Source organism: Mucilaginibacter sp. L3T2-6, assembly GCF_030519355.1.
In the GTDB taxonomy this organism is placed as follows: Bacteria; Bacteroidota; Bacteroidia; order Sphingobacteriales; family Sphingobacteriaceae; genus Mucilaginibacter.
In genome coordinates, this window is sequence record NZ_JAUMKC010000015.1 from 1 (window position 1) to 57,671 (window position 57,671).

Sequence of the window (57,671 nt, forward strand, 5' to 3'; positions counted from 1 at the left end):
AGAGTTCTTCATCCTTTGACTGTTTAAAGTTAAGACTTTTCGTCCTTTACACAGTCCGGTTTTTAGGAGGGGTTACAAATCGGCTTTGGCAGCCGGGGTAATTTCCATAACTAAACTAAAAATGTCAAAAATTAATACCGAGTGGATTCCACAGCCTGCGTTAATTAAACGCCTGCATAGCGGAATCCACGTTAAACAGTTAAATATACCGGGCAGTGCGGTTTGCTATTTCGAAGCCAGCAGCTCCACAGGTTCTATCACCGGGCCGGAGGCTAAAAGCCCGGGAGCATGAGCCAGCAAAGCCTCCGCTATAGGTCCTTTTAAATGCTGGCTGCGGCCTTCCTCGGTGTCAAAGGTGTCAAAAATCCCAAAAGTGTTTGGCCCGGCCTGATATGCGAACCAATTAATTGTAAATAGCTCCTGCAGCGCGAGCGGCAGCGCGCTTTTTAAAAATTCCGCCAGTTCTTCCTGTTTACCGGGTTTCGCTTCCAGGCGAACCAATAATCCAAATTTAACCATAATAAAGTGTTTTAGTTATTAGTCGGTCTAAGGCCCGTAAACTTACATCGGCTTTTTTTTCTTGTAAGGATTTATGCGGGGTAAAGACAAAGTTTTTTAAATCACAGGTATTACCGGCCCTAAAGGATTCATCTTTTAAGGAATCCAATTGGGAATATCCATAAAAATAAATGCGGCATAAATCAGTACTTCCTAATTTTAAAGCCGTTTAAAAAATAAATTACAACTGAAATATAATGATAAAAGGACTTTATGAAACCCACCTGTTTGTGGCCGATATTGATGTTTCGATTGCATTTTACAAGAATATGCCTGGCCTCGAGTTCTGCTATTACGAAAAAGAACGAAAGATAGCTTTCTTTTGGATAGGCAAACCGAAACAAGCTATGCTTGGCTTATGGGAAAAACCAAAAGAAAAAATAGATAAAAGGCACTTTGCATTCCGGTGTGATGCGGATGATATTTTATACAGTTCTGTGGATTTTTTAAAATCAAGGGGCATTAAACCTTATAATTTTCTGAACGACGGCAGTGAAACTCCAATGGTATTTGCATGGATGCCCGCCCTCGCTATTTATTTTGAAGATCCCGATGGGCATGAACTCGAGTTTATTGCTATTCTGGATGGCCCGTCGAGGCCTGAATTAGGGGTAATTTCTTATGACGACTGGAAAAAAATAGCGTAATAGGGTGAAAAAAGAGATTGTCTTACCTCGGGATATGAAGAATATCAAATTAAAATAAAATTATTGTAAGGATAACTAGCCATGACGACCAATTCAGTAAAATCCATTATTGAAATTAAAAATTATGACTGAGTTATCAAGAATTCCTGAGCAGAAAAAGTATGCCCTTTGGGGTCCTTTTTTCCTGCGGCTGATTATCGGTTACGGTTTTATGGCCCATGGTTTTGCAAAACTAAGCCGCGGGCCAGCCGGATTTGAAAAGCTGCTGACGCAATTAGACATTCCCTTGGCTCATTTCAGTTCCTGGCTGGTACCGCTAATCGAATTTTTTGGCGGACTAGCTGTATTGCTGGGTATATTTGTAGATATAACTGCTATTCCGCTTATAGCTACAATGCTTGTCGCCATGGTAAGTGTTCATTTAAAATATGGTTTCAGTTCGGTTAATACAATCGGCCTCACGCCGTCCGGCCCTCGTTTTGGGCCACCCGGATATGAAATTGATCTTTTATATATTGCGGGCCTTATTTCCCTGATGCTAACGGGGCCGGGGGCTTTTTCTTTACATCAGTTATTCAAAAAAAAGTAAGTAGTTGTACTAACTACCATAAAACCAATCATAAACTATATGCCTAAATACCATTCCATTGTTAAACACACCCTCATTATCCTGTTTATCACTATAGCAGCCAGCCAGTTGGCTGCACAGGTACCAAAAGTAGCTTACGGTACTATTCAACAGATCGAAAAGTTCCAGTCAAAATACGTTGACCCGCGAAATGTCGACGTTTGGTTGCCACCAGGCTATTCGGACGAAAAAAAATACGCAGTGTTGTATATGCACGACGGCCTGTCCCTCTTCGACAGCACCATCACGTGGAACAAACAGGAATGGGGTGTGGATGAAACCATGGGCAAATTACTGGCTGAAAAACGCATTGAAGATTGCATCGTAATAGGCATATGGAACAACGGCGCGAAAAGGCATCCGGAGTATTTTCCGCAAAAGCCTTTTTACAGCCTTACGCCCGAAGAACAGCAAAAAATACTAGCCATAGGCCGTGACAGAGGGACGCCTTTGCTCGGCGATGGCCCGCTGTCTGACAATTACCTGAAATTTATGGTAACAGAACTTAAGCCTTATATCGACAGCCATTTCAGCACCCTGCGCGACCGTTCTCATACGTTTGTCGCAGGATCGAGTATGGGAGGATTAATCTCGATGTACGCAATTTGCGAATATCCGGATGTGTTTGGGGGTGCGGCTTGTCTTTCTACCCACTGGCCGGGTACCTTTTCTGTAGACGACAAGCCGGTGTCCGATGCCTTTCTTGCTTATCTGAAAGCACATGTTCCATCTCACAAGAACCACAAAATATATTTCGACCATGGCACGGCTACCCTCGACGCTGAATATAAACCCTATCAATTGCAAGCCGATGCTATTATGAAGGCCGCCGGATACACCGGACGCAACTGGATCTCTCGTGAATATCAGGGAGCCGACCATTCGGAAAACTCCTGGCGCAAACGCCTTGATGTGCCATTAATATTTTTGTTAGGTAAATAATTACCGCTGATAACAGAAGGGTATTGAGCATATACTCTTCTATTCATCAATCCATTACAAAAAATTTTAATGAACTAAGGGTGCGGGTTACCGGGGAGTATTAAGCATGATATGCATTAGCAGGTCAGTTTGCGGATCGCCGGCTACCTGGTAATTGTGGGTAGCAAATTGTGTAAAGCCGTTACGTTCGTAAAATCTTATTGCCTTATGGTTATGCTCCCAAACAGCCAGCCACAACCGCGGGAACCCTTTGGATTTGGCCCTGTAAATGGCATATGTTAGTAAAGTTTTGCCTATGTGATGATGATGATATCCGGATAGGACGTAAATCCGCTCCAGTTCGGCAGCGGGATTATCCTGCAAGACTGCCCTGGCATCAGGATAATTGATTTTGATGTAACCGGCCGTAACACCATTAACCCTGGCAAAATAAAACGCAGTATTTACTTCAGTAAGTTCCTTTTCCAAACGATCGGCAGAAAAAGCCTCATTTGCATAGGCATAATATGCGTCGGGATCATTAAAAGCCTCAAAGAAAGTCTCGAAATAAGTTTGATTGCTGATTTGTACCAATTCATTCAAATCAGCTACCGTTACACGGTTGAGGCGTAAGTGCGAACGACATATTTCCAATAGATCTTCCATCTTCTGCATTTAAATACCACGGATAATCCTACCCTTAATCCGTTTTTTTATTTCATCTTTAAATGCGTCGTCAAGTCTTGGCTCTACCCGGGCGGCCTTAAATATTTTGCTCATTAGGCCGTTCATCAAAATACTTTGCTGCTCATACACCCGGCAGATGTAACAACCTGCCAAATGCAATTCCAGCTCCATCCTTTCGCGCGGAGTGAGTTCAACCTCGTGCTTCCTTTCAATAAGAAGTGTCGCTTTTCTGCAGTTGTAGAGAATTTTCTCCCTGCGTGTTTTTAATTGCTTGCTCATTCAGATCCAGTTTTTTTGTAAACATGAACGCAGGTTAACCTTTGCCCGGTGAATAATTACCCAATAATTTGATGCGCTTAAGCGGAGCGCTTTGCAAATATCTTCGGTTTTTTCATCGTCCATATGCTTCAGCCTGAAAACCGACATCCATAAAGAGGGCAACTTTTGCAGGCATTTTTGCAGTATGTCCATAAATTCCTTATCCTCAAGCGGATCGGTTCCTTTACAAACAAAGGGCTCAGGCCAATGCTCTTTTTTCCAGTTATTCAGTTCGGGGTCAAAAAAATCTTCGTCGTCGGCTGGCATGCCATACCCTTCTTTTGTTGTAAAAGCCCGGGCTTTTTTCCGGTAAACGTCTATCACTTTGTATTTTATAATTGCGGTAAGCCACGTTCGTTCCGAACTTTCACCCCTGAATGCTCCGGGTTTTTCCAGGGCCGCCAGGAAGGTCTCCTGCACCAGGTCACGGGCCAGTTCTTCATCGTTTATCCTCGAGTAGGCATAGCTGAAAAGAAAGTCGGAGTGCAGATCAACCCACTTCTCGGGGTCTGACTGATGTTTACCGGGGTTAACTGCTGTATCAACAATAGGTTCACTGTGCATAGGTCATTTTTATCTTAAATGAATATTTTGACCTTCGGTCGTAAACCGCACAGTTTACTTACAAAAATTAGCCTTTGGTTACTCTTTATGACAAGCCGTTAACAAATAGGTTATTTAGCGGCAAAATGATCATATCTCAGTTTTACCGTCCAGGCGCTTTTTCAGCATGGCCATATCCGTTAACTGCACACCATCTTCAAATATCGGCGCAGTGTAATAATCTATGAAAAAATCCTTTTTGACATCAAACAGCACAAAACCCGCCCGCCGGTAAAAATTCAGCTGCTTTTCAGCAATGGTTGGAGTGCCTACAATTATTTCTTTAAAGCCCTTTGCCTGTGCTTCTATGCCGGCATGATTCAACATGAATTTGCCTATCCCCTGGTTTTGGTAGTCGGGGTCGACTGCGATTGCTTTGATTTCCGCCATATATTCATCGACCGGAAAAAGCACATAAACGCCAACCAACTTACCGTCAGTTTCAGCCACATATATTTCTGATTGATGTATATACCGGTTGATGGCCTGCATTTCTTCGTCGGCCAGCAACAGCAGGCCGAAAGGCGCCGGCTCATTTGTTCTTAGCCGGCGCATAACCGGATAATTATTAAAGTTCACTTCAAGGATTATTTAATATTGGCCGCAGCAGCACCCAGGTCTTTGGCATCTGTAAACCCTTCCAGCCGTTTAATCAGTTCGCCATCCGAATTGATAAAAAGCAGAGTGGGGTAAGCTGTTACCTGGTAATGATCAGCAAACGCTACGCCGCCGTTTTTTTCAACGTCTACCGCCACATTAATATAGCGGGCATTAAACCTGGCTGCAATAGTGCGGTCGGTAAACGTTTTTTGCCGCATTTCCTGGCATGGCGCACACCAGGTAGTAAAAGCATCAACAAAAATTGGTTTATGCGTTTTTTTTGAAAGCGCCAAAACGCTTTTCCAGTCTTTGTCAATAAACCGTATATGTGGCAGCGGCTTCTCCCTACCCTGTGCTGCAGCGTGGCTAATCCATAGCACGACGGCCAGCAACATCAATTTAATTGCCTTCATTAGTCTTGCCTGCGTTGTCGTCTTTAATAGCTTTGGCAACAGATTGGAGCAGCTTTGGACTAATACGCTGTTTGAAATCAGGGTTAATGTATTCGTACCGGATAGTTCCTTTCTGGTCAAGTATAAATACAGATGGCACCGGCAGTAACCTGTCGGTATTTTTGCCTCCTGAACTTGCAACAAGCAACTGGTCGTAATCTTTTGGCGCTTTAAAAGCCAGGCCAAATTGTTTGGTAATATTCAAATCAGCATCAGATAGCAGGGTGTATGACAATTGATGTTTTCCGATGCTTTTGTTCAGGTTTTCGGGGCTGTCGGTACTGATCGCAATAATCTGGTACCCCAGTTTAACCAGGTCTTGCTGAATTCCCTGCAGGCCTGCCAGTTCTTTATTGCAAAAAGGGCACCAGCCGCCGCGGTAAAAAACAAGGATGGTTGGCTTTTGAGCCACATGGTCGTTCAGGTCGAACAGTTTGCCATCTGCTGCCGGAATTTTTACCGCAGGGATTTGCTCGCCTGTTAGTAATGGGCTAACATCTGCAGGCTGTGCAGCCCAATGCTGCATAACGGTAGTGTCGTTTAATAAAGCCGGTTTAGCTGCAGCATTACTCTGCGCAGCAGAAAAAATCGCCGCGCTTACTATCGATAAGCCGGTAAATATTTTTGTGATGTAAGATTTCATTTTAAACTGAGATGCTTTGGTTTAGCGGGCGGATGGGCATCCGCCCGCTATGGGTTTTACATTTTCGAAGTGTCTTTTTTCATTTTCGACATTTTGCCCATTTTCTTGTCGCCTTTTTTGTGGTCCATTTTTGACATCTTCGACATTTTTGACATCTTCGAAGTGTCTTTGTCCATTTTGGCCATTTTTTGCTGCGCATTTGTGCTTACAGCTAAAAAGAGAACCGCAGCCGCGGCCATACAAATTGTTTTTAAACCTGTTGTTTTCATGTTTTGGTTGTTATAATTTATCCCTTAGTAGGGGCAAGCTCTTATTCCTTACAAATTATTATTTCAAGGTTATTTTTATGATCGCGGTGATATCGGGCAGGGTAGTAAAGGCATTCGGATTCGGAACCGCAGCTATCGGCTTACTCTCTTTTAACGGGGTGCCCGCAAGGTTAAACTGGGTAACCCCTGCTCCCGGGAACTGGTTAATTGCCGTACCGTCATCAAACAATTTAACGCCTGCTGAAATATCGCCCTTTTGGGTGGCATCCACGCCGTTGTCAGCAAGCGCAAAGAACCAATCGTTCGAGAAGCCGTACATAGTAGCAACAGCGATACGGTCGCCCTGGCTAACTGTTAATTGCTGTGAAACGATCCCTCCTTTTTGATTGCCGATCTGCGGCAGCAGCACCCTGGTAGTTGGGGCAGGTAACACATACACAGCCTTGATGCCTGGCTTGCCTTTTAAATAAGCAGCCAATGTATCGGCATTGCCTTTTTGGGCAAGCGGCGTAAGCCCTTTTCCGGCGTCAAGCTGTCCATTTTTGAAAATAGGATTGTCAATGCCATTATATACCACCACCAGTACAGGCGACAGCGGGGTAAAAATACCTGTGATGGATTTTACGTAGTTGCTGAGCATCGTGTTGTCGCCGACCTCGGCAATATTGGTTAAACCATTGGCCGTAGGTTGCCCCGTTTTATATAGCGGATTATCAGCAAGCAGGCTGCCCCCGACAATGTAGGATACGCTCCATACCCCGGGGCTCAGCGGCGTTTCGTTAGCAGTGCCGCCCGAAATATTTTTTAGTGTAAGCGTAAAGGTAGAATTGCCATTATAGGCCAAAGTGGCCTTAACCAGTTGGGAAGCGGGCAGGTAAGTATTGCCCTGGGCATCTGTTCCGTTCACTTCACTGATGTTCTTGGTTTCCGCCGTTCCGGGATGGGTAACGGTTGCGCCCGTTTCTGGTTTACGCGGGTACCATTGTCCCATAACTTAATTTGTGCCGAAACATCCCCCTCGACAGGGTTGCCGTTATTATCGTAAACTTGAATGCCTGGATTGTCCGGCGCGAAGAAGAGATCGTTAGAGGCGCCATACATGGTAGCGAATGATAAGGCCTCCCCTTTAGCTGCTGAAAAGGTAATGGTGGTTGATTCGCCCGGCCTGATTAAAGCCGGCGTACCCGTGCCCTGAAAGGTGCCCGACTCTACCAGTGGCTGTGATTTAAGTACATTTTCAACCGTGATGGTAGTTTGCTGGCTTACCACGCCATCTTTTTTACATGCCGCCAATACAAACGGCAATAACGCCGCAAGCGAAATTGGCTTCCAATTTTTAAGTTGTTTCATCGTGTATGATTTTTTAGCTTTTAGTCGCCAGCAGCAAAACCGGCTTACACTACTAACTAATAAAAAATCAACCATGACAATAGGGTGACAAAAGCCTCCGAGTCTAAAAATAAATTTAATTTACTGGAGCAGAAGCTCCATTTGATTAACACACGATAAATAAAAAAGGGCAATAATGCTAATTGCCCCTGTGTTAATTAAACTGGCTAATGCGAAAAGGAAATTTTACCAAAAATACGGCCTGGGGTGTGTTCAGAGAATGGACTATGATGTTTTCCTTCGATTTGTTGCCTTAAGTTTCTTATTGCCGCGGTACTATGTCCCTGTGCATCACAGTTTCCGAATATAAAATCCATGGTCAGTTGCCAGAAAAAGTTTACCGTTAAGCTCGGCTATGCCGTTCAAAAGGATTTTAGATAAAAAATCGTTTTTTATTGCCCAGGACGAACCAACGGGTGCTGCCTTGTCTCTTTGCTGGGTCCAGCCGCCGTTTACGGTATTTATCAGTACATAATAGTTTAATGAGCCGGTGTATAACTTTTCATTACTAATAACCATGGAGATGCTGCTCAGTAAGTCCAGGGCATCATATATCCAGTCCATGCCCAAGTTCTCACTGCGAAGGATTTTTCCTTCCGTACCTATTCCGATTATAGCGCCGTTGTCAACGACCATATCCAGTATGTAAGTGCCATGTTTCGGTAATGAAGATTCAATCCATTGCCTGGCATCGAAACTATAGCGATAAAAAGTACTGTTGACACCTGCCGCCGCCACCAGTGTATTGTCTATCCTAGTTATTTTAAAAACATGGTACGATGTAAACGGCCGCGGCAAATTATAACTAAACGATTCCCATTTGTTTGAAGACTGGTTTAAAACAAATACACCATCCCCATCGCTGGCTGCGTATAATTTATTATTCAGTTCGGCAAATGATGAAACACTGTTTTCGAACAAGCTTGCGTTGCTATTTTCCCAATTCACACCACCGTCGTTACTACTGAATATGCCGTTGCCACCAGCGCTACCTATATAAATGCAATTATTAAAAACTTTAATAGCGGTAATATCTGCCGCTCCGGGGGCTGCCACCTTTACAGATTTCCAGGTCGCACCTTCATCTTTGCTGATATATAATGTATTTCCGCTTCCAGCATAAATGGTATTATTTACTACCTCGACTGCACTTACATTCCAATTTGCGGTATTCAAATGGGTCCATTTATCTGTCGGAACAGGCACAGATACACGAGGTTGCGGATTTTCATTTTTATTCTTGTGACATGAAGATAGACCATAAAACACAAATGCGGCCAGCAAGCAAATACATATCGTTTCTGATAATTTTGTTCTCATAAAGCGTAAAATACTTTTTACTGCATCACGATGAGAACAAAGCTCTGGTTGCCCGGAATAGTAAACTTACACTACGATGACGTGGCAAGGTTATCTCGGTCTGCTTCCAAGGGACAATATGACACCGGGTACTGGAATAATTCAAACAAAGAATAACTCAGCCCTGTTTTTCCGGGATTTTGAAGCCAAGATAGGTTCCCGCGGTTATGCCCTGCAATGTCAGCAAAGTTGCCGGGAAATCAGGCATGGTAAGCGTTGCCCAGGCAGTGTACAGAAAAACGAAGCCCAACACTGCTGTAAAAGTTACCATCTGCAGCCGGTGAAAGCTAACGCCATTTTCGTCGGTTAATATGTCGTTAAAAAAGCTATCCTTACCTGCCTTCAAACCATCTATCAGGTGGTTGATGTCGGAGGTAAGCTGGCCATCCAGGAAATCGTTATATAGGATCTTTTCCTGTACGCCAGCTGCCGGTAACGAAGCTGACAACAAGGCGGTAGCCTGCCGCAGTTCTGACTGCTGTGCCTGCAGGGCCTGGATTTTTTTTATGGTTCCCTCTGATTTATTGTTAGTGATACTTACCGCACCAAGCCCGGTGGCTGCGCCTATGCCAATAAGAGCCAGCGTACCGGTGGTGATCAGGTCGTAATTGTCGGTTATCAGCCAGATAAAAATAAAGGAGGCCAGCACAATGGAAAACCAAAACGCCATCTGTACCTTGCCAAGACTGTAAGGCGCGTTACCGGCGCTCAATCCCGGGATGCCCAGGGGCGTGAGGTCAGCGGGCGCATCGCGGAGCATCGGCGTCTTTTTTGCATACCTGAACAGTATCCAAAAATAGAAGGCCAGCACTACCATGCATCCCCAAAACCATCCCTGATCAATGCGAATAAACTGAAAGGCATTCACTTTGGTAGGCTGTGCACTTTGCCCCGTAACACCGATGCTGATGCTTAAAGGCAAACGGTGAAACTGGCTGCCAAACTCCGGGTAACCAAGCAGCATATTCCATGTTTTGTTATTATCCTGGTTGCGCTGGAGCAGAAATTTAAGATCAGCGCCGTCGCCGTGGATATACCAGCCAAGGGGCACAGTTCCTTCTACCTCGATGTCGTTAATGAAAAGCCGTACTTTTTTAATATCAGTTTGCGGGTTCAGCAGGCCGGTTATGTGAGCCACTTTTACACAAAGTATGTCGCTTATTGCCGCAGACTTTACCTTCGGGTAACCATCCAGGTAGGCGTCAACTACGGTATCGGGTTTTGCGCCCGGAATTTGGGCCATTAAATTTAAACTGAATAACGCTGCAACAAGGCTAAGGATAAACTTTTTCATGATAAGGTTTATTGAGTACATGCCGCCTGTCTAATTGCGGCATTTAAATATAGGGAATCATTTTAAAAAACAAGCAGGTAATAAACAGTGAAATTGTATTTAAACTTTATCACAGTTCTTATAGCGGTGAGTTAAAACATGTCCTCCTGACGCAAGGCGGTGCACTAAGCTGATATATATAACAAATAATCCTGAAGCTGAATCCATAATCAAAGCCCTGCAAGGCCGCCAATCTATCAGCGACTGGCATCCGCCCGTCGTAATGAAGATTGCATTTATCTCTGCCAAACAATGCGTCGGACGTCTTATTTCCCACTCTTGATTCGCTTTTAACCACAATTAATTTATATTTTACGGCCGTACAACATAACTACTATGGCATCAGGTTTTTTTGCGGTTCTGGACGATATAGGCGCTTTGATGGACGACGTGGCGGTGACCGCAAAAGTTGCGTCAGGCAAAACCGCAGGCATATTAGGCGACGATTTGGCCGTGAACGCCGAAAAAGCTACCGGTTTCCTGTCGTCGCGCGAATTGCCTGTGTTATGGGCTATTACCAAAGGCTCGCTGTTAAATAAATTGATCATCGTCCCCATTGCTTTGATTCTAAATGCGTTTTTTCCGGCAGCCATTAAAATTGTTTTAACCCTGGGCGGATTTTACCTTGCGTATGAAGGCGTGGAAAAAATAACGGAATATTTTTTTCATCATCACAAAACAGGCCATAAGGCTGCTGAGGAAGTAGAGCAAAGCCCCGCTGCCGCGGAAAAGAAAAAAGTAAAAGCGGCGATACTTACCGATTTTATCCTTTCTATCGAGATAGTGATTATTGCACTGGGAACCGTGCTGGATAAGAGTTTGCCAATCCAAATCATAACCGTCGCAATTGTCGCCTTCCTGGCTACTATTGGCGTTTATGGCGTAGTAGCTCTCATCGTCAGGATGGACGATGCCGGCTACGCATTAATTAAGCGCGCTAACAACAAAGGCTTTTTTTCATCCCTGGGCGCACTGCTGGTTAAATCGCTGCCCGTGGTGATAAAGGTTTTGGGCGTTGCCGGTACCATTGCGCTGATCCTGGTTTCCGGCGGCATCTTTATACACAATATTGAATATTTACATCATATATTTCCGGCATTGCCATCAGTTTTGAAAGATGCAGCAGCTGGGTTGATTGCGGGTTTGGTTTCAGTTGGGGCGGTAAATGGCGTTAAGAAAATGTTTTGGAAGAAGAAGTCGCAGCAAAAGAAATGAACCAGGCTACAGGTTTTAAATTTTGTATTTTTGAATATGAACACCACCAGCCAGCACGACGAAAAAATAGCAAAAATGACCTTTGCCTCGGTCTATCCGCATTACGTTGCGAAAGTTGAAAAAAAAGGCAGGACCAAGTCCGAATTACATCAGGTGATCACCTGGCTTACCGGCTTTGACAATGAAAAGCTGCAAGAACTGATCGACCAAAAAGCAACTTTTGAAACATTTTTCGGGCAGGCCACCATCAATCCCAACGTACACCTGATAACGGGCCTGATCTGCGGCTACCGCGTGGAAGAGATTGAAAACCCGCTTACGCAACAGGTGCGGTATTTGGATAAGCTGGTGGATGAGCTTGCGAAAGGGAAAAAGATGGAAAAAGTGTTGAGGGGATGATATGATAAATTAAAGTATAGGATTCATAGCAGCCGTTAACCGGACGATTATTGAACCAGAAATCCGGAGACCTCAGAGCCTCCGGATTTCGTATTTAATGATTCACTATTGTGGTTACTTCCAATCAACCCATGCGCTCTGTGCGGCCCAATTACTTGTGCCAAATGCGCCCCGATACATTATTTTTGTAAAAAAGCCGTTTGAAAAATCTGCGCCTGTAAAGTCCGCTCCGGATGCAGCAGGCGACCCATCGGCGAGGGTTAGATCCGGGGCGTCGGCGGCGTACATTGTTTTTAGCTTAAAGTCAGCATCTGTATTTAGTACCGTATTCTTATTGGTGGAATTGGTTTGAAAAATCGTCATCTCCGGGTCGGGCACTGCGATTACTGCGCCCTGGTCCCATGCAAATGTGCGGGCTGCCGTATCAGACTGAACCAGATTGCTTCTAAACTCGGCATCGTCATCAGCAAGTATCACGGGCCTCGTCCTCGGGCATGTCATAAAAGCACCTTCGGAATATTCTGCTATTATTGAATTTCGGATGGCCAGCCGGGTTCCTTTACGCATATATACCCCCATATTAATATTCGTTTTTGTTGCATCAATACCCTGCGGACCAATAATAGTCATGTTAGAAACAACCGGACGTGTTAACGGTGTATTGGATGTCGGGACTTCATCGTTGTAGCTTTCAAAGCCGTTAGCACGAACTGCTTGCGACGAAGCATGGGTGCGATAGCCTAACAGGAACTGGAGATATCCCTGGTAGCCAAGGTCGAAGTCGAAATCATCATCGCCGCAGTTATAGCTTAATAAGTGCGTGGCGTTAACAGTGCCGCCAACGAATTGAAAGCTGTCGTCATTGGAGTACTTCACCATAACATTGTCAATTTTGGTCCCTGAACCGACGCTAGCCATAACCAATCCACTAACTTTATCCACTTTCCACTCATCCTCGGCCGGTGGGTTGATACCGCCCGTATATTCCAATCTGAGATAAGTAATCGTCCCCGAATTGTCAGCTGGATCACTTCCGCCATACTTTGTGTCGTCAGAAGCGGTCAGGCCCATGGCATTACCCGTGCCGGTATTGGTGGGCGCTTTACCTAATAGTACAATGGCGCCCCAATCGCCGGGAGCGGGTGATGCAGACGCCGAAGTAAATACCACGGGTTTAGCTGCTGTGCCATTAATAAATAATTTGGCTCCCCGGGTAATTACCAGCACGGACTTTTCCGCGGGAGCATCATTTTTCTGTACGAATACAGTTACGCCGGCCGGTATGGTAAGCTTTGCATTACCTTTTACAAATACCTGCCCTTTAAGAAAATAGTTTTTGTTGCCATCCAATGTACGGTCGGCGGTGATCGCTCCCTGCAATGTATCGACCTTCCGTTGATCATTACCGTTATTTCCGGAAATATTATCCTTTTTACAGGCGGCAAAAAAGGTCAAAGCCATTAAATAGAGTAAATAGGTTTTTTTCATAAATATCTGAATTTGAAGAATAACCGGCAGAAGTATAAAAAGTTCTTAAAAGTTAAAAAAATATACGATAAGTTTATTAAACAAATCCGGCAATCCTGCGTTAACTCCGCGCCTGATCTGCAACTACAGGCTTTGCGGCTACAAAGATTTCTTTTGCCAGCGGGTATTTATGAGTGATATCGGCCATGGTGCGGCCTGGAAGCAGTGCTTCAGAAAGCAAACCACGGAAGAATTGACGCGGCATTTGTGCTTACGGCTGTGCGGCACGCGGTCGAACTACAACCTGTGCAAAAACGCTTTAGAATCAAATCAATGCGGCACGAGTTAAAAATACATCCCGTTGGTTATCAAGGAATAACGCTTTTAGCAATTTAGTTTTTAGCCAAAGGGTATCCCTTGGCAATCCAATTGGTATGCAGGTTAGTAGGGAGATTCAGAACCCGTATTTGTGTGAAACCACTTTTTTTCAACTCAAGGTATGCAGGTTGTATATTGGGACATTTGGTGAAGGGGCAGCAGCCGCAATAAATTACTATTGGCTTTTCTTTTGACAGGCCTTCAAGGGTTTTTTTCAGCTTTATCATATTTTCCGTTTCATTAACAGCACCAATATGAATAGCGCCGGGCAGATCTTCAACCGCACCGATATTAAGAATTGTAATTTTAGCGGTTCCGGATTTTATAGCAGCGGCAAGATTTGCAGGCTCCATCAACTCTGCTTCCTTCCATGGATATTTCAATCCGGACACTGCTGTAGCAAGAGGTGTTACCTGCGCTATGCCTTTATCTATTCCTGCAGCTACAAAGAAAACCAATAAGCTTATCGTCAAAAATCTGTTTTTCATTTCCTGGCTAAATAAAGTGTGCTAATATAAGTATTGTTTAGTAACAGTATAACCAGATAGCTAAAGCCGCCGGGAAAGATGCTAAAGCCTTCACCGGTCTGAAATTTGAAGTGATACATTGTATCGTTCATCTGATGACTATTTTACGGATAAGTGTGTTGTCATCGGTAACGTAAATATTACCAATTATGTCTACAGCTACGTCACGCGGGCCTGCAAAGGTAGCAGTGTTGCCAGGGCCGTCGTTCGATCCAAATTCGCCACTGCCTGCTATTGTAGTGACTAAGCCTTGCTGGGTAACCTTGCGTATCTTATAATTGCTGCGATCTGCCACGTATATATTACCAAAGAAATCTAAGCCTAAACCCGTAGGATGGTTAAATGAAGCTGCAGCCCCCCGGCCATCGGCTGCACCCTGGGCGCCGCTTCCTGCGAGCGTGCTGACTATTCCTCCCCGGTTAATCTTGCGGATCAGGTTATTATATGTATCTGCCACATATACATTCCCAATAGCATCTACTGCTACATCGTATGGCGAGCTAAAAGTGGCTTCAGCGGCTTTACCATCGGCCGAACCGCCTGCGCCACTTCCTGCCACCGTTGTTACTATACCATCGGGGCTTATTTTACGAATCCGGTTATTATCCAGATCTGCAACGTACAGATTGCCGAAGGCATCCAGGGCCACCCCTCTTGGCTTATAAAACTTAGCGCTAGCTGCTGGTCCATCGGCAAACCCCTGAACACCGCTACCTGCAAAAGTTGTTACCTCGCCGGCCGGGCTCACCTTTCGGATCCTGCTATATTGACTGTCGGCTATATATAATGTCCCGGAATCATCTATTGCTATGCCGGCCGGGTACCAAAAGAAAACGCCCCTGCCGTCCATGTTTATCGGCCCGTTGTTAACGATGGTTGTGACTTCAGCCTTTGGACTTATCTTACGGATATTGCCGGTCCAGTCGTCAGTTACATATAAGTTGCCGGCGGCATCTGCCGTTATTCCCTCCGGGCTGTAAAACCTGGCTGAGGTACCGGTTCCGTCGGTTGTTCCCACAGTAGCACCGCCGGCAAACGTGCTTACCGTTACAGTTGTGGGTTTGTGGAAGTCCTTCATACAGGAGGTGCTGCTTAAAAGCAAAGCGACTCCCAAAATAAAAGTTGATTGAGTTTTCATGGCGGAGTGATTTAATAATGAGATAAACCAGTTGAGTACAAACTTAACTTAGTACCTCTCCGGCCTCAAATGACGGTCGTTACTAAATTGCATGATTTTGATTATTGCATGTTACTCATCTCCAAACAATTCCCTTTCCTGCCACTTTACTATTAATGCAGCAAAAACATTTAAAAAAAGCCGCAACCAAAAACATCCGATCGGCAAAACGCGCACTGTTGTCCTTCATTAAAAAGGGTGACCAGGAAAAGCTGCACCGGTTTCGTACCTCGGTAAAAAAGTTGCGTGCATTGGCGCAAATGGCCGGACAGGCATCAAGGGGTGCCCGGTTACTGCGTAGCTTAAAGCCCATTCGCAAGATATATAAGCCGGGCGGCAAAATAAGAGATTGCTATCAACACCTGGAACTCGGCAAACAGGAACAAGCCGGCCCGGGCTACCTTGCAGACCAGGAAAATCAGATGGAAAAAGCCATTGTACTTTTTTGTCGCGATAAGAAAAAACATTTAAAACGTATCCGCCGGTCCAAAAAGTCGTTGCTGAAAAAACTAAGACCGGTAAAAGACATTAAATTAACTTTGTTTTATGAACAAGAGCTGCGCGCGGTGGCAGAAGTGTTTAACAATAACCCGAACGACGAAGAGCTGCATACCGGGCGCAAACGGATAAAAGTACTGTTATATAACCTGCCATTGGTAAGGCATATATTAAACATGCCGGTAAGCGAGGACTATTTAGACGAAGTGCAAACCGCCATTGGCAACTGGCACGACCTGCTGCTGGCCGGAGAAATTTTTCCGGTATTGCAGAAAAAAGCCCAAACGCTGCGGGATCAGTTGCGGTACCAGACAAATGATTTTTATGACCGGGCTACGGGGCCGGTTGCAGCAGCGCATCAGCAAGCCGATTAAAACTTCTAAAAATAGTCTGCAATAACAAAACACCAATTTCAATTTAATTTATTGATTATCAATTATTTAATTAATACCTCATGAAATTTCTAAAGGTTTACAGGTGCAACCATATCTGCAACCATTAAAACACTGATTTTCAGTAACATATCTCCAAAAGTTATCAAAAAACTGTAAACCATCTGTCAACCTTTATAAGGTACCTGCTGTACTCATTCACCACTTCATAATCCCAACAAAAAGCCCTTACTTTACCGCAAGAAACAAAACATGCTAAAAAATATACTTTCCGCTACATTGATACTTTGTGCCGGCCTTGCCTGTGCACAAAAACCCTCAAATACTGTCGACAGCTATTATCCGCTTTTAAGAAAAACGTTTAACGAGAATAATGCTTTTAAAACCGTTGCTTTTGTGGAGCAGCGCTGGCGTGTGCCGGGCAATGCTGGTTTTAACCAAAGCATATATGAGGTAGAAAAAATTTTGCAGGCGGCGGGGTTTAAAAAAGAGGTAAAGGGCGAAGCGGACGGCCCCCTAACCTACCGGCTGGAAACGCGCGAACTGCGCCAGCCGGCATGGGATCCGATAAACGCCGAAGTGACGATAGAGGGCGAGTCACAACCTTTATTGAAATTTGCAACCAACCGCAATATGCTGGCTATGAACTCCGGCAGCACACCTGCGGGCGGTGTTACCGCTGAAGTTGTATATGTTGACAGGAGCGAGCTTAAAAACCTATCTCCCGAAAAGGTAAAAGGCAAGATTGTGTTCGCTGAAACATCAACCGGCCAGGTTTATTCGGCAGCAGTAAAGAATGGCGCTTTGGGTGCATTTGGTTATAATATGCCGGCTTACACGCAGCCGGAAAAAAATGTAAATTCCATACAATTCGGCGGAATTAGGAACGACGATACGCTGAGTCATAATTTCGGTATACTGCTATCGTACCAGGCAAAGGAACGGCTGAAAGCCGCCCTTGCAAAGGGGCCGGTTAAGGTGCATGTGATAACCGAATCGAAAATGTACGCCTCAAAGGAACTAACGCTGGTTGCCAACGCCCGCGGCGCAGCAAAACCCGGCGAGCGCTTTGTATTCAGCGCACACGTACAGGAGCCCGGGGCAAATGATAATGCCAGCGGCGTGGGCACGCTGGCTGAAATGGCACGCGTAACCGCAGAGCTGATCAACCAGAAAAAATTTACACCGGAGCGCACCATCACCTTTCTGTGGGGTGTAGAAATCAGTTCGACGGCAAGATATATCAAGGAAAACGCTGAACGCGCCAAGGGCATATTATGGGGCATGAGCCTGGACATGGTAGGCGAAGACACAAAAAAAACAGGTGGTACCTTCCTGATCGAAAAAATGCCCGATCCGTCCGCCATCTGGACACGCGGCGAGGACAAGCATACTGAATGGGGCGGCCGTGCTCTATCAGAAAAAGATATGTTCCCGCATTATTTTAATGACCTGGTGCTGGACCGTTGCAAACAACAGGGAAAAGAAAATGGCTGGGTTGTAAAAAGCAATCCTTTTGAGGGCGGTAGCGACCATACGCCATTCCTGCAAGCGAAAATACCCGGACTGCTAATGTGGCATTTTACCGATGTATTTTACCATACCGACGCCGACCGGCTGGATAAGGTGTCTCCCTGGGAAATGAAAAACTGCGGCGTAAGCGCTTTGGCTACAGCTTATACCCTAACCGCCGCTAACGAAGCCACCACCCTGGCGCTGGTTACTGAACTGCAAAAAGATGCTACTGACCGGCTGCAAGCTGAATATCAATTGGGACTGCAAGCTATAAAGGGCGGCTCTCCGGCGGCTGACGAAAGGCATAAAATTGACGTTTGGGCGAAATGGTATGTGGATGCGATTGATAAGATGACGGATATCAATGTGAATGGCGAAACAACCCAAATACGCGGCAAAATAGCAGCGGCTCAAAAAACGGTGAGCGAATTGAATAAGAAATTAGACGAGGGACTGAAATAAGCCTGATCAGAATCGCAAAAGCCGTTTTTGGGGAAAAGAAACGGCTTTTATGCTGATTCGCGCACCTGCATACTTAATTTCCAGCTTCCCAAATCATGCGTATCGCTAATTTGCCGCCTCTTTATTATACCTGCTCCGATATTCCAGCGGCGACATCCCGGTAATTTTACGGAAAACTTCACGGAAGGCTTTCTGGTCGGAGTATCCAACTTCATACATTACCTCGTTAATGGTTTTCCGGCTCACCTCCAGTTCTTTTTTGGCCAGCTCTACCTTTACCCGCTGCGCATATTCCAGGGGCGTATTTCCGGTGGCCTTGATAAATCTTCTGTCGAAATTACGCCTGCCAATGGCAAATTTTGAGGAAAGTTGCTCAACCGAGATCCTTTCGCTCAGCGAGCTTTCTATATATTTCTGCGCGTCCTCCACCATTTTATCGCCATGAAGTTTCTGCCCCGTAAAAATGGAAAAGGCAGACTGGCTGTTCCGGTCCATTTCAATTTGCAGGTTTTTGGAACAGAAGATGGCTGTTTCGCGATCATAATACTTCTCTACCAGGTAGATCATCAAATTGAGGAAGGAAAACCCCCCTCCATTTGTACAGATACCATTTTCGTCGGTTATCAGCTTATCGGTCATCAGGTTTACTTTTGGAAACTGCCGTCTGAAATCATCTGCATGCGCCCAGTGAGTGGAACAGCTCTTTCCATCGAGCAGCCCGGATGCGGCCAGCATAAATGCGCCGGAGCAAATGCTCACAACCACAGCACCTTGTTTGTATTGCATTGTTACCCATTCAATTAAGGCATTATCTTCCGGCGATGCCTGGCTAAAGTCTGTATCCATGGATGGCACGATAACAAGGTCTGTTTTGGATATTTCCGAGATATTACGTTGCGGACGTACAGTGAACATGCCGCCGTAAATATCTTCAGCCCCCAGGGTTCCGGCCAGTTCTATTGAGAACAGATCTGTTTCGCCGTTTTTCCGGCGATAGGCATTGGCGGTAATGAACGTCTCAAAAGCTGCGGTTATGCAGGCCAGGGTGCTGTAGCCGCTGCGCTTTGCCGGGTAAACGATGGTTGCATGTTTCATATCTATTGTTTGCACAAAGGTAAGCTTAAAGCTTTGTCTAAATCAACCCGCAAAAATGTCTATTTAGCACCCCATATTATACGAAACCTGCCGTTAACACTGGCATGCGCTGTCATCTTCCAGGGTTATAAAGCTGATTCTTGAAGATGATTATCCCGTATTTTGCAGCCTTCCATTTCCCGTCGAGGTTAGGGGGCACAGCGCCGGGGCTTTGCGCAAAGTTGCCGGCAATGATATCAGTATCCCCATCCCCGTCAATATCAGCTTTTTCCAGGGTGAGCGTTTTTAGGGGGACATCGCTTTTTAGCGTGTAAGGCTTAAAACTAAACTTAGTTTCATCCTTATTCTCAAGATAGATAAACGATTCATCAACCAGCCTGGTAAAATCAGGAAAAAATGAGCTGACGGCAAAATCAATATCACCATCCTTGTCAAAGTCTTCGGCTACCACCCTTGTAGCGCCATATATGGGGTAAAAGAATTTTTCTTTGAATGTCCCCGCACCCTGGTTGATGTTTATCCGTATGCCGTGATAGGCTTTCAATATGTTCGAATAATCGGCATTGTCGCCATGCACGGTTATAATGTCCATTAGTCCATCGTGGTTATAGTCCACCAGCGCCATATCTGTAGTGCCATAATTGGGCGGAAAGCGCAGCACCCTTTTTGCCTTGAAGTCCAGGTCACCGTTCTGATAAAAGATGTAAACACTCTCGTCGCCCTGCGAAAACATGGCTAATATGTCTTTTTTACCATCACCATCCATGTCTCTGATAAAGCATTTAATCGCTCCGGGAAGCTTCAATAAAACCTGCTCGGTGTACTTGCCTGATTTGTTTTTCTTATACAGCGACAATGTCCCTATTTTATTGCCGAAGTTGCACATTACTATTTCCGGAGTGTTATCATTGTTCAAATCTTCTATTTCGGCATGTACAGGGCGGTGCAATGGGGTAAGCAATGGCGAAACGATGGTATCGTTATACCTGGCATAATCACCGATGCTTAGTTCTGTAGGATAAAGCTTCCCAATTTCGGTAAAATAAGTACTGCAGTGATAAAAATTAAAATCGACAACGGGACTGTTGGCTTTGATGGTTTTGGTTACGCCTGTATTATATTTCCAGGTAAATACCTGGTTAAAAAAATTGCCTATCCATAAGGTATTAGTTTCGTAATTATATTTCAGGCCGGTAATTAACGAAGGGCCTTCAGCTTCAACCTGTATATCCTCCCTTACGAATTGGGTTAACGGACTGTCGCGCTTTAGCCGCGTACTGTCCAGGCAAACACTGTCAGGTGCATTGGCCAGGATGTACTGCACCAGTTTTTTCCATTTATCCTCCTCCAGTACCGGGCCGTCAAAAATGATATTATTTTTTTTTACTATGTCTTTTTCCTCCTGCGAAAGGCCACTGAATGGGTCATAGTTAGGATAAATAATCCCCATCCTGGCGGCCATAATGGGTAATACATGGTTTTTCCAGATGCTTTTTGTAAGGCTGGCCGGCTCCGGCAGCATATGGCAACTGGAGCAGTAAGCTGTAAATAACTTCTTTCCCTCATCATCCTGTTTCCCGCTTTTCTGTATAAATGAATTCAGGCTGATAAATGTTATCAATATAAAAAGGCTGCTCAGCAGAAACGGTCTCACACCACTAAACGAGTTATTCCTGATCCTCATATTTCTACTGAATGTACACAACAGACTTTACAATTTGTTGATTTTATTTTTTAATTGTAACTTTTACACTAAATTTAAATAAAAGAACTTAGTTTGCAATATTATTTTTCTTATGCGGATGAACATAAGTTTATTAATGATATTAAAAAATATTTGATTTAACGGCAAAGTTCTTACATTGCATATAATTCTACTAATAACTGACACGTATTGAAAATTGAAACAGCAACAATTCCCAGCCTGTGGAATCGGGTTTGTTCAGATAGCGATATTAAAGCTTTTGAACAGCTGTTTTATGTTATGAATACAAGGCTGATTAAATTCAGCGTATTTTATATCAGGCAAAAAGAAGCCGCGGAAGAAATCGTGGCCGATGTTCTTGTAAAGTGCTGGGAGAACAGGCAGAACCTTTTGGAAATAGCCAACCCCGAAACCTACCTTTTTGTTGCAGTAAAAAATCAGTCTTTCAATTACCTTAAAAAATATTCAAATATCCACCTGGTACAAGTGGAAGAATCTGATGAAGTTGAATTTATCAATACGTTCAATCCTGAAAAGGAACTTGAACGAAAAGAATTAAACTTTTTGCTGGATAAGGCAATCGACTCGTTACCTCAGCAGGCCTGCATCGTCTTTAAATTAATAAAAGAAGACGGGATGAAATATAAAGAGGTAGCTGAAATCCTGAACATCTCTCCACGCACCGTTCAGACACAGTTATTCAGGGCCATTAAAAAATTAAGCATTATTTTGTCTGCCCATCAAACGTCTTCGAAGCAGCCAATCAGGGAGCCTTCCCCTTTCGAATTATAAATTTCTGCGACTTTCAAAAAAAATTTAAAAAGCTTGTAGGCATTTTTAAAAAAACTATTGTCCTCACTATATCCGCAAGGATTATTGGAATTGAATGGTAACAGACAGATTTATTGAACTGCTTGCACAAAAGCTATCCGGCGAGATAGATATGGAAGAACAGGAAGAGCTTAACCGGCTGCTAAATGATGCGGAATGCCGCAGTCAATATAATTTGTTGAAAGACTATTGGGTGCCCGACCAGGTACAACATTCCAACGCTAAACTGCTGTTTGATAAAGTAAAAAGTAAGATAAATTATTCTGAAGACGAGGAGAAAAATCCTGGCGAAAAGAAACACAGGGGGATCAGAAGGCTCATTTTTATTTGTGCAATCGCTGCTGTAATACTGGCATTTCTGTTTGTTGCTGTATTTTTTTACACTTCGCGGTATAGTTTTAAACCAATAAAAAATACGGTGTTAGAACTTACAACAACCCCAAGCCGTGAAAAGTCCAAAATTTATTTGACAGATGGAACTGTAGTCACACTTAATTCAGAAACAACTCTAAAATATCCGCCGGCGTTTTCGGGGCAAACCCGGGAAGTATATTTAAGCGGCGAAGCGTTCTTTGAAGTAGCAAAAGACCATGAGCATCCGTTTATAGTACATGCAGGCAAAATGAGTATTAAAGTGCTGGGCACCGCTTTTAATGTTAAATCGTACCAAAATGACATTACCAGCGAAACAACGTTAATAAGGGGCGCAATTGAGGTGACGCTTTCAGACAGGCCTTCAGATAAGATTATACTTAAGCCAAACGACAAATTTGTTTTAAAAACCAATACCCGGAGACAGCAGGGAACTAAGCGACAGACAATTGAAGCGCATGACAATTTAAAACAGAGTTACAAATTATCCAACGCCACCTATTTTAAATCAAACGATACCACTGTGGTGGAAACTTCATGGATCAATAACAAACTCGTGTTTAAGGATGAAGACTTTGCCGAGCTGGCCAATAAAATGGAACGCTGGTATGGCGTGAAAATAAAGTTTAAAACCGAGACTGTAAAAGACTATCGCTTTACCGGGATTTTTGAAAGGGAAAGTCTTGACCAGGCCCTTTCGGCCTTACAAATGATAGAACCTTTTTCCTACAAGGAGAAAAATCGTAATGTAAATATTTATTAACCAACTAACTTAATTAACTCAAAAAAATGAATCAGCCTATGAAACAATGAAATTACTCAACCAAACAAAAACGGGAATCACCAACAGGCAATCCCCGTTAAAAAGACGATGACCAGTAAACAATTGTGATAGTCTCTCGAACAGACTGTCACGTTTAATCAACCACCTTTAATTAAGTAAAAATATGAAATATTTTAGACACCCTTTGGGTGTAAGAGATAAATATTGGCTATTAAAGTCTATGTTAATCATGAAATTAACGCTATTTTTTATAGTATTATTCAGCCTGCAATCGATAGCTTCGGGCTATTCGCAGCAAAAAGTCACGATAACCACCAAATCTGCTGATTTCAAAAAAATCGTTGCGGCAATCCAGCGGCAAACTGATTACCGTTTTGTTTTCAGTGAACGAAAAATCCCATTAACAAACAAGATTGATCTTAACGTTAAGGACGAAGAAGTTACTTCGGTACTTAAAAAGGTTTTGGCTAATTCAGGATATTCCTTTACAGTGCTTGCAAACAACCTGATTGTAATTACCACCGGAAATGAAACTGTAACCAACGTAACCGTTACCGGTAAGGTTTTGGATGAGACCGGCCTGCCGGCCCCCGGTGTTTCAATCCGTCTTAAAGGAACTACTGTAGGCACTGTAACAGATGCCGAGGGAAATTTCTCTATCAGCGTTCCGGACAATGCTACACTTGTAGTTTCTTTCTTAGGATACGAAACGCAGGAAATTGCACTCGCCGGCAGAACTACTTTGACCATTAAACTTACCGTATCGGCCAAAAGCTTAAATGAAGTAGTTGTTACCGCTTTAGGCATCAAAAAAGATGAAAAAAAATTAGGCTATGCCATTACAACTGTTAACGGAAGCGCTATAGATAAAGCTAAAGAACCCAACGTAGCATACTCATTAGAAGGCCGCGTGGCCGGCTTAAGTATTAGCGGTACCAATGGCGGTGCAGGCTCGTCCGCGCGTATATTGCTTCGCGGAGTAACCAGTACCAGTAAAACCCAGGGTCCGTTATTTGTGATCAACGGCGTGCCCATGGACAACACCCAAAGAGGACAGTCGGGCGAGTGGGGCGGTGCTGATTATGGCGATGGTATTGCCAACATCAACCCTGATGATATAGAAAGTATCACCGTTTTAAAAGGCCAGTCTGCATCCGCACTTTACGGTACACGTGCTACAGGCGGTGTTATTTTAATCACTACCAAATCGGGGAAAAAGAATTCTGGATTCGGTGTGGAATTTAACTCTAACTTCCAGGCAGACAAGGTTGTAAATAATACCGACTTCCAAACAGAATACGGCCAGGGCGAAAACGGAAAAAAACCGGTAAATGCTGCTGATGCATTAAGTTCAGGCAGCCTTGCATGGGGTGCCAAACTGGATGGCTCACAAGTACCTCAATTTGACGGCAAAAGCTATGCCTACTCAAAGACCAGCGACGATTGGACGCATTTTTACAAAACCGGTCACACCTTTACCAACACTGTTGCTTTAACCGGCGGTAATGAAACAGGCGCTTTCCGCTTATCATTATCCGATCTGAATAACCATGCCATTACGCCAAACAGCGGTCTCGACAGGAAAACGTTCAACTTTAACGGTTCCCAAACTGTGATTAAAAATCTTGACGTAAACCTGGTTGCCAATTACATTTTGGATAACGAGAAAAACCGTTCAGGCTTAAGTGACGGCCCGGGCAACCCGAATAACGTGCAGTTTTTAGCACCAAATGAGGCGCAGAGCATTTTAGCCCCAGGCACAAAAGCTGATGGAACAGAGCAATCGTTCACTAACGACGTTTATGTAACCAATCCTTATTTTGCTGCTTATAATTTTATAAGCAACACCACTAGAGAGCGTTTAATATCTTCAATTTCGGCTAAATATGCTATTACGCCATGGGCTTATGTTCAGGGCCGCTTAGGTTATGATAAAATTAACGACACCCGTTTTGGTGTTACGCCTACCGGTACAGCCTATAATTCGGGAAACAATGGCAGTGTGAACACTCAAACTACTCAACTAAGGGAGTTTAATGCCGACGTTTTGTTGGGCGCCAAGCATGATTTAGTTAAGGACTTGTTAAATCTGGATTTGTCGTTAGGTGGTAACATCCGCAAAAATCAATACAGCGGAACCTACATTAATGCCAATAACCTGATCATTCCTTACTTCTATGACCTGTCGAACGGACAAACCAGAACCAGCGGCAATGTGGACAACACTTACAGGCTACAGGTGAATTCAGCTTATTATACCGCTGATTTTGGTATAAAGAACTTCCTGGTGCTGAGTACCAACGGTCGTTATGACTATTACAGCAGTATTTCTAAGGCTGTAGGGCCAGGTATCTTTACGCCTTCGGTATCAGCCAGCTTTATTTTTTCTGAATTTACACATATCAGCGCCCTCGACTTCGGAAAACTGCGTATTTCCTACGCACAGACCAGCGGCGGTGCAGATCCTTACAGTAACCAGATTTACTATAGCGTAGCCAACGCAATAAACGGCGTTAGCGCAGGTAGTTTTAGCAACCAATTACCAAACGTTCTGTTAAAACCTTATACCTTAAGTGAGTTTGAAATTGGTACGGAACTTAAATTCTTTAAGGATCGCCTCGGCCTGGATGTGGCTTATTTCGATAAGAAAACCAAAAACGAAATCGTTAACAGCAGTATAGATATCTCAAGCGGTTATACCAACGCATACGTGGCCACCGCATCTATGCAGAATAAAGGTATTGAGGTTGAAATCCATGGCTCGCCGGTTGTTGGTGCCTTTACCTGGACCCCATCTTTTAACTTTACCTACGTTAAGAACAAGGTATTGTCAACAGATGCCAACGGAAACAATATCGGCTTAGGTACTTATCGTCCGCTAAATGCTACCACCGCCTTTGTTAAAGGCATGCCAGGCCCGCAGATCATGGCTAACGACTACAAACGCGATGCCAGTGGAAATATCATATTCGATGCAACCGGTAATGCAGAAACTACCGGACGTATAGCAATGGGCAGTGTAACCCCTAAAATATACGGTGGTTTGAACAACGATTTCAGCTACAAGCATTTCAACCTTTCATTCCTGGTTGATTACCGCTTCGGGAATAAAGTGTTATCAGCAACCAACTATTACAGCATCTTCCGCGGTGAGAACAAGATGACGCTTCCCGGCCGCGAAACCGGTGTTGTTGGTGTTGGTGTAACTGAGTCGGGCGCGCAAAATACCACTAATGTACCTGCAGAAACTTACTACCAGACTTTAGCCCGCAACGTGTCGGCATTGAACGTTTTGGATGGCAGCTTTATTAAACTGCGCCAGGTAACACTTGGTTATACAATCCCAAGTGAGGCTATCGCACACACACCATTCAATTCTATAACCTTGTCGGCTGTAGCAAGAAACCTTTGGACAATTATGAAGCATACTGACAATATTGACCCTGAATCGAACTTTGCACCAGGCATCAATTATGCAGGTATTGAAGGCACAAGCGTGCCAGCTGTGAGAACGTATGGCTTTAATCTAAACTTCAAATTTAAAAAATAACAAAGATGAAAAAACGACTTATATATAGTTGCCTGGTTGCAGGCGCTACTCTTATAGCGGGTTGTACTAAAGACTTTGAAAAAATAAATACGGATCCTACTAAAGTAAGCGCAAATTTATTTAACGCCAATTATTTGATGGCGCAGGCGCAGATAAAGTTCTCGAACACAGGATACGATCAGTTGCTGTTTCAAAGCATGTGGGTGCAATCATTGGCTTCTACGTATGATTACTATGGCAATGGCGATAAGTATGTTTACGCAGGCAGCGGCAGGGATTATTTTTCACGCACCTGGAATACCAGCTATGGCTCATCAACGCTTATTGATGAGATGAAAAACCTGATAAAAGGGAATCCGGCCTATACCAACCTGGATAATTGCGGTACCATTTTAAGAATGATGATACTGGAGCGCATTACAGATGCCTACGGCGATGTTCCCTTTTCGCAGGAAGGGCAAGCAAAAACAGGCATAACAACGCCCGTTTTTGACAGCCAGCAGAGCATCTACACTTCAATGTTGTCTCAACTTGAAACTGCCACCGCAGCCCTTGACCCGGCAAAAGACAAACCATCATCTGACCTGTTTTACGGCGGCGATATAACCAAATGGAAAAAGCTGGGTTATTCGCTGATGCTAAGGGCCGCTATGCGCCTTACAAAAGTTGACCCCGCTACTGCACAGAAGTATGCCGAGAAAGCATATACCGGCGGTACCATGACATCAATTGATGACAACGCAAAAGTAAAGGCCGATAATGCAAACGGTAATGGTAATAGCGATGCTGCAGCATTATTGGTTCCCGATGACTTTAGAGAAGTAAGATGGTCAAATACCCTGATGAGCTTTATGCAGTCAAGTAACGATCCGCGCATCAGCGCTATCGGCGAAATATCAACCGGTACCGGAAAAAAAGCCAATGAAAACGAGGCGCCTGGTATCAATACAGCAGCGCTTCAAATTGGTATGCCTAACGGTTATGACCAAAAAGGCGGTGCAACCGATATTTCAAAAGCTCCGGGCTATCCCGGTGCAACCCCGGCAGACCCTGCCGTTGCAGGCGACGCCGCAGCGCCCGATGGCAAATATTCGCGCCCGCAGTTTGCTGTTTATGACGACCGTAACCGCTATAACTTCATCCTTACCTATGGCGAAACTGAGCTTTTGTTAGCCGAGGCCGCTACAAGGGGTTGGGCAACTGGTGATGCAGCTACGCATTATGCCAATGCGCTTACTGCTGATATGCAAACTTTGGCGCAATTCGGTACAACTTCAGTTCCATCCGCAAGCATAACCGCTTATGTGGCTGCGCATCCTTTAGTGCCGGCTACTGCACTGGAACAAATAAACATGGAATACTTTGTTGAAACATCTACGACATTTAACTTCAACGAAGCATGGTCGAACTGGAGAAGGTCAGGATATCCTGCAATTACTCCTGTTTCTTATCCAAATCAGTTTGCTACCAGCATACCAAGAAGGATTCCGTACCCGGTTACCTTACCTGCAACAAACGGCGTAAATTATGCCGCCGCTGTTCAAAAGCTGGGAGGAGACACCTTCACAGCGCGGGTTTATTGGGATAAATAAATTTGCTGAATAATTCAACAGATGGGGAGAAGCTAATTTCTCCCTGTCTGTTTTATAAACCTTTTGTTTTAACTTATATTAACCTGCTGCGACCTGTGTACCATCAATAGTCGCTGCATTTAAGCCCTGACTAATTGAAACGAATTTTTATTATTGGCCAAATACTTACAGGAGTTTTTTGCTGTACCTATTTTACGGCGAATGCTCAGCAACCTCTGTTTAAGCTGCTAAATGCCAGGGAAACCAATATAAAGTTCAGTAATGACATTAACGAGACTGAAGCGCTTAACGTGCTCTCATACGAATACTTTTACAATGGCGGCGGCGTGGCCGCAGGCGACATTAACAACGATGGTCTGCCCGATCTGTTCTTCACTGCTAATATGCAGCCCAACAAGCTGTACCTGAACCTTGGGCACATGAAGTTCAAGGACATCACCAGAGATGCAAGCCCTGACCTGCAGGGCCGTCCGGGTTCATGGAAAACCGGGGTCACCATGGCTGATGTAAATGGGGATGGTTTACTGGATATTTATATATGCTACTCCGGGAAAACCGGCGATGACAGGCGCAGAAACCAGTTATTTATAAACCTGGGGAATAATAAATTTAAAGACGAAGCCAAAGAATACGGCCTTGACGACCCCGGATACAGTACACAGGCTGTTTTTTTTGATTATGATAATGATGGAGACCTGGATATGTTCCTGTTGAACCATAACATAAAAAAACTGGATAATATGGAGCTGGCCCGTTACAAAAATCAAACAGATGATCTGGCCAGTAATAAATTATTCAGAAATGATAACGGGCACTTTACCGATGTGTCAAAAACAGCCGGAATAGTTCAAAATCCCCTTACGTTCGGTCTGGGCGTAGCCATTGCCGATATTAATAAAGACGGCTGGCAGGATATTTATGTAACCAATGATTATAATGAGCCTGATTATATTTACATCAACAACCACGACGGCACCTTTGCCGAAAAATCAAAGGCCATGCTCAGGCATATGTCGCACTTCTCGATGGGGGTGGATATTGCCGATTTTAATAATGACGGCTTGCCGGATATACTGACACTCGATATGCTGCCGGAAGATAACCACCGGCAAAAATCGCTTCAACTGGAAGAAAACTATGAGTCTTTTGCGCTGATGGAAACGCAGGGCCTCTATAAACAATATATGCGGAACATGCTCCAGCTAAACAATGGGGACAATACCTTCAGCGAGATAGCACAGCTGGCGGGCATTTCGAACACCGACTGGAGCTGGAGCCCGCTGATAGCCGATTTTGACAACGACGGCTATAAAGACATATTTATCAGCAACGGCTATTTAAGAGACTACACCAATAAGGATTTTTTACGCTACTGGGGCGATTATAAAATCAAAAAAGCGATGGCTGCTGAACCTTTCAGGCTGATGGACCTGATTATGGCCATGCCTTCGACAAAGCTGCCGAATTATGTATTTAAAAACAACCGCGACCTTACTTTTAGCAACAAACAAGTTGACTGGGGACTTAACGAAGCAACCGTTTCGAGCGGGGCGGCATACGTCGACCTGGATAATGATGGCGACCTGGACCTGGTGGTGAATAACATCAATCAGCAGGCTTCGGTTTATCAAAATACGAGCCGCGAGAGCGGTAACACTTCTTACCTGGCCATTAAGCTAAAAGGAATCGCTAAGAACACTGACGCCATCGGAGCAAAAGTATATGTGTACTCGCCGGGAAATTTGCAATACCAGGAAGTTAACCGTAACCGGGGCTACCTGTCGGCTGTATCCACCACGTTGAATTTTGGATTGGGTAAGCAAACATCGGTCGATTCGGTCCGCATTATTTGGCCGGATCAGTCTGTGCAGATGCTAACAAATGTTAAAGCTGATCAACTGCTTGTTATTGCTGAACAGCCCGATAAAAGACATGAAGATAGCTCGGTTGCCCCCAAGAAAACTATTTTTAAGCCCGCCAGCCCGATAATTGATTTTAAACCCGAAGAAATCACCATAAATGATTTTAAGCGCCAATTGCTGATGCTTTTTATGTATTCCAAAACGGCGCCGGTTATTGCCAAAGCTGACGTAAATAGCGATGGTTTGGAGGATTTGTATATTAGCGGCGATAAAGATAGTCCAGGTAAAATCTATTTACAGGAGGCGGGCGGAAAGTACCGCGCCGTGAAGTTGCTAAGAGGCGGGGCGGAAAACATCGGTACGATCGCTGCCGCAACATTCTTTGACGCCAATGGCGATGGCAGGCCCGATCTGTATCTTGCAAAAGGAGGTTATTCGTTATATGAGCCTAATACTGCTGACTTGCAGGACGAACTATATTTGAATGAAGGTGATAACCGCTTTGTATTATCGCTAAACACCTTGCCTGTACTTAATGCCAACAGCAAATCGTGTGTGCAGGCATGTGATTTCGACGGTGACGGCGACCTTGACCTGTTTGTTGGAGGAAGAGTGATTCCCGGCCAATACCCGGTTGCACCGCAGAGTTACCTGTTGGTAAACGACGGAAAAGGCAAGTTTAAAGCGGCTGACTTTTCATTCGCTAAAATCGGAATGGTAACCGATGCACAATGGATAGACCTGAATAGTGATGGCCGCAAAGACCTGGTTTTATGCGGGGAATTTATGCCGATAACCGTGCTGATAAACACTCCTGAAGGCTTTAAGGACAAAACATCGGATTACTTTAATACCCCACAAAGCGGGTTTTGGTTTAAACTGGCCTTTGCAGATGTAAATGGAGACGGTAAGCCGGATTTAATAGCCGGTAATCTGGGGACCAACTCGCAGATACATGCAACGGCTGCCGAACCTGCCGAAATGTATTATGCGGATTTTGATAACAATGGCTCGATAGACCCGTTCTTTAGTTTTTATATACAGGGCAAAAGCTATCCATTTGTAAGCCGCGATGAATTGAACGATCAAATTTATCCCATGCGGAGGCGTTTTAGCTCGTATAAGATGTATGCCGATGCAACCATCAACGAAATATTTGATGCCGGTGAACTTGCTAAAGCCAAAAAGCTCAGCATCAACAACGTCAAAACGACACTTTTCATTAATAACAACGGCAAATTTACCGCTGCGCCACTACCCGTTGAAGCCCAGTTTGCACCGATTACCCAAATACTTACCGGCGATTTTAATCACGATGGGTTCGCTGATGTATTGTTGCTGGGCAACCACTCAGATAACCGACTTAAAGTAGGCAGCATAGACGCCAATTATGGCTGCCTGCTAACAGGAAATGGAAAGGGAACGTTTACCTATATCACCCAGCCAGAATCAGGCCTTTCAGTTACGGATGATGTAAAATCGGCCATTGAAACAACTATAGATAAAGTTCCGTACCTGGTTATCGGCACTGCCGGCGAACCTCTGAAATTTTACAAAGAACAATGAAGTTTTATACTCTTTTTACAGCGCTTTTTTTTACATCAGCCGCCTTTTGTTTTGCCCAAAACAAACAGGCAGAGCTCCCGGATTATCTACAACCCGATCACGCTGTAAATGCGGTAACCATGGTAATGGTGCATGATGTAACCAACCCGCCGGTCGCCGCACGCTATTATGCTTACTGCATGTTAGGCGCCTATAACCTGGCAGCGGCGAATAACAAGAGCATCCCGCCCCTTGAATCGTTCGTAAAGGATTATAAACACAACGCCGGGCTGGATACTCTGCACATCAAATATGATCCGAAGATTGCCGCATATTACAGCATTCTTGAAATTGGTAAATCACTCCTCCCTTCAGGGTTCATGCTGAAAGATGACGAGGAAAATTTTATCCGGACAGTGCAAAAAACTGGCGTAAAGCAAACCGTGATAAATAATTCGGTAAAGGCTGCTCAAATCGCAGCGGCAGCAGCTGTAGACTTTTCCAGGACCGACCACTACAGTAAATTAAGTGCATTGAAAAGATATACCCCTATTCAGGACGAGAGTAAATGGTACCCAACACCGCCGGGATATTTTGAGGCTGTTGAACCCAATTGGAAAACTATCCGCACTATGGTTATCGACTCAGCCAACCAATACAAACCCGATCCGCTCATACCCTTCAGTAAAGATACCGCTTCGGCATTTTACAGGCAGGTAAAGGCAGTTTATGATGTATCGAAACACTTAACCACTGAACAAATTAACCAGGCGATGTTTTGGGACTGTAATCCTTTTGCTATTACAACATCTGGCCACATGATGATAGGCTATAAAAAGATTAGTCCGGGCGGGCATTGGATGCATATTGCCGGACTGGTGACCAGGAAAGCCAAACTAAACTTTGACAATTCGGTTGTGGTGCTTACGCTTGAGGGTATTACCCTGATGGATGCTTTTATAAGCTGCTGGGAAGAAAAATACGACAGCAACCGCATCCGCCCTGAAACCTATATTAACCGGTACATGGATGTTAAATGGCAACCCATATTACAAACACCGCCTTTCCCGGAATACACCAGTGGCCATGCTGTTATTTCAAATGCAGCGGCAGAAGTGCTAACCTATTTACTGGGTGATAATTTTGAATACACCGATAATACCGAAATTCCTTTCGGAAGCAGCGAGCGCTCGTTTACCTCGTTCAGGCAAGCCGCCGCAGAAGCCTCGATGTCAAGATTTTATGGAGGCATCCATTATCCCGAAAGCATTGATAAAGGCAACACACAGGGTAAACTGATTGCCGCCGGCATTATTGCCAAGCTAAAAAAAGCGGGTATTAACAGGCTGGTTAAATAGTCTGGCTTCCTTATGCCGTAAAATATCTGCATAAAGCTTTTTGCATTTATAGAGATTTGATAACTTTATCTTGAAACAGTGAATATTGCCTGTTGAAGTAATGACCGCCTTTAGATTCATTCCGGTAACCCCGCACCTTTTATTAAGCCCGTATATTGCCAAAATGTATGTGTTTGAAAGCAGCGGCCGCTTGCCCGAATTGGATAAAAAACTGATTGTACCGAATGCAAATTTCAAGCTAACGCTCACCTACCGCAATGGTATAGCGGCCGGGATTGGGACCAACACCTTCGTGCAGGATGAAAATAAACTAAGTTTAGCTGGTATCATTGATACCCCGGTAAGCCTCGATCCGTGTGATGATATCCAAACCGGCACTATCATTATAGAATTTAACCCGGTTGGCGCTTATCGTTTGTTTCGCTTATCATACGCCGATATTAAAAATCAAATCGTGGAACTGGGCGATTTGCTAGGCAACTATACCAAAGAGCTTGAATCGCGGCTTGCTGAAATTAACTCTGTAACGCTGAAATTGCAGCTATTGCAAAATTTCCTCATCAAACGGCTGGAAAAAACTACTGCCGACCCGATCTACGACTACTGTATCGACCGTATAACCGCCGCCGATGGCATAATTAGCGTGGCAAAGCTGGAAAAAGAAACGGGTTACAGCTCACGCTGGCTGCATACAAAATTCTCGGAACACCTGGGTACCGGGCCCAAAAACCTTTCGGAAATAATCCGTTTCAAACAAGTTTACCGGGCGTATTCAGCCGGCAGCGACATGAAAGGCTTGAAAACATACATGTATCGTTACTATCACGATCAATCGCATTTCATCAGGGCGTTTAAGCGATTTACCGGTTACACACCAACTGACCTCCAGAACAGCATGAACGAGCTTGCCACACGGCATTATACAAGTTAACTTCCGATTTGTACAATACTTCGGTTTTTTTGCGCCCCATTTTTGTCTGAAAAAATGAATAATTATTAATCAGCAAACGCAATGAAAAAGAATGATTTTAACTGCAGCATTACCGTAAAAATGAGCGCCGCCGAAGCACTTGAAAAAATAAGTAATGTGCCTGAATGGTGGGGAGTAGCATTTACCGGGAGCGCCGCAAAACAAAATGACGTGTTTACGGTGAAAATGGGCGGCGACGCCTTCTTCAATTTCAAGGTAACCGATTTAATACCAGGCAAAAAAGCAGTTTGGTTAGTTACGGATTGTTACATGCCCTGGTATACTGCTAAAACAGAATGGACCGGTACAAAGCTGATATTCGATCTCCCAGAAGACGACGGCCTTACCAAACTGAATTTTATCCACGAAGGCCTCACGCCTGATAGTGAATGTTATAAAGACTGCGAACCGGGATGGTCGCATTGGATAAAGACAAGCCTCTTCTCGTACCTTACCACCGGGAAAGGGCAATTGAAAACAAAGAAAAAGGTAAGCTACAGCACTAGTATTACAGTGCCGTTTAGTCCGGCAACTGTGTTTGAACATATCAACGATGTGGCCAGGTGGTGGCCCGAGGATTTTGAAGGCAAAAGCACAAGTCTTAATGACGAGTTTGTGCTAAAAACCGGCGATGTCCATTATAGCAGGCAGCGGATTATTGAATTTGTACCAGGCAAAAAAGTGGTGTGGCTCACTACCGATAGTAAACGCACTACCGACAATTATGAATGGACCGGCACCAAAATGATCTTTGAGTTATCCGATACTGCCGATTCAACAACGGTTAATTTTACTTACGATGGGCCTGTTTTTGAAAACGAATATAACAGGCTCGTCCAGGAATGCGATGGGGTTATTAAAACAAACCTATACAACTTTATAACCGGTAAGAACAAGTAGTACAAAGGAACAATATAGCCCCCTTTAACAAAGTCTCCGTCAACCCGGGCAGGCGTGAAGACCACGCTTGCCCGCTACTACAGTTATACGGCACCCGTCAAAATTTTTCCGGCTGATTTGGAAATTGTTAACAGCTTATCGTAATTACTTGATACTATCAATTCATAATCAATAATTTCAGCGAAACTCAGGGTATTCATGAGAAAAAATGAACAGTATGAACGAAATAGATTTGAGATCTCAGGTCTTATTGCTTCCGCAGTTCCTCCGCCAAACCAATTAAGATTCCCTCAACGCCGCGTATGTAGCAAAGCTTATAAGCATTCTCATACTTAACCACCTCTCCCACCAGCTCAGCGCCATGTTTGGCGAGCCGGGACACCAGTTCATCGATGTCTTCAACGGTGAACATGGCACGAAGGTAGCCGAGGGAATTTACCGGGGCGGTGCGGTGGTCGGCAATTACCGCGGGCGTTATAAACCGCGAAAGCTCGAGACGGCTGTGACCATCGGGAGTAATCATCATGGCAATTTCCACATGCTGTGCGCCCAGCCCGGTAACGCGGCCGGCCCACTCCCCTTCTATCGTAGCCCGGCCTTCCAGCTTCAGGCCTATCTCGCGGAAGAAGGCAATTGCATTGTCGAGGGACTCCACCACGATGCCCATATTGTCCATTCTCAATAATTTGTTTTCTGCCATAGTTTTAATTGCTTATCGTTAATAACGTTTAATTGCATAAATGTTCTGAACAAAGTATGCCAGGTTTAAAATATTAAATTGTACAAAACAGAATAAAGCTGCAAAACCCTATAAAAAAAGCGAACAATCAAACATTGTCCGCTTTTTGCTTTAATTACTTAAAAAAATTTCAATCATCATCATCCTTATATTGAGGATCAATCTGCAAACCCAGCGCCTTTAAACCCTTGCCATGTGCCCCGAAGTATTTTTTTGGAAACGGCTTGTCACCATGAATGGTTGACCACAGGTATTCACTGAATAACAAGGCATCTTTATCGTTGAGGTCGGGTTTGGAGAAGTCCATTTTCTCTGTTAAAGGAGCCAGTCTTTTAGTGGTTTTGCTGCCTATCTTTTGCTTGGGCGGGTTCATTTCGTTAATAGCAACAGCCGGCGTCAAGGTAGTATAAGGCGTGTAATCCGGGCTTTCCTGGAAGCAGTCATTCATTAAAGGGGCCATGGCCACCATTTGATTCATCGGCTGTGTACCAAATATCTGGCAAATGGTATGCAATACAGATGCCTGGTTATAAAATTTGCTGACGATACTTTTCCGCTTTGCATACGGGCTGGCCACAAAGCAAACCGACCTGTGACCGTCAACATGGTCTGTGCCGCTTTGCGGGTCATCCTCATTCACAAATATGGCCATGTCTTTCCAGAACGGACTTTTGGAAAGCGCCTCTACTACCCGGCCGGTCGCCAAATCATTATCAGCCACATAAGCTCGCGGCGTAGGTGATTTTTCGTCGTACCCGCTGGTATGGTCATTAGGTAAGTAAATAATGGTAAAATCAGGGAAGCTGCCTTTGGCCTCATATTCATGCAGCGCCTTGATAAATACATCGGCCCTTATTTGTTCCGGAATGGTCAGGTTCCAGCCGGGGTATCGCAAGTCGCTGTATTTTTCGAGGCTTTTTGACTGGTAGGCGCATTTGTACCAAACGGAATCGCCTTTATCCTTCCAGTTATCATACAAATTTGTCCAGCTTTTGCCTTTTGTTACCTCTGCCAGGTCGAACTCGCCAAAATTTCTGAAAGATATGCCTTTGCGCAACAGGTGGGTCCAGATAAAACCGCAACCGGCATAGCATAAAGGATCGGTGCCGAAATCATAGGCGCAACGCCCGCCCGAAAAGTCTTTCTCGTGGTAAGGTGTAGAAATGCCCTGGGTTGCCCATTGATGGCCGTCGCTGGAGTTAATGCCGTTGCAATAATAATTGTCAAGTAAGATAAATTGGCCGGCGAGACTGTGGGCATTGGGGGTTATGTGTTTGGCGTATTCAACCAGGGTGGAGTCGCAATTGCCCTTCCCGAAATCGCCTAATTCCTGGTCGAATTTTTTATTTTCCCTTATGATATAAACCACATGTTTTATAGAGGAAGGCTCGCCTACATTGGCCGGCACCGGCTGAGGCCTGGCCTTTAAATTTGCCTCAGCCTGCGCGCGCATCATTTCTATAAAATGAAAGCCTTTTTTTGCCGTAGTAGTATAGGCATCCAGTTGCGCCTTACTGGCCGGCAGGGCCACCTTTTGTAAAGCGCCCTGCTTCAATGGGGTAACGTTGCCGATAAACAGGTTATGCGCAGTAACGCACACAGCACCCGGAAAACCGCCGCCGGCAATAAACCCGTAAGGACCTTTTTGCGGATGCTTGGGGTCGATAAGCGCGATTGCATTATTACCCGCATTGGCGGCATACAATACTTTGCCGTCGGGGCTAAAGGCTAACGCCGTAGTAAGGCTTCCATAAGGCAGGGATGGATCAGGCTTCGTATCTATAGTATGTACCACTGCCAGTTTTTTTGTGTCCACCACGCTGATGCCATCGCCGCTTTCATCAGTTACATAGAGCAGGCTGCCATCGGGCGATAAAGCCATCGATTCCGGGTATATGCGGGTGGCGATCTGCTTGACCGCTTTCCTCGATTGAATATCGATTACGGTAACAGAGCCGCGCAGGGCGATAGAGTTGTCGTCTACCGCAACCTTTGTCCCCGCTGATACCTCCGTCCGGTCTCCTTTTCGGGCTTGCGGGCCGCCGAAATTGCTTACAAATGCAAGCCTTTTGTCTTTACTGATAACAATGGCATACGGGCAAACGCCCACCGGTACTTTGGCCAGCACCTTACCTGCAGCAATATCCACCACCGCTACCTGGTTGGGTATAGCCAGCGCCACATAAGCAATATGCTTATCCACTAAGCCTATACCCAAAGGGGTGGCCGTTTTTTTATTAACAGAAAGATCAATCTTTTCGGTAAGCTTAAACTCGCCCGATTGAGTGATATTGCCTATATACAGGTTCTTCTGTGCGCCGGTAAAATAAACGGTAGAGTCGTTGCCGTCAACTGCGAGGCCATACATGGAACCCGCTTCATCTTTTTCGTATTCGAACCGGTTGGCCACCGTAAAGTCGTCCGCATTAATAACGGCCAAGCCCCCATTGTTTTTTGAAAGGAGGAATTTGTCGTGCCTGGCCAGTTCTATGTTCATTACGCGGGTGCCTTGGGCCAGGTCGAGGGTTTGGCCGGCAGGGTTGAACGCCTGGCTGTTTACAAACATTTTATCACCTGCCGAGGCTTGGTTCCAAGAAGTATCAACCGGGGATTTAACATCCTTTCTTTTTTCAGGCGATTTTGATGTTTGAGCCTGTATGCTTTGGCTGCATATAGTAAAAACAGACAGACATACGCCAGTAATTAAAATGGAGTGAGAAATTTTCATGCTCATAAACTGATGCTACCTAAATTAGGTATTGTTCAGCAATAATAAACATTGTTTATTGTGATTAAATTTTGCTGAGGTTAAAAAAGTGTGAAGAAATGGGCATCGCCGGTTCATTAAACCGGCAGCGAAATAACAAACTCCGCACCTTCACCCTCCTTCGTTGTAAACTCTATATTGCCCCCGTGCCCGTTCACCACGATATCATAGCTTAAAGACAGGCCCAAACCCGTGCCTTCGCCAGTAGGTTTGGCAGTAAAAAAAGGCTGCATCACCTTGTCTCGTATAGCATCCGGGATTCCATCCCCGTTATCTTTTACCGAGATCATCACGAAGCCACTTTGCAGTGTTGTCCGAAGTTCTATCGTCGGTATATAATCGGCTCCGGTTGTTTTTGCCTTTTGCTGAATGGCAAAAAAGGCGTTGTTGAGCACATTCAGCAGCACCCGGCCAATATTCTGCGGAATAACGTTTGCTTTAGGAAGCTCCGCCGCGAAATCTGTTACCAGCACAGGATCAAAATTTTTATCCTTTTCCCGCAGGCTGTGATAAGCCAGGCGCAGGTATTCATCGGCTAAAGCATTCAGGTCTGTGGGCTCCTTCTGACCAGAAGCCATGCGACTGTGCTGGAGCATGCTTTTTACAATAGCATCAGCACGCTTTCCGTGGTGATTGATCTTCTGTTCATTTCCTATCAAGTCGTTTATCAGCTCGGCCTCCAACTGCTCATCCCTTTTATCCTTCGGCTTTGTACTTTCTGCTTTTAACTCCTCCAGCATTTCCTGGTTCACATCCGAAAAGTTGTTAACGAAATTCAACGGGTTTTGTATCTCGTGTGCGATACCCGCGGTCAACTCACCCAGTGAAGCCATTTTTGCCGACTGAATAAGCTGGGATTGCGCTGCCTTCAATTCCGTAAGTGATTGATTTAATTCAACTGTACGCTCGGTTACTTTTTGTTCAAGGATTTCATTTTGGCGGGCAAGCAGGTCCTGTTTTTCTTGTTCCTGCTTAAGGCTCCTGGCTGATAAGCGCTCCACCTCCGTGAGTTTTTGGCGAAGTGAAATAAGGTTACGTGAAAACTCTCCGGCGAGCAGTATAGCAAGCATAATTGCCGGCGTTAAAAAGGCCAGGGCTACTTCAAAACTTTCCATTAAAAAGGATTGATGAATACCCAAACCGTTTGTAGTGAAAAGAATAAAAAATATTAAAGCAACGCAAATGCCCGCCAGGAACAATCGAGCCCCGTCTTTTTTTTGCCTTACCGCTTTTACGGATAAGCCGATGATGATGAGATAATTTATAACATTGTAAATGGCAAGTACGACTTCATCCCTAGCGTTATCGCCAATAAATTGGACAATAATAACCGGCAGGCAAAGCGCTGCCATTGCATAAAGCAACCAATTGTACCGGAAGCCAAAAAAAAGATACGTCATTGCCAGCAAAAAGACAAGTTCAGCAGGCGCCGAAAGATTAAACGCCCACTGAATCACAGTTATCCAATTGGCGGTTGGCAAAATTGGGACCAAAAGACCATCCATAAGGGTAAATAGCTGTAAAAAAGCGAAAACCGATAAGTACAGATTAATTTTTCGTTCGCGGTTGAAAAAGTAAATGGCCAATTGCAATATGCCCAATAACATAAAGCAACCCGAAACCCACGACCGGGTAGTGTAAAAATCAACCACCAGGAAAAACCTCTCCCATGCGCTGTCCACTTCTTCAAAAGAAGCAGCTATTACAGGATCTCCGTACCCGATGATGAAGTTCGATTTGTTGAACGAATAGCGGATCGCCAGGTACTGCAATGGAGCATTACTGAGCCGGACAGTCAGCGGTTCATCCCTGGAGCGCCGGGTTTGCTCCACGGTGTAGTCTGCGCTCACCCTCCCCATAGTACGTATAAGTGTTCCATTAAAATAAATTTCTGCGGCACCATGTTGATTTACAATCAATGCGACAGTCTTGCCCCGAAGTGTGGGCGACACCTGTATTTTTAGCCGGAACCATCCAATTTGTTCATTGTTGACTTGCGGCAAAAAATGGCGCAGTTGTGTAGGATCCAAGCGTTGCCAACCTTTATCGTTAAAAGCGGTGTCAACCCAGGCGGCGTTATCGCCCATATGAAATCTCCATTGGTTGGTGGCCCGGGCAGGCAGGCGATCAAGTTTAAACCCAGTATCAGGGGGCAATTGACCGAACACAGTTGAAAAATGGAAGAGAATTATTACAAGCAATAATTTATTCATCATAAAAATATTGCGATGTTAAGTATGGAATATTTGCCGTTCGATTTTGCTTCGGGAATACCACACAAGGGAGATGACAGGATTAAATAGGGGTGGCTTTTTCATTAGGAATACCGGCTTAAAAATTACGCTGAATATACTGATTAATTAAGTTTTATAGATAAAAAATGAAATAAACTAAATGCTATCTCCAGTGCGGCAGAAACGCTTTATTGGGCAGATAAAAAAGTTCACCTCGCCGGTTCAAGCGAGACGTCATAGCCGTTAAATTAAAGATATTTATGCTTATAGCGCTCTCTAAATCGCCCCCGGGCAGGGAAGACTTTATCTGCACTCTCTCGCAATTTTTAAAGTCCTCCCAACGAAGATGATTTAAGCAGGGGGTGACCCGCTGCCGAGGGTGATTTTGCCTTAAGTTAGCGTGAATTAGATGTAAGCAAATGGATGCATATTTTCGGCCTTCTTCCTGCAAAGTTCCGGTCGCCTAACCCTGCCCCTCTCCAATTACGCGCCGTAGCTTTAGCGGTGGCACAAGGAGAAGGCTCTAAACGCTTGCTCAGCTCAGGTCATCTCCAAACAGCCTTTTGTCGCTTCTCTTTTCCCGTGTTGATGGTGACTGAAAGCCGGATGAGGCAAGAGGATTATTTCGAGAGGGCTTTTCCGTCTAGGTAAGGCTAGCATAAGGTTTAAGGTTTCTGCCCTTATATCGAACTCACGTAAGCTAATAATACACATATTTATCGAAAACGCTAAAAAGACCTGACTATACCTATCCGGACCCTGTAACCGGCATCGTTCTGGTTGCCATTCAGATGTTGAAGCAGCGGCGGTGAAAAAGTAACAGGTATCCCCCACTTTTTATAGAAAAGATTAGCGCCCAGATTGATAAAACCCAGATAATATCCTGAATTCTTGTCAGAGACACCATCTTCAGTTATTTTATCAAGCAATTCACCATAATAACCACCGAATACATTTAACCCAAAGTTATTTTTAGCTGCAAGCTTTGGATCAGATGTACAAAAAGAAGTCTCTCCGCCAGCAATACGGTACGATAAGGTAACATTTTGAACAAATACGCTGCTGTAATAATTACCGCCGAAACCTTTGGTAGTATGTTTATAAAACAAGTTGCCCTGCAGAGAAAATTTAGCCCACCGGTGAGCGGCAAGCAAGCCTGCCGCAGGATCGTATGAACCGGAACCAACAACAACCGTTGTGTTGTCAAAGTTTGAGCTTTTTTGTACACCGGTGGGTAGCTTAATACCTGCCTGTAGCGCAAAACGGGTATTGCCATAAGTCGCTACCTCAAAAGTGCCGAGAAGCATAGCGTCACCAAGTCCGCTGTCGTTACCATAGTTTGTATGCAGAAAAGTATAGGGCAGCAGGGCTGAAAGAGTGACCTTGTCGCTCAGCCCGTACCTCGCGCCAAGCGAAGTAATGGTCATGTTTTTCAGCGGCGCTTCTTCATCGCCGAGGGGCGTAACGCCGGCCCCGGCCCTGATAGTCCGAAAGTCAGCGTAAGTTTCTATCACAAATTGTTTTTTCGGCAGCGTGAAGATGCCATTATTAAAGTCGCCGCTGGCAGAGGCTGCTCCGGCGCAACAAGCACATTGACTGTAAGCAAGGTTTGAAAAGAGGAATATCAGGCCCAAAGTAAAGGCAATAAGTTTTGTAGTCATTTTTATAAAATTTTAGGTATGCTGCTTGCAACGCATTTTAAAGGACAATTAAGTAAACAGGCCAAAGCGGCGGGGATAAACGCGGGTCAGCCCACAACGAGGTAGAAGCGCCCCTGGCACAGAAAGCAGCTTGCATATTATTTCAGCATTTTATTGTCAGTTCATTTCAATCACAGATCCTTCTTTTTGAAGGCCTTTAAAGCCAGCAACAACGGCGCTCCTATCCATATAATTTGCAGGATCAGTGAGAAGATGATGCCTGACCCGCTGCCAAAAAACTGCTGGTATAATGCGCCGGTATAGCCCATTAAGGCGGAAATATCAAGCTGCAGCAAAATGAGTATCCGTGCCAGGTCTATCGGGTTCAGGGCAGTAAGTGCTATCATAGCTTTTTCCAGCGGGTAGTCGGCGAAGCTGTAGAGGAATAATAATACCAGTCCGTCAAACAGTATTGCAAAATAAAACCACAGCATCAGCGCAAGCCCTATCCCCCGGGCCTTATCGCGTGTGCGGGTAGAGGTAAAAAATGCAAGTGATACGAAACTCAATGTGAGCAGGCACCCCGATACCATTAGTGTGATACCTGTGGCTGAAAACGCGAATATACTAACCGGAATACATACGCCTGCTACAAATGCAAACAGCACCGAACTGCCAATACCAATAAATTTGCCCATCAGGATATTTTTACGGCTGATAGGCTGTGATACTAATAGTTCGGTAAATTCTGCCGCATTGAAATAGTAAGTAGTCGAATACACAACACTCACAAGCGGAACTATGATCATGATGACGGTGGTGATGCTCACCAATCCCTTGGTTACATCGCCGTCTGCCATAAATATGGTAAGGCTGATGGCCAGCAGCAGCACAGTATAAGCAATAAGCACTTTGCTCCTTACTATATCCAAAATGATATATTTAGCTATCTTAAACATCTGATTATACAATTATTTTGGTGAGTGCCCGGCCCAGTTTTTGTTCGCCTGTCTCGTCTTTTAGCTGGTGCAGCGACTTGTAGAATTTAATCTGTCCCTCAATTAGATACATAATGTTGTCCGAGATTTCATCGGCTTCGCTCAGGATATGAGAGGTGATAAGTATCAGCTTGCCCCTGTGTTTTTCGTGCATAATTTTTTCTTTCAGTGCTTCTGCAGCAAAAGGGTCCAGGCCTGCGCTCGGCTCGTCAAGGATCAGCACATCCGGGTTGAACATAAACGCTAATGCAGCACTTACCTTTTGAAGCGTTCCGCCAGAAAGGGTGCGCATGGTTTTATTATACATGCTCTCCAGTTTGTACTCTTTCAGCAGGTCAGTGTCCAGTGCCGTGTCCTCCTGCCTTATATCCATTACCATCCTGAAAAGCTGACCGATCTTCATATTATCGGGATACCTGCCTATCTGTGGCATGTAGCCTATGTGGCGTTTGTAGTTATATGTACCTGTTACAGGGGCGCCTTTAAACAAAATATCGCCTTCGTCCGGTATCACCATGCCCAGTACCGACTTTATAAGCGTGGTTTTTCCAGACGCATTCGGTCCCAGTATCGAAACAACCCTGCCCTCTTCAAAGCTGCAACTGATATTTTTTAGTACAGACAGCCGCCCGAATGATTTTTTTAGCCCTTTTATGCCTATTATCTCTTCCATGGTTTCATCATAGGTTTTTCATCTTTCACTGTTTCAGGAGTTACCGAGGGCACAGCGCGCTCCACCTTATCCATCAGGTTTACAATAAAGCTGCGCATAAGCATCACACTTTGCGGGTTTTGCTCAATAACCTGGGCGTAAAGGCTTATGGGCCTGTATGGTACATCGCCAATGCCATTTTTGTCCAGGTCATACCCTTCATATTTATCCCAGTAATTATTACTGAAATAATTTTCCTTTAGCGAGCCATTGGTAGTCGCGTCAAAAGAGTTCCCTTCAAAATTGTTGTTCGTAAAATAATTGTTATAGCAGCTTGCCAGTACCCTTACGGCCCAGCCGTTCGAACGGAAGTTGTTTTTAGTCACCCTTATCCTTTCGGTATTTTCCATATAAATGCCCGTAGTATTCCGTATAAATTGATTCCCCTCTATTTGTGCGTCGCTTATCTCTTTAAGCAGTAGTCCGTAAATGGAACCGCCCCAGTTTTGCGTGAACGTATTGTTCAGCATCTTTATCCGCCGGGTATACATCACCGCTACACCCGACCCATTGTTGCGAAAAGTATTGTGCAGGTAAGTGTCATCGTCAGAAAACATAAAATGCAGGCCGTACCGGATATTCTTTTCGCTCACATTGTTTTCGATGGTGCTGTTTTTGGCAAACTCAAAGTATATCCCGTCCCGGTGATGCGTAACGTAATTACCGCTGATAAGCACATATTTACATTTCCAAAGGTGGATACCGTTGCCGGAGTTTTCGGCGTTATTGGAGCCGGACAAATGATTATTGATTACGCTGATATTGTTACTGTCAGAAAGGTATATTCCAAAGAAATTATTAAGCAGCGTATTATTGCTTACCGTTACGTTTTGAACTTTGCTGAGCCTGACACCCGCAAAATCTCGCATCGACCCGGTTCTTGAGTTTTGAATTATAAATCCATCAAACTTTACATTATTGCTCGTTATGGTAACTACCTCTTCGCGGTGATGAGCATCCAGTACAGGCTTGCCCTCACCCAGTATGGTCAATTCTTTATTAACTATGGTGTTAATGGATGTGTATAGCCCCGGTTGTACAATAATGGTATCACCATTCTTCGCCAGGTCAATTGCCTTTTTTAGTGTTTGGATCTGGGTATGCGGAGAAACAATTATAGTGCGGCCAAATACGGCAGCCGGCAGCATCAGCAGCAAACAAAGCTTAAGCAGATAATTCCTCATGATAATTTTACGGTCTGGACTTAAGTAGTTCATTCCAGTTATAAATTGTACCCGCTGCGCCATTTTGAAAACGTTTCGCCAGGTTTTCCGAGCCGAAAGCAGCAAGATTTCCACCCATAGGCGAAGAAACAGTTGGAGCCTCGAGGAATGCAGATTTTCGGGCATCGTTAAATGATCCGGGAGCCTGGTAGTAGCTAACAAACAACAACGCCTGCTTATCGGTTGCCAGTCCGGGGTTTTCTTTCAGGTAACCTGCCATACATTCGGCGGAATCAAACTTGTATACCTTCCCTTTAGCAGTTACAATTTCGGCAGCAAACCTTTTGTCCATAATTGTCATTTTACAATGCCAGCAGGCGTCCTTACCATATTGAATAGCTTCCGGACCACGGGAGCAGGCGCTAAACAGCAAGCCGGCGATCGTCAGGAGTATGCAGATTTTTTTCATTGTTGATTTTCGATTTTTTTCTTTTGATAAGCGGCAGTGCGGCTAATACTCCGCCTATACCCACTATAATGCCGCCAGTGTCGGGGAGTGAGCCTGCTGTAAAATTGAGCAGCTGCTTATAGCCAAACAACGGCGGCTGATAATACATTCCTTCAACCTTTATAGCCGCATGCGGGTTAAGGTGGTGGCCATAATTATATTCCCAGATATAAAAATCGGTGAAGCCGGCTATGCCAAACAGGCACAGACTCAGGAACCATGTGATGGCCAGTTTGCGGCTGTTAATAACGGCAGCCACAGCGCCAAGTAAAAGTACCATGCCAAAAGCGTAAGGCAGTATCTTAAACTCTCTAAAGTCCGCTATAGAGATATGTTTCATTCCGATATAATGGTTTAAACCATTTATCTGGTCGATATTTCCGGACAAGCCATTGAGCCATATTTTCAATTCAAGTCCTTCAGGATACTGAGGAGCATCCAGCAGGATGTGCCATAGCGGAAGCACATATGCGCCCAGCATCAACACGATGCTTGTCCCGATCAGTATCCGCAATACAGGTTTCATAATTTTACAATTTTATCACCCGCACGTCTCACGTGGGTCGTAGCGGGTGATACATTTATATAGTTATTGGGTTACAGGGTTTACACCGATGGAAAACTTAAGCGGCGTATCGGCGCCGGCGGGAGATACCCTGAAGTATCCTTGCATCTCCTGGTGCAGCGCCGAACAAAAATCGGTGCAATAGAATGGGAATATACCGGAGCGGTCCGGGGTCCACTTCAGCGAGGAGGTTTCGCCCGGCATAATCAGCAATTCAGCATTATTAGCGCCCTTTATTGCAAAACCATGAGGCACGTCCCAGTCCTGTTCAAGGTTAGTTACATGCACATACACCTCGTCACCCATTTTTATCCCTTCAATATTGTCAGGAGCCAGGTGAGAGCGGATAGCCGTCATATAAACATCCACCCGGTTGCCGGTACGAACAACCTTTGAATCTTTTTCAGCCCTGGTTACATAAGCATTTTTATTATCCTCTATTTTGAAAAACTTAACCTGGTTTTTCAATATTTTGTCTGCAGGTATCATCTGACCATAATGAGGCTCGCCGATTGTCGGAAAATCCAGCAGAAGCTTCATTTTTTCGCCCGAAATATCTATCAGCTGACAGGCCTGCGGAAGTTCGGGACCTGTAGGGAGATACCTGTCCTTAGTTATTTTGTTTAACGATAAAAGGTACTTGCCGTAAGGCTTTTTAGAATCACCGCCAACGATGGACAGGTGCCCCGGTGAATAGTAAGATGGTATCCTGTCTATAATTTGCAGATTGTCTATTTTCCATTTTACTACCTCCGACGAAACAAACATGGTGGTATAAGCGTAGCCTTTACCATCAAATTCGGTATGCAGTGGCCCCAAACCAGGCTGTTTAACCTCGCCATGCAGCACAGATTCATATTTTAATACCGGCAACGTGCCGTCAATCATTCCATCGTAATCCTTTTTATCGATGGCAGTCAGCATTTTTTTATAAGAAAATACGGGTATTACCGCGGCGAGTTTTCCGCTGGCAGCAATATACTCACCATCAGGCGCTACATCTACCCCGTGCGGCGATTTTGGGCATGGCATGTAATATACCAGTCCGGGATATTTTGTCACATCCAGCGTTAGTGTCCCGCTTTCAATTTGGGAAGAGGCGGTATGGGTCTTTTCGTTGTATACATTATGCGCATATTTAACCGGTGTTTTAACCCCTTTGCCCTGCCTGATCAGTTCCTCGGCTTTCTTCCAGTTAATTGCCATAATAAAGTCCTTATCGCGCTGGCTTGCATTAACCTCCAGCAAGGTATTTGCCTCCTCCGTGTTATAGCAGGTAAAAAATAGCCAATCATGCGATACCCCCTTGCCTGCATGGGCAAGGTCGTAATTAAAGGGAGGAACAATCAGCTGGAACGACAGGTTCATGGAACCCGTTCCTTTATCAACTTTAACAAATGATACTGCGCCCTTAAAGGTTTTCTTATAACTATTTATAGGCACATCACCTTTTTCAAAATCCAGCGGTTCGCTAAACCGGGTGTTACCTACTACATACTCTGTGTTTTCGGTACAAAACGGCGAGGCGTGGTTGCCCCCTATGTTTGGCAGCTCAATAATTTCGTCGGTTTTGAAAGTAGCAAGGTTAATCCGCGCTATGCGTGGGGTATTATTACCGTTGATAAACAGCCAGCGGCCGTCATCTTCTCCATTGGTTTTAGATAGTTCCGGGTGGTGCGAATCGTCCCACGGTACAAAACCATGAGAAGTATTCAGCATGGGTTTGGTTTCTTCCGAGTAACCGTAGCCGTTTTCCGGATTTTGGGAAAACACAGGAATCACCTTCAGCAAACGCCCCGACGGGATACCATAGGCAGCTACCTGTCCGCTAAATCCTCCGGATAAAAAGGCGTAAACCTCATCATATTTGCCTGGCGCTACATACACCTTTTGGGCCGCGTCCGCATCTAATTTTGAACCCACTTTCCCGGGTTTACAGGAATAAATTGCCAGCGACGAAAGCAGGATAATGGCCAGCGGCAAAAGTTTTATAATTGAAATTTTCATGACATGAAATTTAGAGTTGTGCTTATTTTTTATCGTTTTGCCTGAAGTATTCAAGTATCTGGCGTGTCTCGTCATCAGTTACGTTCTGAAAAGTCATTTGGGTGAGATACTGGGCCAGCAATGCTTTACCTACCGGATCTTTCTGTTCCATTTCAACCGGGTTGGTAATCTGGTTCATTATCCATTCCGGGGTGCGCCTTTCGGTAACGCCTTTCAGGCCCGGGCCTACTACCCGGTCGGTAGTTACCTTATGGCAAGCGGAGCATTTAGCAGTGAATACTGCTTTACCTTTTTCCGCCATGCCGGCATCTATAGCGCCCAACTGCACCGACGTAAATTTGCCGACGCCTTTACTATCGCTTTTCGCAGCAGGATCTGCACTAACCGCGCTCGCCGCCGCTGTTGATGAAGTATCTGATGAAGACGACTCGCTACCCGAGCCGCCGCAAGCGGATAAAAAAGCGACTAATGATATTGTTATTACAGAAATTAATTGTTTGAGTTTCGTTGTCTTCATGATCATTGATTTTTTTGTAAAACTATTGGTATACACACGGGCCCGGGGTGACGTGACTTATTTTAAAATATGATACAAGTCATATTTTAAATGATTTTTATATAATTTTATCTTAAATAATATTACTTAAATCATACTATTAAGAACTTTGACCTGTGGTAATCTTAAAGAAATCTTAACTTTTCGAGGTTCAGCAATAAGGCCGGATATCAGCCTGCTGCCGAACCTGTTTAGTTAAGAGTGGTAATTGGCGTCGTATCGCTTCACCCCTGTTCTTTTTCAATTTGTATCGCTTTTGGAAACAGGATGTTATTTTCCAGGTGAACATGACGGTACAGGTCGTTCTCATATTCTTCCAGCTTTTTGAATAATACCGTGTACGACCGGCAGGCATCAACTGGCAACAAATAGTCAAACGTTAGCCGGCGGATCTCTGCAAAATCTTCGCCCGCCTGTTCATGTTCCGATTCCATTACGTGAATGGGGGCAGAAACCAACCCTAAATCGTCAGACGGTATTTTGGCGCCTATTTTTTTATAGTACGCCAACTCCTTAATGCGCGGGAAGAGTATTCTTTCTTCTTTCGCCATGTGCAGTGTAAGATCGTGCGCAACCTGTTCAAAAACTTCAGCCACCTCAATTAGTTCCGGGTGGGCTGCGCCATGTACGCGGGCAACTTTTTGCGCTATCTCCTGCACAAACGGTGTATTGTCTTTTACGTACTGATGATGTGTATTAACAATATAATCGCTCAAAAAGCCGATATCCCATTTTTGAAAATCGTGCTCACTGTCCGGCGCCTGCTGCTCAACAGACAGTAATTCTTTTTCAAGCATCGGCCGATCGATGCCTTTCTTTTCACACACCTCGCTTACCGTTTTTTTTCCGCCGCAGCAAAAATCAATACCGAATTTTTTGAATACTGCAGCCTTGCGAAAATCCGCTGCCACTATCTCGCCTATTGTCTCAGAATTTTCATTGTCAGCTCGTTTCCCAATACGCACCTGCCATATTTCCGGGCCTTCTTCTACATATTCCCATTTAAAAATCTGTCCGCGTTCGGCTGAAAGCTGGTAGTACAGCAATTTCGGATCATGGTCGTTGTGGATAATGAACGATTCTCCGGGCAGCAATAAATCAAAATTTTGAAAGATAGTCCGGTGCTTTAACGGCGGCTCTATCACCGTTACATCAAGTATTGTTTCTGTTTCCATTTTTTAAAGTGTTTTAATAAAAGACAAAAATGTCCTTTATTATTCCATAAAAAATGACCTGCATCACTTTCCCTATAAATTTTACCTATAAGCCGGCCAGGCAAAGCTGAATGGAAAATACCATGTTGAATATGAAACAATTAAGGGAAAATCATCATTGACGATCTCCGCCTTACTACTCCCGGAAATTATGGAATCAGGTACTGAATTGCAGGTAAAGCATAGTGACCGCGGCGGCGGCCATAAGCAAAAAAGTTAACCAACCCAGGATATTGGACCATCTCCCGTTGATCTCATTACCCATCACAGCCGGGTTATTGCTAATGTGCAGGACGACCAAAACGATAACCGGCGCAGTGAGGCCATAAAGCATGGCGGCATACAGCAGGCCCTGTACCGGATTAACGCCAATAAGATTCAGTAATACACCGATAACCAAGGATATGATAATGACACCATAAAAAGGCCTTGCCTGGTAAAATTTCTTATCAAGGCCCTGCTTCCAGTTAAAGGTTTCTGCAAACATATAGGACAGTGAGCCGCTGAGAACAGGAATAGCCAGGAAGCCGGTGCCGATAATTCCCATCGCAAACAGCCAGTAAGCCATATCTCCCGCTATCGGCCGGAGTGCGGTAGCAGCCTGTTCCACAGTTTCAATCTGGTGCACGCCATGCGGATAAAGCACGCTGCCGCAGGTGAGAATGATAAAAAACATGACCACGTTTGAAAAAAGCATGCCGGTATCAACATCTCCACGCATTTTAGTAATCATCCGCTTGTCTACCATCAGGGCCCGCCCCTTCTTCTTAACATCTTCGGCCTCCATAGTAGCCTGCCAGAAGAACAGATAGGGCGAGATGGTTGTGCCCAGGATAGCAACCAGCGCATTGATATAATCCTTACTCCAGGTAATATGAGGAATGATGGTGGACTTAAATACATCCGCCCAGTTAACATCAGTAAAAAAGGGGACGGCCAGGTACACCAGGAGTGTTATACAAAACCACTTAAGGATGCCGGCTACCTTTTTATAAGGAAAAACAATAATTGCCGCCAGTATTAATACGGTAAATAAGATACTGAACGCGAAGGCAGGAACAACAGGTACAATGAGATGGGCAGCGGCGCCCATGCCGGCAATATCAGCGCCAATGTTAAGGATAATGGCAGGGAAAGAAAATGCGATCATCAGCCAGAGTACCCATTTAGGATAGTGGAACCGAAGGGTTGAAGTCAGGCCTTTACTGGTGACCAGTCCAATTCGCGCACACATTTCCTGGATAGCAGCCATTAGCGGAAATGTTACCAATGCCGTCCATAAGGCGGCAAAGCCGAACTGGGCGCCTACCTGCGAATAAGTCGCAATACCGGAGGGATCATCATCGCTGGACCCGGTGACGAGCCCAGGACCCAGTATTTTCAATCCAGCTGTAAGTTTGCGTAAATATTTATGGCGTTTTCTCATTTTAGTTTAGTGCCCTTAAAGATAGGCGACGGGCAGCGTTCAATCAAGCGCGACCTGTTTCTTAAGCGCGGCTGTCTGTCTTACAAAGACAATAAGTAGTAAATTATTGCTGCTCGGCTCAATTACGTTCCCGGTCATTTATCCGCCTGATCCACTTAAATGCCTCCAGCCATATTGCAGAAAGAAAACCGATACCGGCGCTTAGGCCAAGTTGCCGGTGTAAAATTGGTGCAAATTCAAAAAAAGCAGCTACAGGCTTTATATATAACATTATTGCTGCTAAAGACAAGGTCAGCAAGATTACTAACACCATTAGCCGGTTTCCGTATCCTATTGTAGTATATACCGAATAATAAAATGACCGGTTTACCAATGTCAGCCAGATATTTGCCGAGAGCAGGCAGCTGAAAACCATGGTGCGGGTAAGCTGCTCGTTAAAACCGTGATAAACAGCATAATTGTACACAAACAATGTACCGGCAGTAATTATTAATCCCTGGACAATACTTATTATCAATTCCTTCCCGCGAAAAAAGGTTACGCTATACGGCCGTGGCGGCCGATTCATTGTGTGACGTTCCATAGGCTCATTTTCATAAATGATAGAGCACGTAGGGCCCATAACCAGTTCTAAAAAGATAATGTGCACCGGCGAAAAGATATTCGGATAAACCCATCCCAGCGCCAGCGGTATAAAAACTGTCAGGATGATGGGTATATGAATGGAAATAATGTATTGTATTGCTTTTTTAAGGTTCGTGTAAATCCGCCTTCCCATCGCTATCGCATCCACCATTTTTGACAGGTCATCGTCCAGCAGTATTAGCGAAGCGGCTTCTTTGGCAATTTCCGTTCCCTTTTTGCCCATCGCAATCCCAATGTGGGCTGCTTTTAAGGCCGGGCCGTCATTCACCCCGTCTCCGGTCATGGCCACAATCTCTTTGTTGGCCTTCAGCGCATCTATTACCCTTAATTTGGCATCGGGAAACATCCTCGTAAAAATATTAACCTTCCTCACTTCTTGCTGTAGTTCTTTTTCAGACAATTGCATCAGCGCATCACCGCTCAGGGAGCGCTCCGGTCCGCGAAAATCAATTTGCCTTGCTATAGCTCCTGTGGTTTCAGTGTAGTCGCCGGTTATGATTATTACTTTTATACCAGCCCGGTAAAAGCCCTGCAATACCGCAGTGATGTTCTTTTTTGGCGGATCATAAAATGCTACCAGGCCTTTAAATTCGAACTTAAACTCCTGTTGTGTATCCGGAAAGTCGTCACCTGTAAAATTTGCTTTACCCACACCCAGCACCCGGTAACCTTCAGCCGCCATTGCCTTAATTGCCAGAGCAATGTGTTCTATTTCGGTTTCACTTAAATTACTAACGGCTATCAGCGCTTCGGGCGCTCCCTTTGCGGCGATGATGCGCCGTCCCGATCCGTTTTCAAACAAATGGGTCATCATTGGCGGTTTGCCGCTCAAGGGGTACTCGTGGATCATCTTATAGTCCGGGCGCTCGTCTTTAATACCTGAATTTGAATAAGCGGTATGCAGGGCAACTTCCATAGGGTCGAAAGGTATCGGCTCACTGGCCCACATTGCCAGCTCTAATAGCTCCTGTTGCGGACCGGTTGAACTACCTGCTATAGCATCAGCTACAATATCTTCTTCCGGCGTATATACTTTGGCCAGGGCCATCTTATTTTCTGTTAACGTACCTGTTTTGTCGGTGCAGATTACTGACGCACTGCCAAGAGTTTCCACCGTTTTCATCTGCTTAACCACGACACCCATTTTCATCATGCGCCAGGCGCCCAGCGCCATAAAAGCCGTAAATGCTACCGGTATCTCTTCCGGTAATATACTCATAGCCAGCGTCAGCGCTTTAATGAGGCTATCCAAAATATCCGGCGACCGGAAATAATTAATAACCCATACACCCACAAACACTATCCCCCCGGCAGCCACCATCTTCTTAACGAAATTATTGATCTGCAATTCCAGTGGCGTTTTTTCATTGTCAATTGTTTCCAGGCTCTTGCCAATCTTGCCCAGCCGGGTTTGGCCCCCTATAGCGGTAATGGTTGCAATAGCCAGGCCGCTTGCTACTGTAGTACCACAAAAAATTAAATTATCCGCCGAAGCTCTGTCTTTATATACTGTCAACGACTCTCCCGTAAGGACGCTTTCGTTCACAGAAAAATCGTTGGAATGCACAATAAAGCCATCGGCTGTTATGGAAGTCCCTTCTTCAACCATCAGGCTGTCACCTACTACCAGTTCTCCGCTTCTTATTTCTATGACGGTGCCATTCCGGATCACCTTACATTTGGGCTGCGAAAAGTCCTTTAATTTTTCAAGCGCAATGCGGCTGCGCGAATCCTGGTATAAGGAAATGCCTGCCACCAATACTATAGCCGAGGCCAAAAAAATACCATCGCCGGTTTTGCCGCTAATAAAATAAATGCACGAAGTAACCAGCAACAAGATAACCATCGGCTCCTTCGCAATTCTCTTCAGCGCATCAATAAATTCATTTGTTTTTTTAAACGACAGATCGTTTACCCCGAACCTCGCCCTCGATTTAATTACTTCATTATCACTTAATCCCTGTATACCGTAGTTATTTCCCGTCATCGGCTATAAAGCTAAATTAAAAAAAACGGAACCGGGTCTTCCGGTTCCGTAATGCCGCATGCACCAGCCCAAAACCGTGCCGGCGTCATTTACCGAAACAGGAATAAATTCCATCCATCGGTTGTTCCAAATTTAGATGACAGAATAGTGACCAGCCGCGAGATTAGTCAGTATTTTTAATGATTTTCATCACATTAACTGAATAGAACATTCCTGGTCAGGGAATTTCAAACTCTTGCGCATAGCAGTAATTTTTACCGTCGTACTCCCATTCAAGCGTTGCGGTCCACCGGCCGCTGCAAAGATCATTAAGCGGGATGCCTATTTCCTGGCCATCCTCCTCCTTTACCTGAATAACACGGGTTGCGTGCGGGTCAACCCGGTTGAAGAGTCTGACTTTCCCATTCACAGGGTGACTGAAATTAAACTGCAACGGCTCCATAGCTTTCGATTTAAATGCAAATTTCCGGTTTATTCCGCAGTAAAAGAATGACGGGCATCAATTAAAATACTGATAAATAATAAATTACCAAACAATAAATATTGACTGCCGTCATAGCAGCGAATATAACCGATAACCATTTTTGTGCATCAATACCATTCTCGTGACGAGCAGCCTGACCTGAAAAATAATACCTGGTGCATTCGGGATATGGCTAAATAAATGAAGCCATTGAAATGGTTACGCGAGCATATTTAATCAACATGGATAATCCCGAACTTCTTACAGCTGTGTTTGAGCATGCGATTGATGGCATCGTCGTAATCGATGAAAAAGGTAAAATCCGGATGGCTAATCCTGCCGTTTGCGACCTTTTTGGATACAGTCAAGACGAGTTGGCCGGCCAAAGCATCAACCTGCTCATGGATCCGGCAGACGCCCGGCACCATGATAATTATCTTGATGATTACCGGCAGACCAGGGTGCCTGTGATCATCGGCAAAGGCAGGGATCTGAAAGGCAGAAAAAAGGATGGTTCAATATTTCCCTTCCGTTTGGCGGTTAGTGAATTCACCAATAAATGTCAAACTTATTATGCCGGCATAGTGCATGACTTAAGCAAACAGAAACAAGCAGAACTATCCCTCGACCATGAACAAAACCTTAACCAGGTAAAGACAAGACTCTTATCAATGGCGTCGCACGAGCTTCGTTCGCCGCTCAGCCGCGTGCAATTATCTGCCTCGCTTATTGAACGCTATTATGAACGGCTTGATAAGGATAAGATAATCGGTCATTTAAGAAAAATAAAAATAGCCGTCGACGACATGACCGCTTCATTGAACGACTTCCTTTCTATCGAAAGAATAGAAGCCGGTAATATAAAAGCTGATAACAAGGTGTTTGACCTGGCGTTATTTGCATCAGACCTAACTGAAGAGATGCAACAACAAGCAAGAGCCGGCATTCAAATTAAATACACCAGTACTGCTGATAATACCACGGTTTGTCTTGATCAAACGCTTCTGCGGCACTGCCTGGTTAACCTGCTCTCTAATGCAATTAAATATTCAAAGGAAACCGGCGCCATTGAATTCACTACAGACATCTCCGCAACAAACTGCATAATTACAGTAAAAGATGAAGGCATTGGCATACCCGAGCAGGATCAGCAATATATCTTCGAACCGTTTTTCAGGGCTGCCAACGCGATTGATATACAAGGCACCGGTCTCGGCCTCAATATTGTTAAAAACTACGTACAGCTTATGGGCGGAGAAATTACTTTCAAAAGCCGGGAACAGATAGGGACATCATTTACCCTCAGCTTCAGGCAATAAAGGGACTGTAAACAAGAGCTCCTTTTCATACTGTTTTACTATCCTCGCGGTTAGTTTCAATTCATCTTTAATTTTTACGCGTAGCGCTTCCTGTGCGCAGGGCTCGCCATGTACAAGAAAAACACTGGGCTTACCACTTTTAAACTGCTTAAGCCAGCTTAACAGTTCAGTTTGATCAGCGTGTGCAGACAAACCCTCAATTTCCCTTATTTGTGCCTTTACCGGGTAATATTGCCCGTGTATCTTTACTTCATGCGCCTGGTTAAGAAGTGCCCTGCCACGGGTACCCTCAGCCTGGAATCCTATTAGCAATATGGTGTTACGCGCATCACCTAAATAATGCTTCAGATATTCAAGCACCCGGCCGCCGGTTAACATACCGCTGGCAGCCATAATAATCTTGCTCCCACGCCGGCGGATGATCTTTTCGGTGTCCTGATACTCCTGGTTAATGGTTACGCCATTAAACATCCGGGCGCATTCCTTTTTATCAATAGCAAACCACTCTGGGTAATGCTGCAGTACTTTGCCTGCCGAAGCCGCCATGGGGCTGTCCAGGTATTCCGGTACCGGTGCAGGAATTTGGCGCTGTTGTTTCAGGCGATAAATCAGATGCATTACTTCCTGCGCACGGCCCACAGCAAAACACGGGATCAATATGTTACCCTTGTTAAATACTGTATCGTTAATTACCAAAGCCAGTTCCTGGGCTGTGTCGGTCTGTGCATGCAGGCGGTCGCCATAGGTCGACTCCATGATCACAAAATCGGCACGTGATAATGGTTCCGGTGCGGGCAGCAACTCGGAAATTTTGCGCCCGATATCGCCGGAAAATATAAGCGTCTTTCCGTAACAATTTATCCTGACAGAGCAAGCGCCCGGGATGTGTCCGGCAGGATGCAAACTGAAACTAAGCCAGTCATTTAAAGGTAGCTCGGTATCAATTTCGCAAACTTCAAAAAAAGGGAGCGCGGCCTCTGCATCCTTTACAGTGTACAGTGGCTTGGCAGGGTGGTGCTTAGAATAACCGTGCCTGTTGGCTTTCTCGGCGTCTTCTTCCTGCAGCTTAGCGCAGTCCCGCAAAATAAGCTCAGCCAGGTCTCGCGTCGGACGGCTCATATAAATTTTCTTCCGGTAACCGTTCTTTACCAGTAAAGGAATGTAACCACAGTGGTCCAGGTGCGCATGTGTAAGGATCAGTGCGTCTATATCAGTTGGATTAACCGGCAGGGGTTCCCAGTTTTTTTCCCTTAACGCCTTTATACCCTGAAAGAGGCCGCAATCAATCATGACGTTCATTCCAGGCGTCAGCAGCAAATGCTTTGAGCCTGTTACGGTTCCGGCCGCTCCAAGCGACTGAAGGTAAACTGCAGCCTGTTCAACGGCAGGATTCCCCGATATGGGTGTCCACTCGCTAGCGTGTTTTTTCATGTTCATTTTTTTATGATCTAAAGTAACGCCGGATTAAAACAACAGAACTGACTAATATCACGGTGTGGCTTGATTACAGTCATAGCCAGGATTTTGCTCTCCAACGAAATTTGAATTATTAATTCATCAAAAAATAAATTTATGACAACCTTAGTAAAATCAACCCGCTTTCCGTCATTACGGACAATGATGGAAGACTTTTGGAACACTGACCGCTTTTTTGAAAAAGCATTCGGCGATGGGGACTTCCTGCCTGCAGTCAATATCCGTGACGCCAAAAACAGCTACAAGGTAGA

General features: G+C 44.8%; 51 protein-coding genes (1 of these 51 running past the window's edge). 17 read left to right on the forward strand and 34 right to left on the reverse strand.

Going from position 1 to position 57,671, the window contains the following annotated elements; all coding sequences use genetic code 11:
- Window positions 1-225: 225 nt before the first annotated feature.
- Window positions 226-519, reverse strand: coding sequence for a putative quinol monooxygenase (locus tag Q3W13_RS16310; RefSeq protein ID WP_302865523.1), 294 nt, complete (start codon window positions 517-519; stop codon window positions 226-228).
- A 236-nt stretch (window positions 520-755) separates the two neighbouring features.
- Between Q3W13_RS16310 and Q3W13_RS16315 the strand changes: the two genes are divergently transcribed.
- The 3 genes from Q3W13_RS16315 to Q3W13_RS16325 all read left to right on the forward strand — a co-directional run bounded on the left by Q3W13_RS16315 (window position 756) and on the right by Q3W13_RS16325 (window position 2,775).
- On the forward strand, window positions 756-1,205 hold the full coding sequence (locus Q3W13_RS16315) for a VOC family protein (RefSeq protein ID WP_302865524.1): 450 nt from the start codon (window positions 756-758) through the stop codon (window positions 1,203-1,205).
- A gap of 124 nt (window positions 1,206-1,329) precedes the next feature.
- A complete protein-coding gene (locus tag Q3W13_RS16320) occupies window positions 1,330-1,794 on the forward strand; it encodes a DoxX family protein (RefSeq protein WP_302865527.1) in 465 nt (154 codons plus the stop codon).
- 39 nt (window positions 1,795-1,833) lie between these two features.
- Window positions 1,834-2,775, forward strand: a complete 942-nt coding sequence (locus tag Q3W13_RS16325) for an alpha/beta hydrolase (protein ID WP_302865529.1) — start codon at window positions 1,834-1,836, stop codon at window positions 2,773-2,775.
- 87 nt (window positions 2,776-2,862) lie between these two features.
- On the opposite strand, the gene Q3W13_RS16330 is transcribed toward Q3W13_RS16325, so the two are convergent.
- The 11 genes from Q3W13_RS16330 to Q3W13_RS16380 form a co-directional block, all read right to left on the reverse strand.
- Complete coding sequence (locus Q3W13_RS16330) at window positions 2,863-3,420, reverse strand: GNAT family N-acetyltransferase (RefSeq protein ID WP_302865530.1); 558 nt, start codon at window positions 3,418-3,420, stop codon at window positions 2,863-2,865.
- A 9-nt stretch (window positions 3,421-3,429) separates the two neighbouring features.
- A complete protein-coding gene (locus Q3W13_RS16335; RefSeq protein ID WP_302865532.1) occupies window positions 3,430-3,720 on the reverse strand; it encodes a zf-HC2 domain-containing protein in 291 nt (96 codons plus the stop codon).
- Window positions 3,721-4,323, reverse strand: a complete 603-nt coding sequence (locus tag Q3W13_RS16340; protein ID WP_302865534.1) for a sigma-70 family RNA polymerase sigma factor — start codon at window positions 4,321-4,323, stop codon at window positions 3,721-3,723.
- Between the two features lie 129 nt (window positions 4,324-4,452).
- Entirely contained in the window at window positions 4,453-4,941 is a 489-nt protein-coding gene (locus Q3W13_RS16345) for a GNAT family N-acetyltransferase (RefSeq protein ID WP_302865536.1), read from the reverse strand.
- An 8-nt stretch (window positions 4,942-4,949) separates the two neighbouring features.
- On the reverse strand, window positions 4,950-5,375 hold the full coding sequence (locus Q3W13_RS16350) for a thioredoxin fold domain-containing protein (RefSeq protein ID WP_302865538.1): 426 nt from the start codon (window positions 5,373-5,375) through the stop codon (window positions 4,950-4,952).
- Window positions 5,362-6,057 carry a peroxiredoxin family protein gene (locus Q3W13_RS16355; RefSeq protein ID WP_302865540.1) on the reverse strand — a complete coding sequence of 232 codons (696 nt, stop codon included), beginning with the start codon at window positions 6,055-6,057 and terminating at the stop codon, window positions 5,362-5,364. The genes Q3W13_RS16350 and Q3W13_RS16355 overlap by 14 nt, the downstream gene beginning before the upstream one ends.
- Window positions 6,058-6,113: 56 nt before the next feature.
- Entirely contained in the window at window positions 6,114-6,326 is a 213-nt protein-coding gene (locus Q3W13_RS16360; protein ID WP_302865542.1) for a hypothetical protein, read from the reverse strand.
- Between the two features lie 58 nt (window positions 6,327-6,384).
- Window positions 6,385-7,317 (reverse strand): spondin domain-containing protein, encoded by a 933-nt coding sequence (locus tag Q3W13_RS16365; protein WP_302865544.1) that lies wholly within the window; start codon window positions 7,315-7,317, stop codon window positions 6,385-6,387.
- The gene (locus Q3W13_RS16370) at window positions 7,230-7,676 is read right to left on the reverse strand and encodes a spondin domain-containing protein (protein WP_302865546.1); all 447 of its coding nucleotides are present in this window, start codon (window positions 7,674-7,676) and stop codon (window positions 7,230-7,232) included. Before Q3W13_RS16370 ends, Q3W13_RS16365 begins: the two co-directional genes overlap by 88 nt.
- 330 nt (window positions 7,677-8,006) lie before the next feature.
- Window positions 8,007-9,035, reverse strand: coding sequence for a sialidase family protein (locus Q3W13_RS16375; RefSeq protein WP_302865547.1), 1,029 nt, complete (start codon window positions 9,033-9,035; stop codon window positions 8,007-8,009).
- A gap of 157 nt (window positions 9,036-9,192) precedes the next feature.
- A complete protein-coding gene (locus tag Q3W13_RS16380; protein ID WP_302865549.1) occupies window positions 9,193-10,368 on the reverse strand; it encodes a hypothetical protein in 1,176 nt (391 codons plus the stop codon).
- Window positions 10,369-10,743: 375 nt separating this feature from the next.
- Here Q3W13_RS16380 and Q3W13_RS16385 point away from each other — a divergent pair, with 375 nt between their 5' ends.
- Window positions 10,744-11,622, forward strand: coding sequence for a DUF808 family protein (locus Q3W13_RS16385; RefSeq protein WP_302865551.1), 879 nt, complete (start codon window positions 10,744-10,746; stop codon window positions 11,620-11,622).
- Window positions 11,623-11,658: 36 nt separating this feature from the next.
- On the forward strand, window positions 11,659-12,021 hold the full coding sequence (locus Q3W13_RS16390) for a DUF2200 domain-containing protein (RefSeq protein ID WP_302865552.1): 363 nt from the start codon (window positions 11,659-11,661) through the stop codon (window positions 12,019-12,021).
- A gap of 114 nt (window positions 12,022-12,135) precedes the next feature.
- Here the strand turns inward: Q3W13_RS16390 and Q3W13_RS16395 are convergent, their stop codons facing one another.
- The 4 genes from Q3W13_RS16395 to Q3W13_RS16410 all read right to left on the reverse strand — a co-directional run bounded on the left by Q3W13_RS16395 (window position 12,136) and on the right by Q3W13_RS16410 (window position 15,531).
- Entirely contained in the window at window positions 12,136-13,509 is a 1,374-nt protein-coding gene (locus Q3W13_RS16395) for a hypothetical protein (protein WP_302865555.1), read from the reverse strand.
- 100 nt (window positions 13,510-13,609) lie between these two features.
- Window positions 13,610-13,753, reverse strand: coding sequence for a hypothetical protein (locus tag Q3W13_RS16400; protein WP_302865558.1), 144 nt, complete (start codon window positions 13,751-13,753; stop codon window positions 13,610-13,612).
- 127 nt (window positions 13,754-13,880) lie between these two features.
- Window positions 13,881-14,354, reverse strand: a complete 474-nt coding sequence (locus Q3W13_RS16405) for a rhodanese-like domain-containing protein (RefSeq protein ID WP_302865559.1) — start codon at window positions 14,352-14,354, stop codon at window positions 13,881-13,883.
- A gap of 127 nt (window positions 14,355-14,481) precedes the next feature.
- Window positions 14,482-15,531 (reverse strand): hypothetical protein, encoded by a 1,050-nt coding sequence (locus Q3W13_RS16410; protein WP_302865561.1) that lies wholly within the window; start codon window positions 15,529-15,531, stop codon window positions 14,482-14,484.
- Between the two features lie 155 nt (window positions 15,532-15,686).
- On the opposite strand from Q3W13_RS16410, the gene Q3W13_RS16415 reads away from it, so the two are divergent.
- Window positions 15,687-16,442 carry a CHAD domain-containing protein gene (locus Q3W13_RS16415; protein WP_302865562.1) on the forward strand — a complete coding sequence of 252 codons (756 nt, stop codon included), beginning with the start codon at window positions 15,687-15,689 and terminating at the stop codon, window positions 16,440-16,442.
- Window positions 16,443-16,712: 270 nt separating this feature from the next.
- A complete protein-coding gene (locus Q3W13_RS16420) occupies window positions 16,713-18,437 on the forward strand; it encodes a M28 family peptidase (protein ID WP_302865565.1) in 1,725 nt (574 codons plus the stop codon).
- Between the two features lie 105 nt (window positions 18,438-18,542).
- On the opposite strand, the gene Q3W13_RS16425 is transcribed toward Q3W13_RS16420, so the two are convergent.
- The gene (locus tag Q3W13_RS16425) at window positions 18,543-19,532 is read right to left on the reverse strand and encodes a GlxA family transcriptional regulator (protein WP_302865566.1); all 990 of its coding nucleotides are present in this window, start codon (window positions 19,530-19,532) and stop codon (window positions 18,543-18,545) included.
- A gap of 112 nt (window positions 19,533-19,644) precedes the next feature.
- On the reverse strand, window positions 19,645-21,186 hold the full coding sequence (locus tag Q3W13_RS16430; protein ID WP_302865567.1) for a VCBS repeat-containing protein: 1,542 nt from the start codon (window positions 21,184-21,186) through the stop codon (window positions 19,645-19,647).
- Between the two features lie 240 nt (window positions 21,187-21,426).
- Between Q3W13_RS16430 and Q3W13_RS16435 the strand changes: the two genes are divergently transcribed.
- The 8 genes from Q3W13_RS16435 (at window position 21,427) to Q3W13_RS16470 (ending at window position 35,001) form a co-directional block, all read left to right on the forward strand.
- Window positions 21,427-22,029: an RNA polymerase sigma-70 factor gene (locus Q3W13_RS16435; protein ID WP_302865569.1), complete on the forward strand. Its 603-nt coding sequence runs from the start codon at window positions 21,427-21,429 to the stop codon at window positions 22,027-22,029.
- A gap of 94 nt (window positions 22,030-22,123) precedes the next feature.
- The gene (locus Q3W13_RS16440; RefSeq protein ID WP_302865572.1) at window positions 22,124-23,203 is read left to right on the forward strand and encodes a FecR family protein; all 1,080 of its coding nucleotides are present in this window, start codon (window positions 22,124-22,126) and stop codon (window positions 23,201-23,203) included.
- A 250-nt stretch (window positions 23,204-23,453) separates the two neighbouring features.
- Window positions 23,454-26,774 (forward strand): SusC/RagA family TonB-linked outer membrane protein, encoded by a 3,321-nt coding sequence (locus Q3W13_RS16445; RefSeq protein ID WP_302865574.1) that lies wholly within the window; start codon window positions 23,454-23,456, stop codon window positions 26,772-26,774.
- Between the two features lie 5 nt (window positions 26,775-26,779).
- The gene (locus tag Q3W13_RS16450; RefSeq protein WP_302865577.1) at window positions 26,780-28,366 is read left to right on the forward strand and encodes a SusD/RagB family nutrient-binding outer membrane lipoprotein; all 1,587 of its coding nucleotides are present in this window, start codon (window positions 26,780-26,782) and stop codon (window positions 28,364-28,366) included.
- Window positions 28,367-28,500: 134 nt separating this feature from the next.
- A complete protein-coding gene (locus Q3W13_RS16455; RefSeq protein WP_302865580.1) occupies window positions 28,501-31,794 on the forward strand; it encodes a VCBS repeat-containing protein in 3,294 nt (1,097 codons plus the stop codon).
- Complete coding sequence (locus Q3W13_RS16460) at window positions 31,791-33,131, forward strand: vanadium-dependent haloperoxidase (RefSeq protein ID WP_302865581.1); 1,341 nt, start codon at window positions 31,791-31,793, stop codon at window positions 33,129-33,131. The genes Q3W13_RS16455 and Q3W13_RS16460 overlap by 4 nt, the downstream gene beginning before the upstream one ends.
- 100 nt (window positions 33,132-33,231) lie before the next feature.
- Complete coding sequence (locus Q3W13_RS16465) at window positions 33,232-34,062, forward strand: AraC family transcriptional regulator (protein ID WP_302865582.1); 831 nt, start codon at window positions 33,232-33,234, stop codon at window positions 34,060-34,062.
- 81 nt (window positions 34,063-34,143) lie between these two features.
- Window positions 34,144-35,001, forward strand: coding sequence for an SRPBCC family protein (locus Q3W13_RS16470; protein ID WP_302865584.1), 858 nt, complete (start codon window positions 34,144-34,146; stop codon window positions 34,999-35,001).
- A gap of 247 nt (window positions 35,002-35,248) precedes the next feature.
- Here the strand turns inward: Q3W13_RS16470 and Q3W13_RS16475 are convergent, their stop codons facing one another.
- From Q3W13_RS16475 to Q3W13_RS16545, 15 genes are all read right to left on the reverse strand, one after another.
- Window positions 35,249-35,701, reverse strand: a complete 453-nt coding sequence (locus Q3W13_RS16475) for a VOC family protein (RefSeq protein ID WP_302865585.1) — start codon at window positions 35,699-35,701, stop codon at window positions 35,249-35,251.
- A 169-nt stretch (window positions 35,702-35,870) separates the two neighbouring features.
- A complete protein-coding gene (locus Q3W13_RS16480; RefSeq protein WP_302865586.1) occupies window positions 35,871-38,468 on the reverse strand; it encodes an alkaline phosphatase family protein in 2,598 nt (865 codons plus the stop codon).
- 116 nt (window positions 38,469-38,584) lie between these two features.
- Complete coding sequence (locus Q3W13_RS16485; protein WP_302865588.1) at window positions 38,585-40,723, reverse strand: ATP-binding protein; 2,139 nt, start codon at window positions 40,721-40,723, stop codon at window positions 38,585-38,587.
- 746 nt (window positions 40,724-41,469) lie between these two features.
- On the reverse strand, window positions 41,470-42,402 hold the full coding sequence (locus Q3W13_RS16490) for a hypothetical protein (protein WP_302865590.1): 933 nt from the start codon (window positions 42,400-42,402) through the stop codon (window positions 41,470-41,472).
- Between the two features lie 170 nt (window positions 42,403-42,572).
- Window positions 42,573-43,340 carry an ABC transporter permease gene (locus tag Q3W13_RS16495; RefSeq protein ID WP_302865593.1) on the reverse strand — a complete coding sequence of 256 codons (768 nt, stop codon included), beginning with the start codon at window positions 43,338-43,340 and terminating at the stop codon, window positions 42,573-42,575.
- A gap of 4 nt (window positions 43,341-43,344) precedes the next feature.
- Window positions 43,345-44,052, reverse strand: coding sequence for an ABC transporter ATP-binding protein (locus tag Q3W13_RS16500; RefSeq protein ID WP_302865595.1), 708 nt, complete (start codon window positions 44,050-44,052; stop codon window positions 43,345-43,347).
- A complete protein-coding gene (nosD, locus tag Q3W13_RS16505) occupies window positions 44,040-45,308 on the reverse strand; it encodes a nitrous oxide reductase family maturation protein NosD (RefSeq protein ID WP_302865597.1) in 1,269 nt (422 codons plus the stop codon). Before nosD ends, Q3W13_RS16500 begins: the two co-directional genes overlap by 13 nt.
- Entirely contained in the window at window positions 45,283-45,723 is a 441-nt protein-coding gene (locus tag Q3W13_RS16510; RefSeq protein ID WP_302865599.1) for a nitrous oxide reductase accessory protein NosL, read from the reverse strand. Before Q3W13_RS16510 ends, nosD begins: the two co-directional genes overlap by 26 nt.
- Window positions 45,677-46,288 carry a hypothetical protein gene (locus tag Q3W13_RS16515; RefSeq protein ID WP_302865601.1) on the reverse strand — a complete coding sequence of 204 codons (612 nt, stop codon included), beginning with the start codon at window positions 46,286-46,288 and terminating at the stop codon, window positions 45,677-45,679. The genes Q3W13_RS16510 and Q3W13_RS16515 overlap by 47 nt, the downstream gene beginning before the upstream one ends.
- 63 nt (window positions 46,289-46,351) lie before the next feature.
- Window positions 46,352-48,334, reverse strand: a complete 1,983-nt coding sequence (gene nosZ, locus Q3W13_RS16520) for a Sec-dependent nitrous-oxide reductase (RefSeq protein WP_302865603.1) — start codon at window positions 48,332-48,334, stop codon at window positions 46,352-46,354.
- A gap of 22 nt (window positions 48,335-48,356) precedes the next feature.
- The gene (locus Q3W13_RS16525) at window positions 48,357-48,851 is read right to left on the reverse strand and encodes a cytochrome c family protein (protein ID WP_302865605.1); all 495 of its coding nucleotides are present in this window, start codon (window positions 48,849-48,851) and stop codon (window positions 48,357-48,359) included.
- 263 nt (window positions 48,852-49,114) lie between these two features.
- Window positions 49,115-50,065, reverse strand: coding sequence for an iron-sulfur cluster repair di-iron protein (gene ric, locus Q3W13_RS16530; RefSeq protein WP_302865606.1), 951 nt, complete (start codon window positions 50,063-50,065; stop codon window positions 49,115-49,117).
- A gap of 196 nt (window positions 50,066-50,261) precedes the next feature.
- Entirely contained in the window at window positions 50,262-51,530 is a 1,269-nt protein-coding gene (locus Q3W13_RS16535) for an NRAMP family divalent metal transporter (RefSeq protein ID WP_302865608.1), read from the reverse strand.
- A 118-nt stretch (window positions 51,531-51,648) separates the two neighbouring features.
- Complete coding sequence (locus tag Q3W13_RS16540; RefSeq protein ID WP_302865610.1) at window positions 51,649-54,162, reverse strand: cation-translocating P-type ATPase; 2,514 nt, start codon at window positions 54,160-54,162, stop codon at window positions 51,649-51,651.
- Window positions 54,163-54,379: 217 nt separating this feature from the next.
- A complete protein-coding gene (locus tag Q3W13_RS16545; RefSeq protein ID WP_302865611.1) occupies window positions 54,380-54,604 on the reverse strand; it encodes a FixH family protein in 225 nt (74 codons plus the stop codon).
- 263 nt (window positions 54,605-54,867) lie between these two features.
- Between Q3W13_RS16545 and Q3W13_RS16550 the strand changes: the two genes are divergently transcribed.
- Window positions 54,868-55,944, forward strand: coding sequence for a PAS domain-containing sensor histidine kinase (locus Q3W13_RS16550; protein WP_302865613.1), 1,077 nt, complete (start codon window positions 54,868-54,870; stop codon window positions 55,942-55,944).
- Here Q3W13_RS16550 and Q3W13_RS16555 read toward each other — a convergent pair.
- A complete protein-coding gene (locus Q3W13_RS16555) occupies window positions 55,918-57,375 on the reverse strand; it encodes an MBL fold metallo-hydrolase RNA specificity domain-containing protein (RefSeq protein WP_302865616.1) in 1,458 nt (485 codons plus the stop codon). The genes Q3W13_RS16550 and Q3W13_RS16555 overlap by 27 nt on opposite strands.
- A gap of 141 nt (window positions 57,376-57,516) precedes the next feature.
- Here Q3W13_RS16555 and Q3W13_RS16560 point away from each other — a divergent pair, with 141 nt between their 5' ends.
- Window positions 57,517-57,671, forward strand: the start of a protein-coding gene (locus Q3W13_RS16560) for an Hsp20/alpha crystallin family protein (protein ID WP_302865618.1). 277 nt of this gene lie beyond the right edge of the window; only the first 155 of its 432 coding nucleotides appear in the window; it begins with the start codon at window positions 57,517-57,519; its stop codon lies beyond the right edge, outside the window.

Bases quoted from the DNA above. Each gene is read 5' to 3' on its own strand.
- Q3W13_RS16415 (WP_302865562.1), top strand. From the start codon at position 15,687: ATGCAGCAAAAACATTTAAAAAAAGCCGCAACCAAAAACATCCGATCG.
- Q3W13_RS16525 (WP_302865605.1), bottom strand. From the start codon at position 48,851: ATGAAGACAACGAAACTCAAACAATTAATTTCTGTAATAACAATATCA.
- Q3W13_RS16385 (WP_302865551.1), top strand. From the start codon at position 10,744: ATGGCATCAGGTTTTTTTGCGGTTCTGGACGATATAGGCGCTTTGATG.
- Q3W13_RS16330 (WP_302865530.1), bottom strand. From the start codon at position 3,420: ATGGAAGATCTATTGGAAATATGTCGTTCGCACTTACGCCTCAACCGT.
- Q3W13_RS16365 (WP_302865544.1), bottom strand. From the start codon at position 7,317: ATGGGACAATGGTACCCGCGTAAACCAGAAACGGGCGCAACCGTTACC.
- Q3W13_RS16500 (WP_302865595.1), bottom strand. From the start codon at position 44,052: ATGGAAGAGATAATAGGCATAAAAGGGCTAAAAAAATCATTCGGGCGG.
- nosZ (WP_302865603.1), bottom strand. From the start codon at position 48,334: ATGAAAATTTCAATTATAAAACTTTTGCCGCTGGCCATTATCCTGCTT.
- Q3W13_RS16315 (WP_302865524.1), top strand. From the start codon at position 756: ATGATAAAAGGACTTTATGAAACCCACCTGTTTGTGGCCGATATTGAT.
- Q3W13_RS16475 (WP_302865585.1), bottom strand. From the start codon at position 35,701: ATGGCAGAAAACAAATTATTGAGAATGGACAATATGGGCATCGTGGTG.
- Q3W13_RS16460 (WP_302865581.1), top strand. From the start codon at position 31,791: ATGAAGTTTTATACTCTTTTTACAGCGCTTTTTTTTACATCAGCCGCC.
- Q3W13_RS16325 (WP_302865529.1), top strand. From the start codon at position 1,834: ATGCCTAAATACCATTCCATTGTTAAACACACCCTCATTATCCTGTTT.
- Q3W13_RS16480 (WP_302865586.1), bottom strand. From the start codon at position 38,468: ATGAAAATTTCTCACTCCATTTTAATTACTGGCGTATGTCTGTCTGTT.
- Q3W13_RS16535 (WP_302865608.1), bottom strand. From the start codon at position 51,530: ATGAGAAAACGCCATAAATATTTACGCAAACTTACAGCTGGATTGAAA.
- Q3W13_RS16310 (WP_302865523.1), bottom strand. From the start codon at position 519: ATGGTTAAATTTGGATTATTGGTTCGCCTGGAAGCGAAACCCGGTAAA.
- Q3W13_RS16555 (WP_302865616.1), bottom strand. From the start codon at position 57,375: ATGAAAAAACACGCTAGCGAGTGGACACCCATATCGGGGAATCCTGCC.
- nosD (WP_302865597.1), bottom strand. From the start codon at position 45,308: ATGAACTACTTAAGTCCAGACCGTAAAATTATCATGAGGAATTATCTG.
- Q3W13_RS16540 (WP_302865610.1), bottom strand. From the start codon at position 54,162: ATGACGGGAAATAACTACGGTATACAGGGATTAAGTGATAATGAAGTA.
- Q3W13_RS16470 (WP_302865584.1), top strand. From the start codon at position 34,144: ATGAAAAAGAATGATTTTAACTGCAGCATTACCGTAAAAATGAGCGCC.
- ric (WP_302865606.1), bottom strand. From the start codon at position 50,065: ATGGAAACAGAAACAATACTTGATGTAACGGTGATAGAGCCGCCGTTA.
- Q3W13_RS16490 (WP_302865590.1), bottom strand. From the start codon at position 42,402: ATGACTACAAAACTTATTGCCTTTACTTTGGGCCTGATATTCCTCTTT.
- Q3W13_RS16405 (WP_302865559.1), bottom strand. From the start codon at position 14,354: ATGAAAAACAGATTTTTGACGATAAGCTTATTGGTTTTCTTTGTAGCT.
- Q3W13_RS16340 (WP_302865534.1), bottom strand. From the start codon at position 4,323: ATGCACAGTGAACCTATTGTTGATACAGCAGTTAACCCCGGTAAACAT.
- Q3W13_RS16370 (WP_302865546.1), bottom strand. From the start codon at position 7,676: ATGAAACAACTTAAAAATTGGAAGCCAATTTCGCTTGCGGCGTTATTG.
- Q3W13_RS16545 (WP_302865611.1), bottom strand. From the start codon at position 54,604: ATGGAGCCGTTGCAGTTTAATTTCAGTCACCCTGTGAATGGGAAAGTC.
- Q3W13_RS16395 (WP_302865555.1), bottom strand. From the start codon at position 13,509: ATGAAAAAAACCTATTTACTCTATTTAATGGCTTTGACCTTTTTTGCC.
- Q3W13_RS16335 (WP_302865532.1), bottom strand. From the start codon at position 3,720: ATGAGCAAGCAATTAAAAACACGCAGGGAGAAAATTCTCTACAACTGC.
- Q3W13_RS16355 (WP_302865540.1), bottom strand. From the start codon at position 6,057: ATGAAATCTTACATCACAAAAATATTTACCGGCTTATCGATAGTAAGC.
- Q3W13_RS16400 (WP_302865558.1), bottom strand. From the start codon at position 13,753: ATGCCGCGTCAATTCTTCCGTGGTTTGCTTTCTGAAGCACTGCTTCCA.
- Q3W13_RS16410 (WP_302865561.1), bottom strand. From the start codon at position 15,531: ATGAAAACTCAATCAACTTTTATTTTGGGAGTCGCTTTGCTTTTAAGC.
- Q3W13_RS16445 (WP_302865574.1), top strand. From the start codon at position 23,454: ATGAAATTAACGCTATTTTTTATAGTATTATTCAGCCTGCAATCGATA.
- Q3W13_RS16440 (WP_302865572.1), top strand. From the start codon at position 22,124: ATGGTAACAGACAGATTTATTGAACTGCTTGCACAAAAGCTATCCGGC.
- Q3W13_RS16425 (WP_302865566.1), bottom strand. From the start codon at position 19,532: ATGAAACATGCAACCATCGTTTACCCGGCAAAGCGCAGCGGCTACAGC.
- Q3W13_RS16375 (WP_302865547.1), bottom strand. From the start codon at position 9,035: ATGAGAACAAAATTATCAGAAACGATATGTATTTGCTTGCTGGCCGCA.
- Q3W13_RS16390 (WP_302865552.1), top strand. From the start codon at position 11,659: ATGAACACCACCAGCCAGCACGACGAAAAAATAGCAAAAATGACCTTT.
- Q3W13_RS16510 (WP_302865599.1), bottom strand. From the start codon at position 45,723: ATGAAAAAAATCTGCATACTCCTGACGATCGCCGGCTTGCTGTTTAGC.
- Q3W13_RS16465 (WP_302865582.1), top strand. From the start codon at position 33,232: ATGACCGCCTTTAGATTCATTCCGGTAACCCCGCACCTTTTATTAAGC.
- Q3W13_RS16350 (WP_302865538.1), bottom strand. From the start codon at position 5,375: ATGAAGGCAATTAAATTGATGTTGCTGGCCGTCGTGCTATGGATTAGC.
- Q3W13_RS16485 (WP_302865588.1), bottom strand. From the start codon at position 40,723: ATGATGAATAAATTATTGCTTGTAATAATTCTCTTCCATTTTTCAACT.
- Q3W13_RS16515 (WP_302865601.1), bottom strand. From the start codon at position 46,288: ATGAAACCTGTATTGCGGATACTGATCGGGACAAGCATCGTGTTGATG.
- Q3W13_RS16380 (WP_302865549.1), bottom strand. From the start codon at position 10,368: ATGAAAAAGTTTATCCTTAGCCTTGTTGCAGCGTTATTCAGTTTAAAT.
- Q3W13_RS16495 (WP_302865593.1), bottom strand. From the start codon at position 43,340: ATGTTTAAGATAGCTAAATATATCATTTTGGATATAGTAAGGAGCAAA.
- Q3W13_RS16320 (WP_302865527.1), top strand. From the start codon at position 1,330: ATGACTGAGTTATCAAGAATTCCTGAGCAGAAAAAGTATGCCCTTTGG.
- Q3W13_RS16420 (WP_302865565.1), top strand. From the start codon at position 16,713: ATGCTAAAAAATATACTTTCCGCTACATTGATACTTTGTGCCGGCCTT.
- Q3W13_RS16360 (WP_302865542.1), bottom strand. From the start codon at position 6,326: ATGAAAACAACAGGTTTAAAAACAATTTGTATGGCCGCGGCTGCGGTT.
- Q3W13_RS16550 (WP_302865613.1), top strand. From the start codon at position 54,868: ATGGATAATCCCGAACTTCTTACAGCTGTGTTTGAGCATGCGATTGAT.
- Q3W13_RS16450 (WP_302865577.1), top strand. From the start codon at position 26,780: ATGAAAAAACGACTTATATATAGTTGCCTGGTTGCAGGCGCTACTCTT.